Genomic DNA, 57513 nt, shown 5'->3' with positions numbered 1-57513 from the left:
ATCGGGCCTGTGGTGGCGGCCGGGCCCTTCCGGCAGCCGCCAGTAACAGACGTGCTCTTGCAGCACGTCGACCGCGTCGGCCAGGAAGAGCGCGGGCAGCGTCACCGCCGCGTCATGGCACAACTCCCCCTCGGGGAAGGCGAATCGGTGCTTGTCCCAGAAGGTGCGGCGGAAGACCTTGTTGCGGGCGAAGTCGTCGGACAGCAGCGTCAGGTCGTCGCGGAGGCGGGTGCGCAGCGCGGTGGCGCGGGTGGCCGGATGACGGGCCGACTGGCTGCGGCCGGCCGCACCGAGCCGGTAGACGTTGCCGGTCGCCAGATCCGCGCCGGACCGGTCCAGCAGCCCGACCAGATCCTCGTACGCGCGCGGCAGCAGCACATCGTCGGCGTCGAGGAAGGCCAGATAGCGGGTGTGCGGATAGGCGTGCCGGGCACCGGTGTTGCGGAGCGCGCCGCAGCCGGGAGCCGGCGGGCCCCCGGGGTGGTGGACGATCCGGAACCGTGGGTCCCGCTCGGCGAAACGGCGGGCGGGAGCGGCGGGCCCGCCCCGTGCGACGGAGGCGTCCTGGCCCCCGTCCGCGGGCGGGCCGTCGTCCACCATCACCACATCCAGATCGGTCAGCGTCTGGGCCGCGACCGACTCCAGGCACTCCTCCACATTCCGCTCGGACCCCTCGATGCGATGGACCGGGACGACGACGGTGAGCCGAGGCTTCATACGCGGACCAAGCCTTTCCGGACTGGCGAATGCACAAGACCGGTCCGTTCAACTCGCCCACGGCGGCACGGTCACCGGATCTGCGCTGAAAGGGTGAGAGGCCCCGCCGGGCGCCCGGGCGTGCGGGACCGGGCATCCGCGTGTGCGGGGACCGCGCACCACGGCGTGCCGGGCCGCCCGTTCGCCGGCGCGGGCCCGCACGTCACCCTGTGCCGGGCCGCGCGTCCGTGTGGGCGGGAGGACGCCCGGTGCGGGCACTCGGCGCGCCGTAGCGCCGGGCCGCGTCCGATGCCGTAGACCCGTTGCACAGCTTTACGGCGTTTTGCGCGCCGTGTTCCCCAGGGAAGGTGACCGCGTCCCGATGCCCGGCAGAACCGACAGCTCCGCCGCCACCGACAGCCCCGACGCCGGGCCCCCCGGCAGCGACACCCGGACCGCCCGGCCCACGCCTCCCACGGGCACCGCCCCGTCCGCCTCCACCGCACGGCTGCCGGCCGACCGGGGACGCGGCGGCCCGGCACGGCTGCTGCCCGCCCGGTCCCCGTACCGCAGCCAGCTGCGGCGGATCGGCACCGGCCGGGTACTGGAGATCGGCTGCGGGACCGGCGGCACGCTCGCCGACTGCGCACCCGGCAGCGTCGGCGTGGACCACGACCCGCAGTCCGTGGCGCGCTGCCGGCAACGCGGGCTGACCGCCTACACGGCCGACACCTTCCTGGCGAGCCCGCACGCCCGGCCCGGCGCCTTCGACGCGCTGCTGATCGCGAACGTCCTGGAGCACCTGGACGACGAACAGGTCGAGGGGCTGCTGCGGGCCTACGTCCGGTACGTACGGCCGGGCGGCGGCGTACTGCTGATCACCGCGCAGGAGGCCGGGCACCGCGCCGGGCCCACCCCGGTGCGCTTCACCGACTTCACCCTGCTGCGCGCCTTCGCCGAGTCCGCGGGCCTGGCCGTACGGCGCACCTACTCCCACCCGCTGCCGCGCCCGGCCGGAATGCTGCTGCGGTCCAACGCGTTCGTGCTGGTGGGGCAGGTGCCCCGGTAGACGGGGGCACCCCGCCAGGGCTTGCCGTCAGCCCGGCGGGGGCCGGTCCGCGGACAGCCGAGGCGTACGGGCCGCCGAGGCGTACGGGCCGCCGGCGCGTACGGGCCCGCCGGCGCGTAAGAGCCCGGCTAGCGCGTACGCGCCCGCTTACGGGCCCGCACCAGGGCGCGGGTGACGATCGGCGGCAGCACGTCGCGGGCCACCCGGCGCACCGCGCTGCGCGCCGGGACCGGCCGGCGCGCGGCCGGGCGGGCCGCGGAGGCCTCCGGCGACTGCGCCGCGGACCGCCGCACGGCGCGGGCGGCGGACATGTGCCGGGAGGCCGGATGGCCGGGCTCCTCGGCACCCTTGGCGCTCAGCCGGACCAGCGGGGCACCGTTGACGTCCTGCACCTCGTGCCAGATGTCGCCGCGGGACGCGATCCACTCCAGCAGCGCCTTCTGCAGCGGCTCGGGATCGCCCCAGGTCCCGTAGAACTTGGTGCCGGTGATACAGACGGGGCGCAGCCCCTCGTTCGTGACGGCCTGCCAGGTGGCGGCGGCCACTCCGGGGCAGTGTTCGGCGCGGTAGTCGTCCATCACCACGATGCCGTGGGCGGTGAGCAGCTTGCGCACCGCGAGGATGTCACCGTGCACATGCTCGTACAGATGCGAGGCATCGATGTGCGCGAAGCGCACCGACCCCTCGTCGACATGGTCGCTGACGAGCGAGCTGAGCCCCTGGACGATGGTGGGCAACTCGTCGTGGAAGGCGAGGTAGTTGGCCTCGAAGGCGCGGCGGGTCAGCGTCGCGTAGGACTTCCGCATCTCCTTGGAGTTGGAGGCGTCCTCGGCGGGGGAGTCGAAGAGGTCGCAGACCGTGAAGCGCTCCTGTGGGCGCAGCCGCGCACCGAGAAAAATGGCGCTCTTGCCCATGTACGCGCCCAGTTCGAGCAGGTCACCCGGCTCGGAGCGGTCCTGCTGGTGCGCCAGGAACCAGTCGAAGAGCAGCTGGTCGGCGGTGAAGAACCAGCCTTTGACCTCGGACAGCCGGGTGGGGCGCGGGAGGTGTTCGGCACTCTGGTCCGCGAGGGGGGCAGTCATGTGCGGTCCGTCTCCAGACGGTCGGGGACATAGGGCTGAGTACGACGCGTGCGTGAGGGAGTACGTGCGGTATGTACCGGCGCTGTCTGCCGTGGATGTGGCGGTATGGAGTTGTGGCCTGGTGGCGGTGTCGCCGTATCGCGTGAGGGGGTGTCCAGGTGGCAAATCTGCAGTTGTCCGGACCCGTCCGGTCCATGCGGTTGTGGACGCGCCCGGCGTCATGGCCGCGGCGCACGGGCGCGGCCTCGCGGGGGCCGGGGCGCTCTCACCCACCCCGTGTGCCGGCCCGCCATGCGCACCGCCGCACCGTGCCCGGCACGGCAGCGGCGTCATCGTAGGCGCAGCAACATGAACGGGAGATGGCCTGCGGCCGGGGAGCTGCCGGACGTCATGCGGAGTTCACTTCACCGCGCCGGCCATCACACCGGAGACGAACTGACGCTGGAAGGCGAAGAAGACGATCAGCGGCACCACCATGGACAGGAACGCGCCGGGCGCCAGCACATCGATGTTGTTGCCGAACTGCCGCACCTCCTGCTGCAGCGCGACCGTGATCGGCGGATGGCCGCTGTCCGCGAAGATCAGCGCGATCAGCATGTCGTTCCACACCCACAGGAACTGGAAGATCCCCAGCGAGGCGATCGCCGGGCCGCCCAGCGGCAGCACCACACGGGTGAACAGCCGCAGCTCGCCCGCCCCGTCCAGTCTGGCGGCCTCCAGCAGCTCGCGTGGGATCTCGGCGAAGAAGTTCCGCAGCAGGAACACCGCGAACGGCAGCCCGAAGGCCGTATGGAAGAGGACCACCCCGGCCGTCGTCTCGAAGAGCCCGACCGCACCGAACAGCTTGGCCACCGGGATCAGCGCCACCTGCACGGGCACCACCAGCAGCCCCACGACCAGCATGAACCAGCCGTCCCGGCCGGGAAAGTCCATCCAGGCGAACGCATAACCGGCCAGCGACCCGATGACCACGACCAGCACCGTCGCCGGCACGGTGATCGCCGCCGTGGTCAGCAGCGAGCCCATCACCTTGCCGTTGGCCAGCAACTGGCCGTAGTTGTCCCAGGTGATCTGGGCCGGTTCGCCGAAGACCTGCCACCAGCCGGACTCGGCGATCTGCTGCGGGCTGCGCAGCGACGACAGCAGCAGCCCCACCGACGGCATCAGCCAGAACAGCGCCACCAGGACCAGGAAGATCCGCACCGCGCCGCCCCCGGTCCGCGCCGCGATCCGCGCGCCGAGCGGCCGCCCGGCCCGCCCGTCCGCCCCGGCCCGCCCGCTCGCCCCGGCCCGCCCGGCCGGCCGGGCACCCCCACCCGCCCGGGCACCCCCGCCCGCCCGGGCACCGCCCACGCTCGTCATCGGCGACGCTCCTTCCGGATGCGCCGGAGATTGACGTACATCACCGGCAGCACGAGCAGCAGCAGGAAGACGGCGATCGCGCTGCCCAGGCCCTCGTCGACATCCGTGCCGAACGAGGACTGGAAGAGCTGGAGCGCCAGGACGTTGGCGGACCGGACGCTGGAGCCCGGGGCGATGATGTAGACGAGATCGAAGATCTTCAGCACATTGATCATGAGGGTGACCAGCACGACCACCAGGACCGGCGCCAGCAGCGGCACCGTGATCCGGCGGAAGACCTGCCACTCGCCCGCGCCGTCCACCCGCGCCGCCTCCAGCAGCTCACGCGGCACACCCGCCAGCCCCGCCGCGATCAGCACCATCGCGAAACCGGCCCACATCCAGACGTACGAGCCGATGATGGCCGGAGTCACCAGCGCCGGGCCGAGCCAGTCGACACCGCGGTACGCCTCGGCGAAATTGGCCGCGGGCAACCGGAGCCGCGCGCCCCCGGCCCGGTCCGCGGGCAGCGCATACGTACCGTCGGCCGCCGTCGTCGCCGAGGCGACCACCCGGCCGCCCTTCACCGCCTCGACCGTCAGCCCGGCCAGCGCCTTCTCGTTGCCGTCGATGACCCCCGGGCGGCCGCCGCCACCGCGGGTGAAGTCCAGCCACACGGTGCCGGTGACCTGGCCCGGCCGGGGCCCGGCGGCGACCGCGGCACGGGCCCCGCGCAGATCGCCCGGCTGGACGGCGACCAGCGGCAGATGCACCGGCGACGCGGCCCGCACGGTGGCGCGCGTGGTGAACGCACCGCCGCCGGACGCCTCAAGACCGGACCGGGGCCGCGGTTTGGCACCGGGGAACGGGGCCGGTGCGGAGAACGTGTCATGAATGCCGGCCCACACCGCGTTGGCGACGCCGCGCTCCGGATCCTGGTCGTAGACCAGCCGGAAGATGATGCCCGCCGCCAGCATCGAGATCGCCATCGGCATGAACACGATCAGCTTGAAGGCGGTACCCCAGCGGATCCGCTCGGTCAGCACCGCAAAGATCAGCCCCAGCACCGTCGAGACCGTCGGCGCCACCACGACCCAGACGACGTTGTTCCGCAGCGCGGTACGGATACCGTCGTCGGAGAACATCGCGCCGTAGTTGCCCAGCCCCACGAACCCCGTGCCGGACGCGTCGAACAGACTGCGGTGGACGGAGAAGACGATCGGGTAGACGACCAGCGCACCGAGCAGCAGCAGCGCCGGCAACAGGAACGCCGCGGCCGTCCAGGGGCGGGCGCCCAGCACACCGCCGCCCGGACGCGTGCCGCCGTGGCGCCGGCCACCGCCGCCGTCCCGCGGGCGGCGCCCGCCGCTGTCACTCACCTTGCCGGCCTGTACGGCGCTCATCGTGACGGTCCCCCGGTCCCGGTCGAAGCGTTCGGCGGCGGGTGCTCAGCGCCCGAAAGACTTCGCGGCGTCCTTCTCCAGCCGGTCCTGGGTGCCCGCGACGTCCTTGGGGCTCTTCAGGAAGTCCTGCAGGTCCTTCCACTCGCCCTGGCCCGGCTTGCCGCCGAACGAGGCGGGCGCCTGGTCGGACATGTCGAAGCGGAAGTCGTCGCCCGCCGCGATCAGCGCCTTGGCGATCCGGCGCATCACCCCGTCGGCGTACGCCGCCTGGTCGAGCTCCTTGTTGGGCGAGATGAACCCGCCCGCCTGCGCCCAGATCTTGGCGGCATCCGTCGACGCCAGGAACGTCAGCAGCGCCTGCGCGGCCTTGGAGTCCTTGAGCGCCACCGCCACATCGCCGCCGGTCACCACCGGGGACCTGGCGCCCACCGCCGGAAACGGGAAGACCTTGGCGTCCGTGCCGACCTTGGCCTTCGTCTGGGTGATGTTGGCAGCGGCGAAGTCGGCCGAGGAGACCATCGCGGCCTTCGGCGTGCCGCCGCTGAAGGTCTGGGTCACCGACGTCGGGAAATCCGTCTGCAGCGCACCGGAGTTGCCGCCCGCGAGCAGGTCCTTACGGCCGAAGAGCTGCCCGAGCGTGGTCAGCGCCTGCCTGACGGAGGCGTCCGTCCACTTGACCTTGTGCTGCGCCAGCTGGTCGTACTTCTCGGGCCCCGCCTGGGAGAGGTAGATGTTCTCGAACCAGTCGGTCAGCGTCCAGCCGTCCGCACCGCCCACCGAGACCGGCTCCACGCCCGATTCGGAGAGGGTCTGCGCCGTCTTGAGGAAGTCCTGCCAGGTCTTCGGCTCCTGGGTGCCCGCGTTGTCGAACGCCTTGGCGTTGTACCAGACCAGCGACTTGTTACTGGCCTTGAAGTAGACGCCGTACGGCGTTCCCTTGTGCGCGCCGAGATCCTGCCAGCCCTTGCTGTAGTTCTTGGCGAGCTGCGCCTTGGCGGTCGCGCCGAGCGGCTTGAGCCAGCCCTTCCGGGCGAACTCGCCCAGCACACCGACCTGCTGGAGCATCGCGATGTCCGGCGGCCCGCCACCGGCGATCTTGGAGCCGATGAAGCCGGCCATGTCGTCACCGCTGGGAACAAAGTCGACCGTGGCGCCCGTGCGCTTCTCGAACTCGTCCAGCACCTTGACGAAATTCTCCCGCTCGGGCCCCGTCCAGACCGCGGTGACCTGGAGCTTCTGGCCCTTGAGCCGGGGGAGTTGCACGGTGGGGGCGGTGCTGCCGCCCTTGCCGCCGCCGCTGCCGTTGTCCTTCGCGCCGCCGCCACTGCTGCCGCTGCCGCACGCGGCCAGCGCCAGGGCGAGCGCCGTGCCCACCGCCACCGCGGTCGTGGCGCGCACAGCCGTGCGGTCGAGTCGTCTGCGCATCCCCGTAGCCCCTTGTCGCCGCGCCTGCCGTACCGGGTGCAAAGGGGGCCGTGCCCTGACGTGTCACGGCGCCCCCCACCGTGCCGTTCGCTTCGTGCCCGCATCGCACCCGTACGCGCCCGCGTGCGCCGATCGCGTCGTGCCGTACGCGCCTACGTCCTGATCACGTCGTGCCGTACGGCCTATGTGCCGATCGTGCCGTTCGCGTCGTGCGGTGCCGTGCGATGGTGCGTGGTCGCGCTGCGCCTCGTGGTGCTCCGTTGGCCCGCGGTACACGTCGTGCTCCGCGGTCTCTGCGGAGTACGACGTTCCGTGCGGAGTACGCCGTGCTCCGCGGTGCACGTCGTGCCGTGCGGTGTGCGACAGTCCTACGCCCCTGGCCACCGGCTCCGCAATACCGCGTTCCGCGCCAACGGGCCATTCGTGACGCGGCTGTTATGGGCGGGCGGCGGGCGGCGGGCGGCGGGCGGCGGGTTCGGAAGGCGTGGCCCACCGACGCCACGGCAACGGCGGGACGTGTCCAGAGGCGGGGCCGGCGGGCGCCGGGTTTGCAACATGGCGGCGCACCGGCTCCTCAACCGACCGGCTCCTCAGCTCACCGGCTCCTCGGCTCACCGGCTCCTCAACCCACCGGCTCCTCAGCTCACCGGCTCCTCGGCTCACCGGCTTCTCAGCTCACCGGCTCCTCAAGCCGCCCGCTTCACAACAGCGGCGGAGCCGGTGCCGCCCCCGAGGACTGGGCGGCCCGCTGCAGTGCACTGGCCAGCAGGGCCAGGTCCGTCGGGCCGTTGCCCAGCTCGCGCAGCGGGCGCCGGGCCGGCGGGTCGCCCATCCGCTGCCACTCCAGCGGTACGACCGTCGGCCGGAGGGTGGAGGTCCGGGGTATCCGGCCGGTGACCCGGCCCGCCTGGAACGGTGTCGAGGAGCCGTCCGCCGCGCGGTGCAGCCGGCCGCGGCCCGCGGGTACCGGCTCGGACGGATCGTCAAAGGCGCCCAACCGGACCCGCAGACCGGCCCGTTCGCTGGTCGCGGTCTCCGCCGTACGGTCCGGATGACCGGTGGCGGCTATCAGGTGGACCCCGAGCTCCGCCCCGTCCCGGGCCACCGCCTCCAGGGCGCGCACCACGGAGCCGGCGGCGGGCCGGCCGGTGCTGCCCAGCGCCGGGGCCACCAGGGCGTCGAAGTCGTCGACCAGCACGAAGAGCCGGGGCATCGGCGGGGCCGGGGCGGTGTCGTCCTCCGTGGCTGCCGGGCCGGCGGTGGGCGGTGTGCTGCGGGGGCGCAGGCGGAGGGTTCCGGTCGTGGACGGGTCCGCCGCTGTGCCGCCGTCCGTTCCTCTATCACGGCAACGATTACGGAGAGTAGTCAGTTCCTGCTCTCCGTAATCACGGTTCTCGCGGTTCTCGCGGTTCTCGCGGCTATGGGGAGTATGGCCAGGGGGACCATTGCGCTCGCTGTCGCCGCTCTCGGCCGAGCGTCGCGGGGCGACGATCCGGGGAGCCGACAGATGCTTGGCGCGCCACTCGGCGAACGGGGTGCCGGCCAGTATCTCCGTCCGCCGCTTCAGCTCGGAGGACAGCGCCTGGGCGAACGCCCGCATCCGGACCGGGTCGGAGGCGGCGAGGTAGGTCGTGACATGCGGCAGGTCCGTGCAGACCCGCAGCCCCTCGCCGCGCTCGCTGCCGCCGCCGTCCACCAGCACCAGCGACAGCAGATCCGGGCGGTCGGCGGCCGCCAGCGAGGCGGCCATCGCGCGCATCAGCTCGGTCTTGCCGGTGGCCGCCGCGCCCTCCAGGACGAGATGCGAGCCATCGGCGGCGAGGTCGGCGCACAGCGGGCCGTGCGGCCCGGCGCCGAGCACCGCGGCGGCGCCGGGCCTGTCGGTGTCCAGCGCGGCGGCCCAACGGGCCATCAGGGACGCCGGGGTGGCGCGGGCCAGCCCCAACTCGTCCAGCAGCCGGGCGGAGTCGGGCAGCGGGACGGCCGCACGAGGCGCCGTCCGGCCACCGGACGCGGCCGCCGTATCGCTCTCGCGCAGCGGCGCCAGCGCCCGCGCGAACCGCTCGGCCCAGGCGCCGGAGACCGCGTCCACCGTCGCGACCGTGCCGTTGGGCCCGGAGCCCGGCTGGACGACGCGCAGCGCCGTGGCGACATCTCCGCTGAGCACCGCCACCGCCCCGCACTCGCCGAAGGCGGGCGAGGCCGCCCGGGCCGCCTCGTACGTCGCGGCCAGCGGGAAGGCGGGGGAGGCGGCCGGGGTCTCGGCCAGGCACAGGAGGTGGATACCGGCCGCCGGGCCGCCCGCGGCGAGCCGGGCGGTGGTCTCGCGCAGCGCGGAGGTTCCGGGATCGCCGTCGACGACCACGAGGGTGAACGGGCCCTGGTGGCGGGCGGCGGCGGAGGCGGTCTCCGCTCGCTCGGCGTCCGCCCAGCCGGGGCCCAGCGGGCCGTCGTCGAGCCGGCGCACCAGCTCGGACGTACGGGCCGCGGCCTGCTCGCTGTCGTACGCCAGCAGCAGCCGGCAGTCCTGGCCGCGGTCCGGACGGACCTGCGGCAGCCAGCCGAGCCAGGACCAGTCCGCCACCCGCTCCTCGGCCGGGCGCGTCCGGTCCGCGCTGATCAGCACCACTTCCAGGGTGCCGGGGGAGTGCAGGGCCGTGAGCTGGGCGAGGGCGCTGCGGGCCAGCCCGCTGAGCCGCGCCCGCGGCCCGGCGAGACCGAGGGAGCCCGCCCGGCGCAGATCGACGGTGACGGGCACGGCGGCCCGGCCGCCGTGCCGGGCCGCGGTCCCCAGACGGACGGTCAGTGCGTCGGGGTGGTCCGGGCCGCGCTCCCAGAGCCGGGGCCCCGGACCCAGCGCGGTGAGCAGGACCGCGGCGGCATCCGGCCAGCGTTCGTCGGCGGCCGGCCCGGAGAGGGCTTCATGCGCCGGGGCGCCCTCGGAGGTGTCCGCGAAGGCCGCCCCGGAGGCGCCGGCCGGTGCGTACTCGGGTGCGAGGGCGTCGGCCGGCCGCTCCACGGCGGGCCGGCCGCCCGCCAGCCGTCGTGCCCAGGCGCCGATGCCGCCCCGGCGCCCGCCTTTACGGGCCCCCTCCTCGGTCCGGAATCCCTCATCGGCCGGTGCCAGGGACTCCGGTGCCAAAGACTGCTGCCCGCCGTGCGTCCGGTCCTGCGCGCCGGCCGGAAGGGCGTCGCTGCGCTCCCGGACCCCGGGGCCGAAGCCGTCCGCCGGGGCGGCGCCGGTGGTGCGGTCGTAGACATGGCCCGTGGCAGCACCCGGGACGGGCGCCGCGGCGGAGCCGGAAGGAGTGCCGTGGACGGAGCCATGGCCGGGGGCGGCGTACCGGGCCGGGGTGCCGCGCAGGGGAGTGTCCCGCCGCCCCGCCGGGTCCGGGGCGAGGGTGCCGGCCCCCGTGTACTTCCCCTCCGCGGCGGAAGTGGCTCCTCGCGGGCCCGCTGACGTCCCGTGTCCGCCGTGCTCCCTGTAGCCCCCGTGCCGCCCGTGCTCCCCATGACGCTCCGTCCGGCCCGTCACTGCCGCTGCCTGCCCGGCCGCCGCGTCCGGGCGCGCACCGGCCGTGCCCGGGGCGATCCGCAGATGCCCCTCGCCGTCCGGGGCGGCCGGCAGGGCGGGGTCGGGGGAGGCGGGCGCGGACTGCAGGCGCAGGGCGGACTCCCCGATGCGCAGCAGGGCGCCGGGCGGCAGGGGCACGGGCCGTTCGCCGAGGTCGGTGCCGTCCACGACGGTGCCGTTCGTGGAGTGCAGATCCGCGACGTACACCGCGCCGTCCGGCTCGACCGTCACGGCGCAGTGCAGCCGGGAGACATCGGGGTCGTCGAGGGGGACATCGGCGTCGGCCGAGCGGCCGATACGGATCTGGCCGCCGTGCAGCAGATGCACCCCGCCGGCATCGGGCCCGGAGACGATGCGCAGACGGGCCGAGCCGTGCGGCAGGCCGTGTGCCGGGGCGGGGCCCGGCCCCTGGAGGGAGAGCACCGCGCCGTCGATCAAAGGGGGTTCGCCGAGCGCCGCGCGCTGCGGATCGAGCCGGTCGTGCCCGGCGTACAGCACGACGGGGCCGCTGCCGCCGCCCGGACCGCCGACGTCCGCACCCGAGCCCGCCACGGAGGCCGCGAGCGCGCCCGCCACCGCCGCCAGCGCGGTCCCGGCGGGGGCCGTCACGAGCACGTCGCAGGTCCGTGTGGTGTGGCCGCTGCGCGGCCCGAGGACGGTCAGCCGGATCTGCATCGCCGTCAACGGTCCCTTCTGCCGGAATCCGCCGGGGGACCGCTCACTCCCCCCACCGCACCCGGGCACGTCGGCACGTACAAGTCCCAAGTGCACGTCACGACAAAGACCGCGCGCCCCCACCGCATCGTGCTGGGTGCATCCTCGCACCTGCCACTGACAACACGCCCCCCGACCGCCATTCAGTGATCTTGATTGGTCCTCTAAGGGCGAAAAAGTGCCTGCTTGCGTGCCGTGCCCGGCCGGATTTCGACCGCCGTGGTCAGCTCGGAACGGTGCGGAACGGCCGGGTGCGGATTGGCGCGGGCGGTGCCGGGTACCAGCCGCACGCGGCAGGCAACCATCCGTTCCCCCACTGCGTCTTTCCCACAAGCCCATCCCGGGCCGACGGACCGAAAAGTTTGTACGACGGCATTACAGTGGGCCGGACGGGCCGCGCGGAGTGGATCAGCGGAGTTGATCAACTGACCCGGCGGGCCGGGCGACAGAACCACCACGACCAGGGAGCGCATGACGTGCGGCCGGTAGGCAGCAAGTACCTGCTCGAGGAGCCGCTGGGACGCGGCGCCACGGGCACCGTCTGGCGTGCCCGCCAGCGGGAGACGGCGGGCGCCGAGGCCGCCGTGGCAGGAGAGCCCGGCGAGACGGTCGCGATCAAGGTCCTCAAGGAGGAGCTGGCGCACGACGCGGACGTGGTGATGCGCTTCCTGCGGGAGCGCTCCGTCCTGCTGCGCCTCACCCACCCGAACATCGTCCGCACCCGCGACCTCGTCGTCGAGGGCGATCTGCTCGCCCTGGTCATGGATCTGGTCGACGGCCCCGACCTGCACCGCTATCTGCGTGACAGCGGCCCCTTCAGCCCGGTGGCCGCCGCGCTGCTCACCGCCCAGATCGCCGACGCGCTGGCCGCCAGCCACGCCGACGGCGTGGTGCACCGCGACCTCAAGCCCGCCAACGTCCTGCTCGCCGGGTCGGACGGCGGCGGCGAGATGCACCCGATGCTGACCGACTTCGGCATCGCCCGCCTCGCCGACTCCCCGGGCCTGACCCGCACCCACGAATTCGTCGGCACCCCCGCCTATGTGGCGCCGGAGTCCGCCGAGGGCCGTCCGCAGACCTCCGCCGTGGACATCTACGGCGCCGGCATCCTGCTGTACGAGCTGGTCACCGGCCGTCCGCCGTTCGCCGGGTCGACCGCGCTGGAGGTGCTGCACCGCCACCTCAGCGAGGAGCCGCGCCGCCCCGGCACGCTCCCCGAGCCGCTGTGGACGGTCATCGAGCGCTGTCTGCGCAAGCGCCCCGAGGAGCGGCCCAGCGCCGAGAACCTCGCCCGTGCGCTGCGCACGGTGGCGGACGGTATCGGGGCGCACGCCACCCCGGCCGCGGCCGAGGCCGCGCTCGGCGTCGCCGCGCTGCTCGCCCCCGACCCCGCGCCCGCGACCGTCCCCGGAACGGGCGCCGACGGCAGCCAGGGCGCCGGCGGCGACGCCGACCCCACCCAGGTGCTCCCCTCCGGTGCCGGTTCGTACGACCCGGCCGCGGCGACCAGCGTGCTCCCGTCCACCGGCGGTCCGGGCGGTCCGGGCCACGGCGGTCCGGGCGGTCCCGGCGGGCCGGGCGCCGACCCGACCCGCGCCATGCCGCCGATGCCCATGGGCGCACCGGCCGGCGGGCCGCAGAACCCCGACAACCCCCATCCCTGGGAATCCCAGATGCGGGCCGCGCGCGACCGCAACGAACAGACCCAGGTGCAGTATCTGGATCCCGCCGAGGACCCGCTGCGCCGCCGCCCGCAGCGCCAGGCCGCTCCCCAGCAGCCGCCGCAGCGCCCGCAGCAGCCCCAGTACCGCCAGCCCGCTCCGGCGCCGTACGCGCAGCAGCAGCCGCAGGCCCCCCAGCGCCGCCAGGAGCCGCCGCCGCAGCGCTACGAACCGCAGCGGCGGCCCGAGCCGGAGCCCCGGCCCCGGCGCGAGCCCCGTCAGCGCAGCGCCAACCCGATGAAGATCCCGGGGCTGGGCTGTCTCAAGGGCTGCCTGTTCACGCTGATCCTGCTGTTCGTGGCGGCCTGGCTGGTCTGGGAGCTGACCCCGCTCCAGGAGTGGATCGGCACGACGCGGGGCTTCTTCTCGCAGGTCGGGCACGTCTTCCACAGCGTGCAGCAGTTCGTGCAGAAATTCGGCGGCTGACGCCGTCCGCCCGCGGGCTCACCGCGCGGGCGCGCCGGACCTGTTCCGGACGGTCATCGACGGGCCCGGCCCGCCTCTCCGCAGGCGGACCGGGCCCGCGCCATGCCTCCCCATGACCCGCCCCATGAACCGCACCCTGAAACGCCCCGTCAACCTGCCCGCGAATCCACCCAGTGGATTTGTCGACTTCTGACGGTCAATTTCGCTCACAGAAGTGAAGGTTGCCACGTTCCGGGGCACGGAACCCCCTGGCACCCGCGTAGCTTTGACGCCAACCTCAGCCCCCGCAGGACGCTCGGGGGCCCGACACGTCGGAGCAGTCTTGGCACGGAAGATCGGCAGCCGGTACACCGCCCACCAGATCCTGGGGCGGGGCAGTGCCGGCACGGTATGGCTGGGCGAGGGTCCCGAAGGGGCCGTGGCCATCAAGCTGTTGCGTGAGGATCTCGCCTCCGACCAGGAACTCGTCGGCCGCTTCGTGCAGGAGCGGGCGGCGCTGCTGAGCCTGGAGGACCCGCATGTCGTCGGCGTCCGCGATCTCGTCGTCGACGGCAACGACCTCGCGCTGGTCATGGACCTCGTCCGGGGCACCGATCTGCGCACCCGTCTGGAGCGCGAACGCCGACTGGCCCCGGAGGCCGCCGTCGCGATCGCCGCCGATGTCGCCGACGGGCTCGCCGCGGCGCACGCCGCACGGATCGTGCACCGCGATGTCAAGCCCGAGAACGTGCTGCTGGACATGCAGGGGCCGCTGGGCCCCGGCGGTGCGCACCCCGCCCTGCTCACCGACTTCGGCATCGCCCGGCTCGTCGACTCGCCGCGCCGTACCCTCCAGCCCCCGGCAGGGGGGAGCTCAGGATCGCTCCGCTCGGCCAAGGTCATCGGCACCCCCGACTACCTCGCCCCGGAGATCATCGAAGGTCTCCCGCCGCGCGCCTCCGTGGACGTCTATGCGCTGGCGACCGTCCTGTACGAGCTGCTGGCCGGGTTCACGCCGTTCGGCGGCGGTCACCCCGGGGCGGTGCTGCGCCGCCATGTGACCGAGAGCGTGGCGCCGCTGCCGGGTATCCCCGACGAGCTGTGGCAGCTGCTGCTGCAGTGCCTGGCCAAGGCGCCGGCCTCCCGGCTGCGCGCCCCCGAGCTCGCCGCCCGGCTGCGCGAGCTGCTGCCCGGCCTGGCCGGTATCCCGCCGCTGGACATCGACGAGCCGGAGGAGGAGCAGCCGGAGGAGGAACCGGAGAGCCCCGCCGCCTCCCGTGAGGAGCCGTTCCACCCGTCCCCGCATCCGGGGGAGGCCACCCCGCCGCGCGGCGCCGTCCCGCTGGTCCAGGGCGCGGTCCCCGACTCCAGCCGGGAGACGCACACCAGCATGCGGGTCCCCGGGCCGGACGAGCTGGCCGGCGGCGCCCACGGCACCGCCCGCGCCCCGCGTGCAGCCGGGGAACGCCGGGCGGGCTCGGCCCGGCACCGCTCGTCGCCGGACGCCGTGCGCCGCCGCCGGATCAAGCTCGGCGCGGCCGCCGCCGCGGTGGTCGTGGCGGCCGGTCTGGGCGGCTGGCTGGCCTCGGGCGACGACACGGCGGGGGACGCCACACCGGGCGTCCAGCAGCCGGACCCCGGCACCCCGTAGGGCCCCGCAGTGCCGCCGACGGGGCCGGGAACGACCGCTTGGCCCCGGTCCCGGCCGGTGCGCGGGGCCGCGGCCGGCCTGCCGGGCGATCGCCGCCCGCGGTTTCCGGCAGGTCCGACCTGCCGGGGCCGGGTCACGCTGACGGCGGCAGCCGTTAGGCTGGGTGCGTGGCAGTCGTCGATGTATCCGAAGAGCTGAAGTCCCTCTCCTCGACCATGGGGTCGATCGAGGCCGTCCTGGACCTCGACAAGATGAGGGCCGATGTCGCCGTGCTCGAGGAGCAGGCCGCGGCGCCGTCCCTGTGGGACGACCCGGACAACGCACAGAAGATCACCAGTCGGCTGTCCTACCTCCAGGGCCAGCTGCGCAAGGCCGAGGATCTGCGCGGCCGGGTCGACGACGTCGAGGTGCTCTTCGAGCTCGCCGAGGCCGAGGGCGACGAGGACGCGCGGGCCGAGGCCGAGGCCGAGCTGACCGCCGTCCGCAAGGCGGTCGACGAGCTGGAGGTCCGTACCCTCCTGTCCGGCGAGTACGACTCCCGTGAGGCGGTCGTCAACATCCGTGCCGAGGCCGGTGGCGTGGACGCCGCCGACTTCGCAGAGAAGCTGCAGCGCATGTATCTGCGCTGGGCCGAGCGGCACGGCTACAAGACCGAGCTCTACGAGACCTCGTACGCGGAAGAGGCCGGCATCAAGTCGACCACCTTCGCCGTCCAGGTCCCGTACGCCTACGGCACGCTCTCCGTCGAGCAGGGCACGCACCGCCTGGTGCGCATCTCGCCGTTCGACAACCAGGGCCGCCGCCAGACGTCGTTCGCCGGCGTCGAGGTGCTGCCCGTCGTGGAGCAGACCGACCACATCGAGATCGACGAGTCCGAGCTGCGGGTGGACGTCTACCGCTCCTCCGGCCCCGGCGGCCAGGGCGTCAACACCACCGACTCCGCGGTCCGGCTGACGCACATCCCCACCGGCATCGTGGTCTCCTGCCAGAACGAGCGCTCGCAGATCCAGAACAAGGCGACCGCGATGAACGTCCTCCAGGCCAAGCTCCTTGAGCGCCGCCGCCAGGAGGAGCAGGCCAAGATGGACGCGCTCAAGGGCGACGGCGGCAACTCCTGGGGCAACCAGATGCGTTCCTACGTCCTGCACCCGTACCAGATGGTCAAGGACCTGCGGACCGAATTCGAGGTCGGCAACCCCAGCGCGGTGCTGGACGGCGACATCGACGGCTTCCTGGAGGCCGGCATCCGCTGGCGCAAGCAGCAGGAGAAGTAACGGGCCACGGCCTGTCCGAAAGCGAAACAACTGCTTCCTTCCGGGAGGCAGTTGTTTTTGCTGTGGCGGTTTGGTCACAGTCGTATGTCCATGTACCGCCCACTGCTTGTCAATTCGGGCATCGGGACTTTATTCGACCTTGACGATGATGGCCGAACTGGGAAGGCTGAGCGCGGCATGCGTATGTCTGGGGCGCGTGTAAGAACGGGGAATTGAGCGGCCCGCCCGTAGTGCGGAGCCGAGGCTCGTGCACCCCGACATCGGCTCGTCGCCCCGTACAGCGGTGCACCCATGACGAGTTCAGCTACTGGGGGTAGCAGTACATGACGAAGAAGACGCGGCTGCGCGTAGCGCGCATTGCGGCCGGCGCAGTGATTGCGGCCGGTGCGTCACTCACCGCGGCCGGCGCTGCATCCGCGGCCAGCCCGGGTGAGACCGGCGGCCAGAGCGGCGGCTTGATCGGTGGGCTTTTCGGCGGAGTCCTCGGCGGCGGCAGCGGCGGTGACGACAGCACCGGCGGTACGACCGGTGGCGACGAGACCACCGGTGGCACCACCGGCGGCGAGATCGGTGGCACCGGTGGCGAGATCGGCGGTGAGGACAGCACCGGCGGCATCGGTGGCCAGGACAGCACCGGCGGTCAGTCCGGCAGCACGACCGGTGGCGAAGACACCTCCGGCGGCCAGTCCGGCAGCACGACCGGCGGTCCCACCACCGGTGGTCAGTCCGGCAGCACGACCGGTGGCGACGAGACCACCGGCGGCCAGTCCGGCAGCACGACCGGCGGTCCCACGACCGGTGGTCAGTCCGGCAGCACGACCGGTGGCGACGAGACCTCCGGTGGCCAGTCCGGCAGCACGACCGGTGGCGACGAGACCAGCGGTGGTCAGTCCGGCAGCACGACCGGCGGTCCCAGCACCGGCGGCCAGGACGGTGGCTCCAGCACCGGCACCGGCACCGACAACGAGGGCACCAAGCCGATCGAGCAGCCCGGCCAGGGCAAGGAGCAGATCGCTGACACGCCCGGCCAGGCAAAGCAGCAGGCCAAGGGCGGTGAGCTGGCGGAGACCGGTTCCTCCGGCACCACCTTCCTGCTGATCGGCGCGGCGACGATGATCGCGGGCGGTGTGGGCTTCCGTGTGCTGCCCCGCCTGATCAACAAGAACGGCGGCGGTGCCGCGGCGGCCTGACGCCGGCGCGGTACAGCTGGAGGGGCCCGGGACGCACCATGCGTCCCGGGCCCCTCGGCGTTTGCGTGACGGCCGCGGAAAAACCTCGTACGGGTGGTGGGCCGGAAAGCCCCGTACGGGTGTCGGGCGGCCCGGTGCCGGGCGGTCCGCTGGTCAGACGGTGGTGGTCAGACGGCCTGGTGGAGCAGTACGCCCAGCGCTATCAGCACGATCATCAGCGCCACCAGCATCGCCGGGCTGAGCTGGGCGAAGATACCGCCCGCTTGCTGCTGAAGACGTTCTCTGCTGGCCCGGCACACGGGGCAGCGGCCCTCGTTCACAGGGGCCGCGCAATTGGCGCACACCAGTCGGTCGTACGTCATGCGACCTCCTTCTCCACTGCACCAACGCACCGGGGGGCGCATTGGTTCCCTCTCCCACTGTGCCAGCTCACGGCCCAAACGGCGCGCCCCGCGAAATTGTGCGCCTTTTGTCCCGTAGGTGCCGTGAATAACCGCACCAACCGCCTACGCCGACTGGGCCGCCCTGCGAGGTTCGCGTATGGTCACGCACACCGACGGGAGCCGCAACTCGGCAACCGTGCCCCTATTCAGGTCGACCGTGGTGCATCAGTGATCCGATTCGACAACGTCTCCAAGACTTACCCGAAGCAGAACCGCCCTGCACTCAGGGATGTCTCCCTCGAGATCGAGCGCGGCGAGTTCGTCTTCCTGGTGGGCTCCTCGGGCTCCGGTAAGTCCACCTTCCTGAGGCTGCTGCTGCGCGAGGAGCGCGCCAGCCACGGCCATGTGCACGTCCTCGGCAAGGACCTCGGGAAGCTCTCCAACTGGAAGGTCCCGCAGATGCGGCGCCAGGTGGGCACGGTCTTCCAGGACTTCCGGCTGCTCCCCAACAAGACCGTGGGGGAGAATGTCGCCTTTGCCCTTGAGGTGATCGGCAAGCCGCGCGGCCAGATCCGCAAGACGGTTCCCGAGGTCCTCGAACTCGTCGGACTCGGCGGCAAAGAGGACCGTATGCCGGGTGAGCTCTCCGGCGGTGAGCAGCAGCGCGTCGCCATCGCACGGGCCTTCGTCAACCGCCCGATGCTGCTCATCGCGGACGAGCCCACCGGCAACCTCGACCCGCAGACCTCGGTCGGCATCATGAAGCTGCTGGACCGGATCAACCGGACCGGTACGACGGTGGTCATGGCCACCCACGACCAGCAGATCGTCGACCAGATGCGCAAGCGGGTCATGGAACTCGAGAAGGGCCGGCTCGTACGCGACCAGTCGCGCGGCGTGTACGGCTACCAGCACTAAGCGTGTACGGCCCCCAGTACTGAAAGGACGCCATGCGCGCCCAGTTCGTCCTGTCGGAGATCGGCGTCGGTCTCCGCCGAAACCTCACGATGACCTTCGCCGTCATCGTCTCCGTAGCCCTCTCGCTGGGCCTGTTCGGCGCCTCGCTGCTGATGCGCGACCAGGTCAGCACGATGAAGGGCTACTGGTACGACAAGGTCAACGTCTCCATCTTCTTCTGCAACAAGAACGATGCCGACACCGGCACCAACTGCGCCAAGGGCGCGGCCACCCAGCAGCAGAAGAACGACATCAAGGCCGAGCTCGACCGGCTGCCGATCGTGCAGAAGCCGGTGGTGTACGAGTCCAGCGACCAGGCCTACAAGCACTACAAGGAGCAGTTCGGCGATACGCCGGTGGCCGGAGTGGTGACGCCGGACCAGCTGCCCGAATCCTTCCGCGTCAAGCTCAAGGACCCGACGAAGTACACCGTCATCAAGTCGGCGTTCTCCGAGCGGCCCGGTGTCCAGGAAGTGCAGGACCAACGGGACACCGTCGAGCCGCTGTTCAACCTCCTCAACGGCATGAACATCGCCGCGATAGTCGTGATGGCGCTGATGCTCGTCGTTGCGCTGATGCTGATCGTCAACACCGTCCGGGTGTCGGCGTTCAGCAGGCGCAGGGAGACCGGGATCATGCGGCTGGTGGGAGCGTCCAGCTTCTACATCCAGATGCCGTTCATCCTGGAGGCCGCCATCGCGGGGCTGCTGGGCGCGGCCTTCGCCTGTGTGCTGCTGATCGGCGGCAAGTACGCCCTCATCAACAACTGGCTGGCGAAGAAGATCCAGGTGGTCAACTTCATCGGCTGGGACTCGGTGGCGGCGGTCCTCCCGCTGGTCCTCCTGATCGGGCTGCTGATGCCCGCGCTCGCCGCGTTCTTCGCGTTGCGCAAGTACCTCAAGGTGTGAGCTTTGCCAAGGGGCGCCGTACGGTCAACTTGCCGTACGGCGCCCTTTTGTCCCCTAGACTCACCGGCATGTCGGGCCCGTGTTCGTACGGCCGGCCCCGCCGCATCCGCCGCGGGGCGGCCCTGACGTTGTTCCTGGCCGGTGTGCTCGCCACCGGCGCGGCGACCGGCACCTGGAGCGAGGATGACCGGGGCGCGGCGGAGCGTCCCGCACCGGCCCGCGCGGCGTTTGGCGGGCGGGTTCCCGAGGCCACCACCGCGGACCGCGCGGCCGTCGAGCGGGCCGCTTCCGAGGCCGTCGAGGACGGCAAGTCCGGTGCGCAGGCCGCCGCGGACGTCGTCAGCCGCAGTGGCGACCGCTGGTCGACGATCTACAGCGCGGGCGAGTTCAAGGATTTCCAGGCGCAGTTGGACGGTGGCTACGTCGGCGTCGGGCTCTGGGTGCGCCAGGCGCCCCACGGCCGGATCGAGGTGTCCCGGGTCCAGCCCGGCGGACCCGCCGCGCGTGCCGGTATCGCGGTGGGCGACCGGCTGCGCGCCGTCGACGGCCGCCCGTCCCGGGGCGCACCGGTCACCGAGGTCGTCGCCCGCCTGCGGGGCGTCGCCGCCGGCGGCTCCCGCCGGCCCGCCGCCGCTGCCGGCACCCCCGTGACGCTGGACCTGCAGCGCGGCGACCGCCGCTGGTCGGCCACCTTGCACCGCACCCGGCTCAGATCCCACAACGTCGTCATCGACCGTCCCGCCGGTGCGCACGGCCCGACCCGCGTCAAGATCTCGGCGTTCGGCAAGGGCACCGGCGCGGTGGTCCGCCGGGCGGTGCGCCGCGCCTCCCCCCAGGGCGGCATGCTGCTCGATCTGCGCGGCAACACCGGCGGCCTGGTCACCGAGGCGGTGGCCACCGCCTCCGCCTTCCTCGACGGCGGCCTGGTCGCGACGTACGACGTCCGCGGCAGCCAGCGCGCGCTGTACGCCCGGCGCGGCGGCAACACCCGCCTCCCCCTGGTCGTCCTGGTCGACGGCGGCACGATGAGCGCCGCCGAGCTGCTGTCCGGCGCGCTGCAGGACCGGGGGCGGGCGCTCGTGGTGGGTTCGAGGACCTTCGGCAAGGGCTCGGTGCAGATGCCCAGCACGCTGGCGGACGGTTCGGTCGCCGAGCTGACCGTCGGCCACTACCGCACGCCGTCCGGCCGGAACGCCGACGGCGACGGCCTCGCCCCCGATGTCATGGTCGGATCGGGGGCGGAGAAACGGGCCCGCACGGTATTGAGTGGCCTCGGGGGCGGGGCGTAGTGCGAAAATGGCCGCACTATGGCTAAGGACAAGGGCAAGGACAAGAACCCCGGGCGCAAGCTCGTGGCGCAGCACAAGAAGGCGCGGCACGACTACCACATTCTGGACACCTATGAGTGTGGCCTGGTGCTGACCGGCACCGAGGTGAAGTCGCTGCGGCAGGGCCGGGCGTCGCTGGTGGACGGTTTCATCCAGATCGACCGGGGTGAGGCCTGGCTGCACAACGTACATATCCCCGAATACGCCCAGGGCACCTGGACCAACCACAGCGCGCGGCGCAAGCGGAAGCTGCTGATGCACCGCGCCGAGATCGACAAGCTGGAGTCCAAGAGCCAGGAGTCGGGGCACACGATCGTGCCGCTGGCCCTCTATTTCAAGGACGGCCGGGCCAAGGTCGAGATCGCCCTGGCCAAGGGCAAGAAGGAGTACGACAAGCGGCAGACGCTCCGCGAGCAGCAGGACCGCCGCGAGACGGACCGCGCCATCTCGGCGGCCCGGCGGCGGCAGCGGGCCTGAGCTGCCCGTACGGCCCGTTCGGGCCGGTCCGCCGGGGAATGCGCTGGCAACGGCACGCGTTGTTCCCGTACGATGGGAGCACACCCCACGAGGGGTGTGGGTACCACCTTGATAAATCAACATGGGGATGATCGGTTTCGACAGCGGATGTCGAAGCAGGGGAAGCGAGTCGAGGAAGCGGCAATGATCTCGTTAACCATATGTCGCAACCAATAATCGCCAACACCAAGCGCGATTCCTTCGCCCTCGCTGCCTAAGTAGCGACTTGCGAAGTGTCAGCCCGGGGCTGTTCCCGACCCGGATCCTGGCATCAGCTAGGGAACTAAACTTCTAGACCCGGTCACGGGGTTCAGGAGGAAATCAAACAGTGGCTGAGCCCGTCGGAGACTTGTTCGCGTGATCTCCGGGGCCGAGAAAATCGCAGCGAACTGCACTCGGAGAAGCCCTGATTCCGCACCGTTGGACGCGGGTTCGATTCCCGCCATCTCCACTCATCCCATGTGAGGCCCAGGCCCCGCCGTCCCAGGACGGCGGGGCCTGAGTCGTTTGCGTGCCGTGAGCAGCGCGACGGCCGCCGCGAGGACGGCCGCCGCCGCGGGCACGCCGTAGGCCGCGCCCGCCGCGCCCCCCAGGTGGTCGGCCGCCCAGCCGCCGCCCGCCGATCCGGCCGCGATCCCGCCCAGCAGCGCGGTCACGGCGAGCGTCATGCCCTCGTTGAGCCGGCCGGGCGGCGTCAGCGACTGGACGAGTCCCATGCCGGTGACCATGGTCGGCGCGGTCGCCATACCGGCCAGGAGGAGCGCGGCGGCCAGCGTCGCCGGGCCCCCTGCCGTGGCCGCGAGCAGCGGGAGCAGCATCAGGGCCGCCATCGCCGCGGTGGAGGCGGGGAAGCGGCGGGGGGCCTGGCCCGGCTGCCGCCGCAGGCCGTGGAGCAGGCCCGCCGCGCAGGAGCCCGCCGCCTGCAGGGCGAGCAGGCCGCCCGCCGCGGACCGCAGGCCGTGCCCGTCGGCGAAGGCGATCGTCACGACCTCCAGGGAGCCGAAGACCGCGCCGGTGGCGAGGAAGGTGGCCAGGAGCGGCGGCAGCCCCGGCAGCCGCAGGAGGGAGCGGGTCCTGCCGGTGCCCGGTGCCGGCGCCACGGGGGGTTCGGTGCGGCGCTGGGCCGCGAACAGCAGCACCCCGGTCAGCAGCAGTGCCGCGGCCACCGCCGTGCCCGCCTCCGGGGCGAGGGTGGTGCACAGCAGCGTGGCGAGCACCGGTCCCAGCAGGAAGCACAGCTCGTCGGCGGCCTGTTCGAAGGAGTTGGCGGTGTGCCGGGCGGCCGGGTCGTCGCGGAAGAGGTGTGCCCAGCGGGCCCGGGAGAGCCCGCCGGTGTTGGGGGTGGTGGCGGTGGCCGCGTAACAGGCGAAGAGGGTCCAGTCGGGCGCGCCGTAGTGGACGCACAGGAGCAGGGCGAGCGAGCCGAGGACGGCGAGCGCGGTGGCCGGGACCGCGATCCGGGCCTGGCCGTGGCGGTCGACCAGCCGGGCGGTCCACGGCCCGGCCACCGCCGTCGCCGCCAGCCCGCTCGCGGTGACCGCTCCGGCCAGCGCGTAGGAGCCGCGCGAACCGGTGATCATCAGCACCGCGCTGCCGCTGAGCATTCCCATGGGGAGGCGGGCGAGCAGGTTGGCGGCGGTGAAGGCGCGGGTGCCGGGGACGGTGAAGATCCGGCGGTAGGGGGCGAGGGGACGGAAACGGAGGCGGGCACGGAGGCGGGCACGCCGCGGGGCCGGGCGAACGGGCGGGGCGGTGACCGGCCGGGCGGCGAGGAAGAGGATCATGCCTCTACGGTCGCTGTCGCCCGCGCCGCCCGTCCAACACCTGGTCAGCGCCCATTAACGCACCTGCGTTGTCAATGCGTACGGGCCCTGTGCAGGGGCCTCGGCCCGCGCCGGCCGGGAACGCTGCTGCCAGGATGACCCGATGCCGTACGACATCGATCCGCGTCTGCTCCGCGCTTTCCTCGCCGTCGCCGAGGAGCTGCACTTCACCCGCGCCGCCGCCCGGCTCTACGTCGCCCAGCAGGCGCTGAGCCGCGACATCCGGCGCCTGGAGCGGGAGTTGGACACCGCGCTGTTCGTACGGACCACCCGTCAGGTCTCCCTGACGGCGGACGGGACACGGCTGCTGCCGCTCGCCCGGCGGGTGCTGACCGCGCACGACGAGCTGGCCGGTGCGTTCCGGGCCGCCCCCGAGCGGCCGCTGCTGGTGGATGTGGGGGTGCCGATCGGTACCGCCCACGGGGTGCTGGAGGCGGCCAGGGACCGGGTGCCGGACAGCTGTGAGCTGGTCGCCCGCTTCCACAGCGGGCTGACGGGCGCGGCGGCCGAGGTGGCGGCCGGCCGCCTCGATGTCTCCTTCGGCCGGATCGCGGCGCTGCCGCCCGGGATGCGGGCCGGCCTCGGCCATCAGCCGGTCCGGCTGGAGCCGATGGCGGTCCTGCTGCGCGAAGGCCATCCGCTGGCCGCGCGGCCCGCTGTCGCCCTTGCCGACCTGGCCGGCGAGACGCTGTACGCGGCCGCCGGGAATCCGCGGACCGCGGAGTGGACGGACCTGGCCGAGCGGCTTTTCGCGGGCCGCGGCATCGCGGCCGCCGAGCCGTTCCCGGAGATCGAGGGCTCGCAGGAGTTCGTCCGGGTGGTGCGCAAGCGGGGGTGGTCGGTGCTGGCGAGTGTGGAGTTCATCGAGGTGCCGGGCATGGTGCTGCGGCCGCTCGTCGATCCCGTACCGCTCTCGCCGGTCTCGATGGTGTGGCGGCGGGGCCTGCGGCATCCGGGCCTGGACGCGCTGCGGGCGGCCGCCCGCGAACTGGCCGCACAGCACGGCTGGCTGGCGCCGCCGGGGAGTGCGTGGTGGCTCCCGGAGGAGGATGCGCGGGTGATGGGTGTACGGGGGTGACCGCCTGGGGTACGCGGCGTGCGGAAGAAGATGCGGCCGCGGAGGCAACCCCGGGCGCATGAATTCTTTCCTTAACGGCGAGGAATTCTGTCCGGAACGAACAGGGGGATCCGTGCGACGGCCTTCACATCTCGCGGTGGTGGCGGCCGCGCTGACCTTGACCGCCATGGCGGGCCTGGCCCTGACCGGCTGCGGTTCGGCGCGGATGGCACCACTGCACGCCAAGTGCACGACCAAGGGCTTGCGCTGGACGCTCACCGTCCTCAAGAAGAAGCCGCACACCGCACAGCGCGAGGCCCGGCTGTCGATCGCCAACAAGGGCGCGGGCCCCTGTGTGTTCCACGGCTTCCCGGCCTTCGAGGTCCATCTCGGCAAGGGGCCCGAATCCGATGCCCAGGGGCACGGCAAGACCCTGCCGATAGACCTGGGGCGCGGCGGCACCCTCACGGCCCCCCTGCGCTACACGGACTGCCCCGCCGGCGCCCCGCCGGACCCCGCCATGGTCACCAACGACCTCGCCGTGGTGTCCGCACCGCGCGACTACTCCGGCCGCCAGGCGGTCGTGGCACGGGACGAGAAGGGCAAGCGCCTGCGGATGACGCTCTGCGCGGACCGGATATGGATGGGGCCGCCGCGGGAGTCGGCCGAGTAGACGCGGTTGCGTAGGCCCGGTTGCGAAGCCCCGGTTATGGGGCTGTTGTGGCGGCAGCGGTACGTGCGGCGTACGAGGTGAACGAGGCCCAGGCGCCCGGCGAGAAGTCGAGGTGCGGGCCCTGGGGGTCCTTGGAGTCGCGGACGTGGATGGTGGAGGGGTGGGCGGCGACCTCTACGCAGGCGCCGCCTTCGTCGCTGCTGTGGCTGGACTTGTGCCAGGTGTAGGCGACTTCGAGGCAAGCGCCGCCCTCGCTACCGCTGTGGCTGGACTTGTGCCAGTCATAGGCCACTTCGAGGCAGGCGCCGCCTTCGTCGCCGCTGTAGCTGGACTTGAACCACGTCAGATGGGTCATCGCTCTCCTAGCAGCCGGTCCAGCAGGCCCAGGGTTTCCTCTGCGTTGAGGGCCTGCATTCGCAGCATTCCATACTTCTGAGCGAGGACGCTGACCTCATCGGCGTCAGAAGTCAGCACACTGCTGCGTTGCGCCTCGGTATAGGCCAGGTGTTGGTGGTCGGCGGTTTCCAGCAGCACGAACGGTCCGTTCAGCCCGGCGTGATGCTCTCGGTTCAGAGGGAGGACCTGGATGGATACGCCGTTGAGTTCCGCGCACTGACGCAGATGGGAGATCTGGCCCCGCATGACCTCGCGGCCCCCGATATTGCTCAGCAAGACGGCCTCGGAGATGACGAAACTGGCGGTGACGGGGTCCTCCCTGTGCAGGACCTTCTGACGCTCCAGCCGATCCTGCACGCTCTGTTCGATGCTCTCCTCGCTGAGGTGCGGAATCTTGCTGCGGAAGGTGGCGCACGCGTAGCCCTCGGTCTGCAGGAGGCCGGGGATCACCCCGTTTTCGTACCAGCCGAGCGAGAGGGCCTGCTGCTCGTAGGCGATGAACTCCTCCGCCCAGATCGGATACTTGTCCTTCGGCGGCAGCTTCGCCACCCCCGCCGCCAGCGCCCCGCAGGTCTTGAGGAGCTGGTCGAACTCGGTTGCCAGGTGTGGCATCAGGACCCGCCTGCCCTGTTCGATGGAGGCGATGGTCTCCTCGGAGGCGCTGGACCGTTCGCTGAGGCCGCGCTGGGTGAGGCCGGCGTTGATGCGGAACAGCGCTAACTGGGCGCCGATCACCTCCATGGCTGCGGAGTGTCGCTTCTTGGGCTTGTTTCGCGGCTTCATGGCGTACCACTCCCCGTACTTCGCCGCCGGTGACCGTATGTGCACCCGTACTCACCGCGAGTACGGGTCCGCGTACTGGGCAGCGTAGTGACGCACTGCGACCGTCGTCGTATGAACGGAGAGAGGCAACTCCCCTGTCCACGCGAGCGGTTCTACCGGCGTGAGCGACGATCGGTGCCGAGGGTGCGGGAGTTCGTGCGGGTGGCGCTCGCGGAGTGGGGCGTCGGGGAGCCGGCGGACGCGGTGTTGCTGTGTGTGAGCGAGCTGGCGACGAACGCGCTGCGCCACGGGGTGCCGCCGGGGCGCGGATTCCAGTTGTACGTGTGGCCGCCCGCGGGTGGGGTGCTGCGGCTGGAGGTGCACGACAGCGGGGACGGATGGCCGCGGGTGCGGACGGGCGCCGGACCGGCGGACGAGGGCGGGCGCGGGTTGCTGCTGGTGGAGGCGCTGGCGGACAAGTGGGGGGTGGGGGAGCGGGTGCCCGGCAAGGTCGTCTGGTGTGAGTTCGCCGTGTGAGGGCGTCCCGTACGGACCGTCCGTCCGCACCGCCCCTGCCCCTCACCCGCCCCCGCCGCACCCGGTGAGCGCAAGGTTTCGTACGTGTCACCGGGCGGCACGGTACGGAAATCCGTCGTCCCTAGCGTCGGGAGCAGGACCCGACCCCTGGGAGGCGCGATGACGGCCGCGGCAGCCAAGACCCGTAGCGACACACCCGAGGACACCCCCGCCGGTGGCCGGACCGACGGCCGGGCGAGGCGGGGCGGCCGGTGGATCGAACACTGGGACCCCGAGGACGAGGGGTTCTGGCGGGAGACGGGGGAGCGGGTCGCGCGGCGGAATCTGGCGTTCTCCGTGCTCTGTGAGCACATCGGGTTCTCCGTCTGGAGCCTGTGGTCGGTGATGGTGCTGTTCATGGGGCCGGAGTACGGGATCGATCCGGCCGGGAAGTTCTTCCTGGTGGCGGTGCCGACGCTGGTGGGCGGGGTGCTGCGGGTGCCCTACACCTTCGCGGTGGCGCGGTTCGGCGGGCGTAACTGGACGGTGATGAGCGCCGCGATGCTGCTGGTGCCGACCGCCATGGCGGCGGTGGTGATCGAGCCGGGTACCTCGTACGGCACGTTCCTGCTGGTCGCGGCGCTGGCCGGGGTCGGGGGCGGGAACTTCGCCTCCTCGATGACCAACATCAACTCCTTCTATCCGCTGCGGAAGAAGGGGTGGGCGCTGGGGCTGAACGCCGGTGGCGGCAACATCGGGGTGCCGGTGATCCAGCTGCTGGGGCTGCTGGTGATCGGGACGGCGGGGGCCGCGCATCCGCGGATCGTGCTGGCCGTCTATGTGCCGCTGATCGTCCTCGCGGCGGTGCTCGCGGCGCTGTTCATGGACAACCTGGCCCCGGTGACGAACGACACCGGGGCGGCCCTCGACGCCGCCCGGGAGCCGCACACCTGGGTGATGTCGCTGCTGTACATCGGCACCTTCGGGTCGTTCATCGGCTACAGCTTCGCCTTCGGGCTGGTGCTGCAGAACCAGTTCGCCCGGACGCCGCTGCAGGCCGCGTCGCTGACGTTCCTCGGGCCGCTGCTGGGCTCACTGATCCGGCCGGTCGGCGGGCGGCTGGCGGACCGGTTCGGCGGTGCCCGGATCACCCTGGGCAACTTCGCCGCGATGGGTCTGGCCACGGGCGTGGTGATCTACGCGTCGGCGGAGCGGTCGCTGCCGGTGTTCCTGGCCGGGTTCATCGCGCTGTTCGTACTGTCGGGGCTCGGCAACGGCTCCACGTACAAGATGATCCCGGGGATCTTCCAGGCCAAGGCGCTGCGCCGCGGGCTGGCGGGGGAGGAGGCCGCGGTATACGGGCGGCGGCTCTCGGGGGCGGCGATGGGGCTGATCGGGGCGGTGGGCGCGCTCGGCGGGCTGGCCATCAATCTGGCCTTCCGGCAGTCGTTCCTGGTGGCCGGGTCGGGCACCCCGGCGTTCGTGTCGTTCCTGGCCTGCTACGTGGTGTGCGGGGCGGTGACCTGGGGCGTCTACCTGCGTCCCGCGGTGCGCGGGCGGCGTACGGGGCAGGGGGCGCAGGCGCAGGTGCTGGGTGAGGCGGCCGGGCCGGACGGACCGGATGCGGCGGCCGGAGCGGGCGCGGCGGACGGGGAGCGGGGGCCGGCGTACGTGGAGGTGTGAGCGGAGGCGGGAGCGGCGGGGCGGGCGCGCGGGCGGGGGGATCCGGCGTGGCGTCCCGCCTCAGACCGTGGGTGTGCCGCCCGTACGGCGTGGGCAGGGGCGCCGCGCCGTAACCGCGGGGAAATACTGGAGGACCGGGACCGTCACGTGCCGTTGGCACCTTGGCATCTTGACACCCTGACACGTCGTGCCGCCCGAGCCGCGGCGGTACGGCAGCACACGGCAGCACACCACTCTGGGCGGAGCGGGACGACCATGCACGATCAGCAGCAGGAGCACGACGAGCGGGAGCCGGCGGCGCCGCGGACGGAACCGGGACCGGGCACGGCATCGGCGCCGGAAGCGGGAGCGGCAGCGGCGGCAAAACCGCCCTCGGCCGTCCGGCCGCTGGACGGGTTCACCGTCGGGGTGACCGCGGCCCGGCGGGCGGAGGAGCTGGGCGCCCTGCTGGAGCGGCGCGGCGCACAGGTCATGCATGCGCCCGCGCTGCGGATCGTCCCGCTGCCGGACGACACCGAACTGCTGGCGGTGACCCGGGACCTGATCGACCGGGCGCCCGATGTCGTCGTGGCCACCACCGCCATCGGCTTCCGCGGCTGGATCGAGGCGGCGGAGGGCTGGGGCCTCGGCGAAGCGCTGCTGGACCGGCTGACCGGGGTGGAGCTGCTGGCGCGCGGGCCCAAGGTGCGCGGTGCGATCCGGGCGGCCGGGCTGACCGAGAAGTGGTCACCGGCCTCCGAGTCGATGGCCGAGGTGCTGGACCGGCTGCTCGCGGAAGGCGTCGCCGGGCGGCGGGTGGCCCTGCAGCTGCACGGGGAGCCGCTGCCGGGCTTCGTGGAGGCGCTGCGGGCCGGCGGTGCGGAGGTGGTCGGCGTCCCCGTGTACCGGTGGATGCCGCCGGAGGACATCGGGCCGGTCGACCGGCTGCTGGACGCGGTGCTGTCGCGGACCCTGGACGCGGTGACCTTCACCAGCGCGCCGGCCGCCGCGTCGCTGCTGCGCCGGGCCGGGGAGCGGGGGATCCGCGAGGAGGTGCTGGCGGCGCTGCGGCGGGAGGTGCTGCCGGTGTGTGTGGGGCCGGTGACCGCGCTGCCGCTCCAGGCGGAGGACGTCCCCACGCTGCAGCCGGAGCGCTTCCGGCTCGGGCCGCTGGTGCAGCTGCTGTGCCGTGAACTCCCGGGACGGGTGAAGCCGTTGCCGGTGGCCGGGCGGCGGCTGGAGATCCGCGGGCACGCCGTCGTGGTGGACGGTGCGCTGCGGCCGGTGCCGCCTGCCGGGATGGCGCTGCTGCGTGCGCTGGCGCGCCGCCCCGGCTGGGTGGTCTCCCGTGCGGATCTGCTGCGGGCGCTGCCGGGGGCGGGCCGGGACGAGCACGCGGTGGAGACCGCGATGGCCCGGCTGCGGGGGGCGCTGGGCGCGCCCAAGCTGATCCAGACGGTCGTCAAGCGCGGCTACCGGCTGTCGCTCGACCCGCATGCGGACACGGACAAGTACGGCGGGGAGTAGCCCGGAGACGTACGGGAGCGGCACGGCGACGTACGGCCGGGAGCGGGAGCGGGAGCGGCGGTGAGGCGCCCGCTACGCCGGGTTGTTCACCCGGATCTTGGACTGGCCGTGCGGCCGCTTCTCCCAGTCCTCCATGAAGCGCGCCTGAAGACCGTGCTTGCGGGCCAGGCTCAGCAGGGTCTCGGTCCGGTAGTAGAAGTCCTCGCGCAGCACCTGGTGCTCGGCGCCCTCGGTGCGGTCGAAGGTGAAGTCGAAGAAGCCGCCGGGCGCCAGGACGCGGCCGACATGGGCGAGGCACTCGTCGATGACGCCGAGCGGTGAGTGCGAGAAGACGCTGTGCGCGTGGACGACGTCGAAGTGGGCGGACGGCAGGAAGTCCAGGGTCAGGTCCTGGGTGATCGTCAGGTGCGGCAGCTTGTCCTGGAGTTCGTAGGTGGTCAGGGTCTGCTTCGCGGAGATCAGGATGTCCGGCGAGATGTCGATGCCGTAGTAGTTGCCGGCGTCGAGGTGGGCGATGAAGCGCCAGCCGGCGCGCAGATTGCCGCAGCCGATGTCCAGCATCCGGTGGCCGGGCTGCAGACCGTGTCCGGCCAGGTAGTCGAACTGCATCTCGCCCAGCGCCAGCCAGCGTTCATGGCTGCGGCTGCCGACCGCGGCCTCCGGGTTGCGGCCGGTGTCGGAGGCCATCACCGCCCGGTAGTACGCGACATGGCCGGGGTGCTTGAAGCGGAGCCAGGTGTCGCGGGCGGCGCGCTTGACGTACGGGGTGATCCTGGCCGGGTGGCGGACCGCGTAACCGATCTTGTGGGTCAGGCCGGCGCGGTTCGTGAGCAGGGACGTGCGCGACATGGAGACCTTCCTCCGGGAGGGCGAGGAGCGCTACGGCGCGTGCCGTGGCACGCGCTACGGCATGCGGCGGCCGGGGCGCGCGGCCCGCGAACCGCCGTGCGGCGAACTATACATAAAGCGTATACACATAGCGTCTACATGCGGTGTCTACGTGCCATGCCGGTGTGGAGTGGCTGCCTCCGGAGGGTTCCGGCGGGCCCGCGGGGCGGGCACTCTGGAAGCACACACGTCCGGCCCTAAGGAGTGACAGGAACATGGCGGCGCCTTGCGACCTGCGGTTCGACTGCGGGCGGATCTGCCTGGACCTGGCGGCCACGGCCGACGGCGCCCTCGCCGAACGGCTCACCGGCGTACGGCCCCCCGCCGAACGGCTCACCGGCCCCGACCAGTTGCGGGCCTGGCTGGTCGGAGCGGGCCTGGTGCCGCGCGGCACTCCGCTGGACGGCGTCGACGCCGGCTGGGTCGGCCGCTTCCGGGCGCTGCGTGAGCTGCTGCGCCGGGTGGTGCGCGACGAGCTGCGGGGCCGGGCGGCCGAGGCCGATCTGGCGCTGCTCAACTCCGCGGCCGCGTCCGGGCAGCCGCCCGCCGCGTATGCGGTACGCACCGTCGACGGTGCCCTGGCCCGTGCCCTGTCCGGCCCGCCCGACTGTGCCGGGCTGCTGGCCGCGGTCGCCCGGGACGCGATCGGCCTGCTGACCGACGCGGTGGCCCGGCAGCAACTGCGGCAGTGCGAGGGCGAGAGCTGCACCCTGGTGTATCTGGACACCTCGCGCGGCCGTCGCCGCCGCTGGTGTTCCAGCGAGGTGTGCGGCAACCGGGAGCGGGTGGCCCGGCACCGGCGGCGGACGACCGTGCGCAGGGAACAGGTCACCGGTGCCGGACAGCGGGAGCAGGCCGGGAGTGCTCCCGGTCAGCGGGAGCAGGTCACCAGCGCTGCGGGTCCGCGGGAGCAGGCCGGCCGCGGCGGTCCGCGAGGGGTGGCCGGAAGTGCTGGTCAGGGCGTCGCGGTCGGCTCGGAAAAATTTTCCGCCGAACTCTGAGTAACCCGCCCGTCCCGTCCGTACTCCTCACCGCAAGTCCGATTCATGGCAGGGTCCCCCGGCGATCTTGGGCGATCTGGGCTATCGACCCGGGAGTTGGAGTGCGTAAGGATGCCGTCGTGGCAGACAGGACGACACCTGACGAGGAGCTCATGCGAGCCCTCTATGACGATCACGCGGGCCCGCTTCTCGCCTTCGTCCTGCGATTGGTGGCCGGCGACCGGCACCGCGCGGAGGACGTGGTGCAGGAGACGCTGGTGCGCGCCTGGCGCAACGCCGACCAGTTGCAACGGGCGACCGGCTCGATACGACCCTGGCTGGTGACCGTCGCCCGGCGGATCGTGATCGACGGGCACCGCAGTCGCAAGGCGCGGCCCCAAGAGGTCGATCCGACTCCCCTGGAGACGATGCCGGCCGCGGATGTCATCGACCGCGCCCTGCGCATGATGACGATCTCCGAGGCGCTGAGCGACCTGAGCCAGGCCCATCGAGAGGCCCTCGTCGAGACGTATTTCAAGGAACGTACGGTCAACGAGGCAGCGGAGGTGCTGCGCGTACCGGCCGGGACCGTGCGGTCCCGGGTGTTCTACGCGCTGCGCTCCCTGAGACTCTCGCTAGAGGAACGAGGAGTAACGGAGTGAACCCGCCCACGCAGCCGGACCGGCACACCGACGTCGGCGCCTATGCGCTGGGCGTCCTGGACGGTGCCGACGCCGACCGGTTCGAGGCGCATCTCGTGGGCTGTCACCGGTGCGCGGCCGAACTCGAAGAACTCATGGGCCTGTCGCCGGTGCTGGCCGAGTTCAAACAGTCCGCCCCGACGCCGCAGACGATCACGGCCGTCCCCGGTCCGGGGCTGCTGAACGGGCTGATGGACGAGGTCGCCGCCACCCGGCGCGGCCGCGCCCGGCGCCGGCTGTTCCTGGTCGCCGCCGCCGTCGTGCTGATCGTCGGCGGGCCGCTCGCCGCCCTGAAGCTGGGCCCCCAGGACTCCGGCGAGAAGCCGGCGCCGCCGCTGGCGAACGCCGTACGGGCCCAGTACGCGGCGGGCGAGAAGGCGAGCTCCGTCGACCCGGACACCAAGGTCTCGGCGGGCGTTTCGATGGCCGCCCGGCCGTGGGGCACCCAGGTGGTCCTGGAACTCGCCAACGTCAAGGGGCCGCTCACCTGCGGCCTGGTCGCCGTCGGCAAGGACGGCAAGCGGCAGACCGTGACCACCTGGGCGGTGCCCAAGGGGGGCTACGGCATCCCGGGCGGCGCCGCGAAGTGGAACCGCGAGCCCCTGTACGCGGCGGGCGGCGCGGGCTTCAACCGCGGCGACATCGATCACTTCGAGGTCACCACCACGGAGGGCAAGCGGCTGGCCAAGGTGAACGTCTGAGCGGCGCGGTCCGGCGCCCCGGGCCGGGTAGGGCACGGGGCGCCCGTCAAGGACCGCCATGCCGTCGACCGGCAATCCCCCCGACCGGGTCCGCCCGATGTAGCGGCTTGATTCAACATCCGACCAAAATCGCCCAACTTTGTCCCTTTCCCCAGGTGCGCGCGGTGCCTGGTTCGCGTACGGTTGACGGCTGCCCTACGCACAGGAGAAGGGGGCCTGGGTGGCCGCGCACAACGCCACGCACGCACCGGATCACGCTTCGGATTCCGTTCGCGACCGCGAGATCGAAGCCGAGCAGACGCATCTGGACCGCGTCTACCGGCGCCTCGAGGAGAAGATCCACGAGGCAGAGTTCCTGATGGACGACGCCGCCAAGCGCGGCCAGGTCGGCACGCCCGGCGCGCTCGCCGAGCGCGACGCCCAGGTCTTCCAGGCCGGCGTCCATCTCCACCGCCTGAATTCGGAGTACGAGGACTTCCTCTTCGGCCGGATCGACCTGCTCCTCGGCAAGGACGGCAAGAAGGGCCCGGACGGCGCCTTCACCTCCGTCGAGCCCGCCGACGGCGCGATCGAGGACCACCGCGCGGCGATCGCCGAGACGCTGCACATCGGCCGCCTCGGCGTGCTCGACGCGGACTACTCCCCGCTGGTCATCGACTGGCGGGCGCCGGCCGCCGCGCCCTTCTACCGGGCCACCCCCATCGCCCCCGGCCGGGTCGTGCGGCGGCGGGTGATCCGCTCCAAGGGGCGCCGCGTCCTCGGCGTCGAGGACGACCTGATGCGCCCCGAGGTCACCGCGACGCTGGACGGCGAGGAGCTGCCCGCGGTCGGCGACGGCGCGCTGATGGCCGCGCTGGGCCGGGCCCGCAGCCACACCATGCGGGACATCGTCGCCTCCATCCAGGCCGAGCAGGACATGGTGATCCGGGCCCCCGCCGCCTCCGTCACCGAGGTCGAGGGCGGCCCCGGCACCGGCAAGACCGCGGTCGCGCTGCACCGCGCCGCCTACCTCCTCTACCAGGACCGGCGCCGCTATGCGGGCGGCATCCTGATCGTCTCCCCGACGCCGCTGCTGGTCGCCTACACCGAGGGCGTGCTGCCGTCGCTCGGCGAGGAGGGCCAGGTCGCCATCCGCTCCCTCGGCTCGCTCGTGGACGGCGCCGAGGCGACCGCGTACGACCCCCCGGCGGTGGCCCGTATCAAGGGCTCGTCGCGGATGCAGAAGCTGCTGCGCAAGGCGGCCCGCGGGGCGCTGGAGCTGGCCGGACCGGCGGCCGCCGCGCCCGGGGACGGAGCCGCGGACGAGGGCGGGGCCGTGCCCGGGGACGGGGCCGCGACCGAGGACAGGGCCGCGGGCGGGGACGCCCAGCTCTCCCTGGAGGACCTTTTCACCGCGCCCGCCGGGAACGCTGCCGGCGGCGGGGAGGGCACCGGCCGCCGCCGCTCCAGACCCTCCCGCCCCGCCCCGGCCGTACCCGCCCGGCTGCGGGTCGTCGCCTTCGGCGCCCGGATCGAGCTGGACGCCGACGAGCTGCACACCATCCGGCAGTCCGCGCTCGGCGGCACCGCCCCGGTCAACCTGCTGCGCCCGCGCGCCCGCCGGCTGATCCTGGACGCGCTGTGGGCCAAGTCCGGCGCCGCCCGCCGCTACACCGACCCCGAACTGGCCGCCGAGGCCCGTGAGGGCTTCGACGAGGACATCACCACCGAGTCCGCGTTCCAGGAGTTCCTGGACGCCTGGTGGCCCGAGCTGACCCCGCGCGGGGTGCTCGCCGCGATGGCCGACGAGCGCCTGCTGGGCCGCTGGGCGCGCCGGATCCTCAACCAGCGCGAGGTACGCCAACTGGCCCGCTCCCTGCGGCGGTTGGGCGACGCAGGTGCGCCCCCGGCCGCCGCCGGGGACACCACCGGCCGGGCCCCCGGGGCGGCGGAGGGGCAGGGCTCGCTGTCGGTGCACGATGTCGCCCTGCTGGACGAGCTGCAGATGATCCTCGGCGCCCCGATGCGCCCGCCCCGCCCGCGCGAGGCCGACCCGCTGGACCAGCTGACCGGTCTGGAGGAGCTGTCGACCTACACGGAGCGCAACGGCGGCGGCCGCGGCCGGCGCGAACGGCTGGAGGAGGAGCGCACCGACTACGCCCATGTCATCGTCGACGAGGCGCAGGACCTGACGCCGATGCAGTGGCGGATGGTCGGCCGCCGCGGCCGGCACGCGACCTGGACGGTCGTCGGCGACCCCGCGCAGTCCTCCTGGTCCGACCCGGACGAGGCCGCCGTCGCCCGCGACGAGGCGCTGGGCACCCGCCCGCGCCGCCGCTTCACGCTCACCGTGAACTACCGCAACCCCGCGGAGATCGCCGGACTGGCCGCCAGGGTGCTGGCGCTGGCGATGCCCGGGATGCAGTCGCCGAAGGCGGTCCGCTCCACGGGCCTGGAGCCGCGCTTCGCGCTCGTCGCGGACGGGGACGCGGGCGGGGCCGGGGGCCGGCCGGACCGGGCCGCCGACGACACGGCGCTGGCCGAGGCCACGGTCGCCGAGGCCGGGCGGCTGCTGGGCGAGGTGGACGGCACGGTCGGCGTCGTGGTGGCCATGAACCGCCGCGCGCAGGCCCGCCGTTGGCTCGCCCCGCTCGGCGACCGGGTGGTGGCGCTGGGCTCCCTGGAGGCCAAGGGGCTGGAGTACGACGCCACCCTGGTGGTCTCGCCCGCCGAGATCGCCGACGAGTCCCCGGCCGGGCTGCGGGTGCTGTACGTGGCGCTGACCCGGGCCACCCAGCAGCTGACCGTGCTGTCGGCCGCACGGGACGAGCCGGACGCGGCCGGGGTGCCGGACCTGCTGCGGGACTGAATCCGCCGCGGGACCGGCCAGGCGGGACCGGCCCGGGCGGGCCGGGCGCCCGGCACCCCCTCGGGCCCGGCCTTGCGCCCCGCCGGGCCCGGCCCGGTACCCGTACGGCGGGCGCGGCCGGGCGCTGCGCCGCCGCCGTACGAGGGGTCTTGAAATCGGGCCCGCGGGACGGGATTCGCTTCCGGGGATGGTTTGTTAGCCTGGGTGACGGCACCGGCCCGATCCAAGCCCCCGGGCCCAACCATCGTCGCTACGAGCGACCACTTGCCGCGAGGCGAGCATGGCGGGTCGGTGTCATAGACGGAAAGAGGCCCACGTCACCCGGTGACGTGGGCCTCTTTGCTGTGGGCGGGTATTCTCGTATGGTGGAAGTTGTTTTCCGTGGTCGCCCGTGCCCGCGAACACAATGTTCGCAATGCGAGGCGGCTACCGCGTACTCCGCGGTAGGTGCGACGATCGGACGGCAATCCAGCAACACGGTGAAAGCAGAGGAAGTCGGCCATGGCAACGGCGCCCAGCGTCTCCTACTCGATGACGGTCCGGCTGGAGGTGCCCGCGAGCGGAACCGCGGTCTCCCAGCTCACCACGGCCGTAGAGTCCAACGGAGGCTCGGTGACCGGCCTCGACGTCACGGCATCCGGGCACGAAAAGCTCCGGATCGACGTCACCATCGCGGCCACCTCCACCGCCCACGCCGACGAGATCGTCGAGCAGCTGCGCCACATCGAGGGCGTCTCGCTCGGCAAGGTCTCCGACCGTACGTTCCTGATGCACCTCGGCGGCAAGATCGAGATGTCGTCGAAACACCCCATCCGCAACCGTGACGACCTCTCGATGGTCTACACCCCCGGCGTCGCCCGGGTCTGCCAGGCCATCGCCGACAACCCCGAGGACGCCCGCCGGCTGACCATCAAGCGCAACAGCGTCGCGGTCGTCACGGACGGCTCCGCGGTGCTGGGGCTCGGCAACATCGGCCCCAAGGCCGCGCTGCCCGTCATGGAGGGCAAGGCGGCCCTCTTCAAGCGCTTCGCCGGTATCGACGCCTGGCCGCTGTGCCTGGACACCCAGGACACCGACGCGATCGTGGAGATCGTCAAGGCCATCGCCCCCGGCTTCGCGGGCATCAACCTGGAGGACATCTCCGCGCCCCGCTGCTTCGAGATCGAGGCGCGGCTGCGGGAGGCCCTGGACATCCCGGTCTTCCACGACGACCAGCACGGCACCGCCATCGTGGTGCTCGCCGCGCTCACCAACGCGCTGCGCGTCGTCGGCAAGAAGATCGAGGACGTCCGGGTCGTGATGTCCGGCGCCGGCGCGGCCGGCACCGCCATCCTCAAGCTGCTGCTGGCCGCCGGTGTCCAGCACGCCGTCGTCGCCGACATCCACGGCGTGGTGCACGCGGGCCGCCCCGACCTGGTCGACGCCGACCCGGATTCGCCGCTGCGCTGGATCGCCGACAACACCAACCCCGAGCGGGTCACCGGCACCCTCAAGGAGGCCGTGGTCGGCGCGGACGTCTTCATCGGCGTCTCCGCGCCCAACGTCCTGGACGGCGAGGACGTCTCGCAGATGGCCGAGGGCGCGATCGTCTTCGCACTCGCCAACCCCGACCCGGAGGTCGACCCGGCCGTCGCCCGGCAGACCGCCGCCGTCGTGGCCACCGGCCGCTCGGACTTCCCGAACCAGATCAACAACGTCCTGGTGTTCCCCGGTGTCTTCCGCGGCCTGCTGGACGCCCACTCCCGTACGGTGAACACCGAGATGATGCTGGCCGCGGCCGGTGCCCTCGCGGACGTCGTCCTGGAGGACGAGGTCAACCCGAACTACATCATCCCCAGCGTCTTCAACGAGAAGGTCGCGGGCGCGGTCGCCGGAGCGGTCCGGGACGCGGCGAAGAGCGGTGACCCGGCTGTGACGGCCACCACGACGGTCTGAGTACGGCGCGTCGCTGGACACGCCGTCGTTGGGGCCCCCATAGGGTGGCGGGAAGCGACCGCCACCCTGTGGGGCCGGCCCGGAGCGGGAATGATACGGAGCGTCACCACTAACGAGGCAGTGGCGCTTTTCGTGTGACCCTCCTGGGTGCCGGATTGGCTTTACCGCCGCAGGTGGGGGCAGGATGCGTAATCGGGCGCGAGGGTCTGGCACCAGACCCGGGTCCGGGGACTGTCCGAGGACCCTGGCAGCATCGGCTTCGATCTCACGCCTCATTGGCAAGAAGAACACGGGAGTACAAACATGAACCGCAGTGAGCTGGTGGCCGCTCTGGCCGATCGCGCCGAGGTGACCCGCAAGGACGCCGACGCCGTTCTGGCCGCCCTCGCCGAGGTGACCGGCGAGGTCGTCGCCAAGGGCGACGAGAAGGTCACCATCCCCGGCTTCCTGACCTTCGAGCGCACCCACCGTGCCGCTCGCACCGCGCGCAACCCGCAGACCGGCGACCCGATCCAGATTCCGGCCGGCTACAGCGTGAAGGTCTCCGCGGGCTCCAAGCTCAAGGAAGCCGCCAAGGGTAAGTAACACCCCCTAGTACGGCACAAAGGCGGTCATCCCTCCCAGGGATGGCCGCCTTTTCGTGTGTTCCGGGCGTGCCCGGGGGCGAGCGCGGTCCGGAAGGCGGCGCTGCGCCCGTCCAGGGGCGGTCTGTGGCCGCCGGGATCAGGCGGGACGGGCGAACGGGAAGTCCGCCAGGTCCACGTCCTCCAGAGAGGCCACCACGGCCGTGCGGGGGCCGGCCGGGATGCCCGGCACGCTCGGTACGGCCAGCAGCCGGCAGCCCGCCGCCAGCGCCGCCGCGGCGCCCGTGGGGGTGTCCTCGACGGCCAGGCAGTCGGCGGGGTCGACACCGAGACCGGCCGCGGCGGCGAGATAGGGGTCCGGGTGCGGCTTGCCGGGTGCCTCGCCCGAGGTGACCGACAGGGCGAAGCGGTGCGCGCCGAGGGCGCGCAGCACCAGATCGGCGACATGCCGTTCGGAGGCGGTGACCAGGGCGGCCGGGACGCCCAGGGCCCGCGCCCGGTCCAGCAGCCGCAGCGCACCCGGCTGGACGGTGACACCGGCCGTGACGTGGGCGGTGAAGTCCCGGTCCAGCCGGGCGGCCGTCCCGGTGACGTCGCAGCGCACCCCGTACCCACGCACCAGCCGCCGCGCGGCGTCGTCCACCGGGGCACCGGCGAAGTCCGCCAGCACCTCGTCGGTGGCCGCGAGGCCCTGCTCCCGCAGGAAACCGGCCACCGTGTCCAGCCACTGGTGCTCGGTGTCGACGAGGGTGCCGTCCATGTCGCACCACAGCAGGGCCGCGGGGAGCGTGGGGGCGGGCGGGGGGGATCACGGGCATGGGCGGGCTCGCAGTTCGGGGGAGAGGGCGTGCGGAAGCAGGCGTGGGCGGACGGCCGGCGCGGCGCGGTGGCCGCCCGGCGTCGTGCGGCGGTGCCCGGCGTCAGACGGCCGGGGTGCGGGCCAGCGGGTTGGCCTGGGTGGAGTTGCGGACGGTGAAGACCACCGCGCCCGGGCGGTAGCGGTCTTTCAGTCCTGCAGCCTCTTCCCCCACATGACGGCCGCCCGGAACATCGGCTACGGCCTGCGGGTGCGGGGCTCCGCCGCCGCCGAACGCACCGCCCGCGCGGCTCAGTTGCTGGAGCTGGTCGGCCTGCCCGGCCGGCAGGACCACTATCCGCACCAGCTCTCCGGCGGCCAGCAGCAGCGCGTCGCGCTGGCCCGCGCGCTCGCCGTCCGCCCGCGCGTGCTGCTCCTGGACGAGCCGCTGTCCGCGCTCGGCGCCAAGGTGCGGCTCAGCCTGCGCGAGGAGATCCGCCGCATCCAGCTCGAACTCGGCATCACCACCGTCTTCGTCACCCACGACCAGGAAGAGGCGCTGTCGATGGCCGACCGCGTCGCCGTGATGCAGGGCGGGCGGCTCGAACAGTGCGCCGCACCCGCCGAGTTGTACGAACGCCCGGCGACCCGGGAGTCCCGCTCAGCTCCTGCGGGGGCCGGGGGAGCGGCGGAAAGCCGCTCTCCCCGGTGCCCGCTCGGCAGGACGCCGTCCGCCCGGCCGGGCAGGACGCCGTCCGCCCGGCCGGGCAGGGCGCCGTCCGCTCAGTTGGGCAGCGCGCCGTTCGGCAGTTCGACGTCGGCACCCAGCTCCACGAGTTTCTCCATGAAGTTCTCGTAGCCGCGGTTGATCAGGTCGATGCCGTGCACCCGGGAGGTGCCCTGCGCCGCCAGCGCCGCGATCAGGTACGAGAAGCCGCCGCGCAGGTCGGGGATGACCAGGTCGGAGCCCTGCAGCTTGGTCGGTCCGGAGACGACGGCGGAGTGCAGGAAGTTGCGCTGCCCGAAGCGGCAGGCGCTGCCGCCCAGGCACTCCCGGTAGAGCTGGATGTGCGCGCCCATCTGGTTGAGCGCGGAGGTGAAGCCGAGCCGGGACTCGTAGACCGTCTCGTGCACGATCGACAGGCCCGACGCCTGGGTCAGCGCGACGACCAGCGGCTGCTGCCAGTCGGTCTGGAAACCGGGGTGGACGTCGGTCTCCAGGGCGATGGCGTTGAGCAGGCCGCCCGGGTGCCAGAAGCGGATGCCCTCGTCCTCGATCTCGAAGGCGCCACCGACCTTGCGGAAGGTGTTGAGGAAGGTCATCATCGACCGCTGCTGCGCGCCGCGGACGTAGATGTTGCCCTCGGTGGCCAGCGCCGCGGACGCCCAGGAAGCGGCCTCCAGGCGGTCCGGGAGGGCGCGGTGGGTGTACCCGCCGAGCTTGTCGACACCGGTGATCCGGATCGTCCGGTCGGTGTCCATGGAGATGATCGCGCCCATCTTCTGCAGCACGCAGATGAGGTCCTCGATCTCCGGCTCCACGGCGGCGTTCGACAGCTCGGTGACGCCCTCGGCCAGGACGGCCGTCAGCAGCACCTGCTCGGTCGAGCCGACCGACGGGTACGGCAGCCGGATCTTGGTGCCGCGCAGCCGCTGCGGGGCCTCCAGGTACTGCCCGTCGGCGCGCTTCTCGATCGTCGCGCCGAACTGGCGCAGCACGTCGAAGTGGAAGTCGACCGGCCGGCCGCCGATGTCGCAGCCGCCCAGGCCGGGGATGAAGGCGTGGCCCAGACGGTGCAGCAGCGGGCCGCAGAACAGGATCGGGATCCGTGAGGAGCCCGCGTGCGCATCGATGTCCGCGACGTTGGCGCTCTCCACGTGGGACGGATCGAGGACCAGCTCGCCCGGCTCGTCGCCGGGGCGGACCGTGACGCCGTGCAGCTGCAGCAGTCCGCGCACCACACGTACGTCGCGAATATCGGGCACGTTGCGCAGCCGGCTGGGGCCGCTGCCGAGGAGGGCGGCGACCATGGCCTTGGGCACAAGGTTCTTCGCGCCGCGAACCCGGATCTCGCCCTCGAGCGGGGTGCCGCCGTGGACAAGCAGTACGTCGTCAGTAGAGACGGTCATGGATCTCGCGTTCCTGGAGACGGGCAGGGGCCAAGCTGAAATGGTAAGGGCGGGCGGGGGTGAGTCCGTAGGCCCGTGCACGCTCTGAGCATGTAATGGCTTTGTCACAACACGCTCCGCTACGGTCCGCCTTTGATCTGTAATCGACCTTTGACCGAAACTGCCGGGGATGTCATGAATGGCCGATCCGGTGCCGGGGGTGTGCGCCGGTGCTGCCGCCGTACGCCCTGCCCTGCTTTCGCCCGGGTCCGGGCGTTGACTCCCCGCTCCGGGCAGAAGTGCGGGATCATGTGGCCATGACCGAGGTGTCCTCGCTCACAGGGCGGCTTCTTGTCGCGACGCCCGCGCTCGCCGATCCGAACTTCGACCGCGCGGTGGTGCTCCTCCTCGACCACGACGAGGAGGGCTCCCTCGGCGTGGTCCTCAACCGCCCCACGCCGGTCGGTGTCGCGGACATCCTCGCGCCCTGGGCGGCGCTGGCCGGTGAGCCGGGCGTGGTCTTCCAGGGCGGCCCGGTGTCGCTGGACTCGGCGCTCGGGGTGGCCGTGGTGCCCGGCGGGCTGTCCGGCGAGGGCGGCATCCCGTCCGTGGACAGCGGCGCCCGGGCGGGCGGCGACGGCGCGGAGACGGCCGGGGTGCCGGCCGCGGACCGGACGGGCGTGCAGTCGGGTGACGAGCCGCTGGGCTGGCGCAGGGTGCACGGCGCGATCGGACTGGTCGACCTGGAGGCCCCTCCCGAACTCCTCGCGGCGGTCCTCGGCAGCCTGCGGATCTTCGCCGGGTACGCGGGCTGGGGCCCGGGCCAGCTGGAGGACGAACTGGTCGAGGGCGCCTGGTACGTCGTCGAGTCCGAGCCCGGCGACGTCTCCTCGCCCGACCCCGAGCAGCTGTGGCGCGCGGTACTGCGCCGCCAGCGCAACGAGCTGGCGATGGTGGCCACGTATCCGGACGATCCCTCGCTGAACTGAGCGTCACTGGGCCGGACCTGGCCGGGCCGGCGGGCGGCGGGCGCGTCGCGGGCCCCATTTGGTTGACGACTTGATTATTGTGACGGCTTCGTCATGGGGAAGTGTCAGACCCCGTCGCTATGGTTCGAGACGACAGGGGACGGTGCGTGGCCGCGTCGGCGGGGCCGCGCTGGACAAGCGGGGGAGAGCGCCATGCACAGGCCGAGCCTGCCCGAGGACCTGGATCATCCGGAGCACTTGTGGGCGCGCGCCGCGACGCTGGCGGTGGTGGCGGCCGCCATGGACGACTGGGACGAATTCTCCTGGAGCGACCAGGGATTGCAGTGCTGGAACGACGGCGGAAGCTACTGGTGGCGGCTGAAGCTGTACGAGGACGGCCGCGCCCTGCTCTGCGGCCAGGACTCCGACGGCAGTCACACCCACAGCGGCGGCCGCCAGATCGACTTCCTGGCCGCCGGGCCCGCATGGCTGCCCTGGAACCAGTTGCGCGAGGACGCCGAGGGCAACCTCTTCGGTTTCGTCTACTGGTGGCAGGACGGCGCCTGGGCCCGCGCACCGTACCCCGAGAAGATGCCGGACGACGGCCTGGAGATGGCCATGAGCTGGGTCGCGCCCGGTGACGACGCGGTCAGGGGGATCGCCGAGGGCCTGGTGGCCCGCACGGAGACCGAGGTCGACGCCACGGCGGCGGTCCGTGCCTTCCTCGCCGCCGCCGGGGCCCGCAGGGTCGGCGCCCAGGACATCACCACCCTCCTGGACGCGGTCTGCGGCCAGGACTGCTGGTACGAGGTCCGCCCGGACGCCGCCCTGGCCTTCGCCGCGCAACTGGGCCTGACGGCCGGGTCCCGGGGCGGGGTGGCGCCGGCTCCGTAGCGGGGGTACGGCCGGTGGCGGGCCGTGCGCTCCACCCGGCGGCGGGCCGACGCTCCCGGGTGGCCCCGGGCGTGAGTACCCTTGGCTGTTATGAGCACTCTTGAGCCCGAGCGCGGGGCAGGTACGGGGACCCTCGTAGAGCCGACACCCCAGGTGTCGCACGGCGACGGTGACCACGAGCGCTTCGCGCACTATGTCCAGAAGGACAAGATCATGGCGAGCGCGCTCGACGGCACCCCCGTCGTGGCGCTGTGCGGCAAGGTCTGGGTCCCGGGCCGCGACCCGAAGAAGTACCCGGTCTGCCCCATGTGCAAGGAGATCTTCGAGTCCATGGGCGCCGGCGGCGACAAGGACAAGGGCGGCAAGGACGGCGGCAAGAAGTAGCAGCCGCGGTCCGCGGGGCGCCTCACCGTGCGTGGGGTGCCTCGCCGTCGGTGGCGCGCCGCACCGAGCGTGAGGCGTCCCGCGGTCCAGGGCGCGCCCCGTCCCCGTCAGGCGCCCTGCCACCTGTCGCCGCCCCCGTCCCGCCCCGGCACGACCGGTCTTCGGCACGTTCATGCCGAACCGCCCGGCCGGGGCGGAATGATGGCAGCATCGGCCGCGGGGGCCGCCCCGCGCCGGGCATTCCCTCCTCCTCGTACGCGTACAGGTCCTCCTCGCGCGTACAGGTGCGTACGCGTACAGACCGGTTCGGCCCCGGGCCGAGCGGCGCGGTGAAGGACGGACGGCGCGGTGAAGGACGGACGGCATGCCCGATACGGACACCACCCCCACGGCGGCGGGCGGCGGACTCGTCCCGGCGCCGCTGAGCATCGACGGGCCCTACCGCAGCGCCGTCCACCTGGGCGAGGGCACCGCGCTGGCCGCCGGGCCCGGCACCGAGGACACCGCGCGCTGGCTGCGCGCCACGCTCGGCGCGGCCTTCGGCCTGCCGCTGCCGCCCGGTCCCGCCGACGCCGGCGACACCCTCGCGCTCGCCCTCGACCCGGCCCTGCCCGCGGAGGGCTATCGCCTTCAGGCCGCCCCGCGCCGGGGCGTACGGATCACCGGCGGCGGCCCGGCAGGCGTCTTCTGGGGCGCGCAGACGCTGCGTCAGCTCCTCGGCCCGCACGCCTTCCGCCGGGCGCCGCTCACGCCCGGTCGCCCGGCCGTCCTGCCGCAGCAGACCATCGAGGACGGTCCCCGCTTCGCCTGGCGCGGCATGCTGCTCGACGTCGCCCGGCACTTCCTGCCCAAGGACGGGGTGCTGCGCTACCTCGATCTGCTCGCCGCCCACAAGCTCAACGTCCTCCACCTCCACCTCACCGATGACCAGGGCTGGCGGATCGAGATCAACCGCTTTCCGGAACTGACCGGGACCGGCGGCTGGCGCGAGCGGACCAAAATCGGCCACCGGGCCTCCCCCCTCTGGGACGAGCGCCCGCACGGCGGCTACTACACCCAGGACGACATCCGCGAGATCGTCGCCTACGCCGCCCAGCGGCACATCACCGTCGTCCCCGAGATCGACATCCCGGGACACTCGCAGGCCGCCATCGCCGCGTACCCGGAACTCGGCAACACCGATGTCGTCGACACCACCTCCCTGAAGGTCTGGGACACCTGGGGCGTCAACCCCAACGTACTGGCGCCCACTGACAGCACCCTGCGGTTCTACGAGCAGGTGCTCGACGAGGTCCTGGCGCTCTTCCCCTCGCCGTTCGTGCACCTCGGGGGCGACGAATGCCCCAAGGGCCAGTGGAAGGCGTCCGCCACCGCCCAGGCACGGATCGCCGAGCTGTCACTGGCCGGTGAGGACGAGCTGCAGAGCTGGTTCATCCGGCACTTCGACCGCTGGCTCGCCGCCCGCGGCCGGCGGCTGATCGGCTGGGACGAGATCCTGGAAGGCGGACTGGCAGAGGGGGCCGCGGTCTCCTCCTGGCGCGGCTACGCGGGAGGCATCGCCGCCGCGAAATCCGGCCATGACGTCGTGATGTGCCCCGAGCAGCAGGTGTACTTGGACCACCGCCAGCACCCCTCCCCGGACGAGCCGGTACCGATCGGTTTCGTACGGACCCTGGAGGACGTCTACCGCTTCGAGCCGGTGCCGCCGGAGCTGACGGCCGACCAGGCGGCGCACGTCCTCGGCACCCAGGCCAACGCCTGGACCGAGGTCATGGACAGTCAGCAGCGCCTCGACTACCAGGTGTTTCCCCGGCTGGCCGCCTTCGCCGAGGTCGCCTGGTCGCGGCTGCCCGCACCGGCCGACCGCGACTACCAGGACTTCACCCGGCGGATGACTGTCCACTACGCCCGCCTCGACGCCCTCGGCGTCGGCTACCGCCCGCCCGGCGGCCCCCACCCCTGGCAGAAACGGCCCGGCGTGCTCGGACGCCCGATCGACGGGGCGCCCCCAAACGTGTGAGCCCCCGTGCAAGGAGGGCGCCCGTACGGCCGGACCCTGGGACGGTGGTCCGGTACGGCGGCACCCCGCACCACGGCACTTTCGTGGCCGGGTATCGCCGTACCGGGCACTGCTGTACCGGCATCGCCGTAGCGGCGGTGTGCGCCCGGCCGGACGCCTCCGCCGATGCGCCACACCGCAGTTCCCGCACGGCCGGCGGCGGACGAAACCGGACCAGCACCTTGTTCGGGGACGGATCGCCGGTTCGCGGACCCTCGCGCCGGGGGCCCGGGAAGATGTGCCAGAGTTGCCACGTCCGGGCCGTGAGCACGTACCGTACGGCGGAGCGGAACTGCCGGGACACCGGGGAAGGGGCAGCTGGCTTGACCACGCACGCACCGCACGCGTCGCACACGGTGACGTTGCCGGCCTCGCTCGACGAGGCGGTGGCGGCGCTGACGGCCATGCCTGCCGCCGTGCCCGTCGCGGGCGGCACCGACCTCATGGCGGCGGTCAACGCCGGACTCCTCAGACCCGCAGCCCTGGTGGGCCTCGGCCGGATCAGCGAGATGCGCGGCTGGCAGTACCTGGACGGCCATGCGCTGCTCGGCGCCGGTCTCACCCTCGCCCGTATGGGACGCCCCGACTTCGCCGCCCTGATCCCGGGCCTCGCCGCCGCCGCCCGCGCGGCCGGCCCGCCGCAGGTCCGCAACGCCGGCACCCTCGGCGGCAACATCGTGACCTCCGCGCCCACGGGCGACACCCTCCCGGTGCTCGCCGCCCTCGAAGCCACGGTGATCATCGCCGGGCCCGGGGGCAGCCGCCGCGAGATCCCGGTCAGCCACCTCCTGGCCGGCCGGGAGATGCTGGGCCCCGGCGAGCTCGTCGGCTTCGTGCGGGTGCCGCTGCTGCACGCCCCGCAGACCTTCCTCAAGGCCACCGGCCGCACCGGCCCCGGCCGGGCCACCGCCTCGGTCTCGCTCGTCCTGGACCCGGCCCGGCGCGGGGTGCGCTGCGCGGTGGGCGCGGTCGCCGCCATGCCGCTGCGCCCCCTGGAGGCCGAGCAGTGGGTGGCCTCGCTCATCGACTGGGACGGCGAACGCGGCCTGGTGCCCGAGGCGCTGACGGCCTTCGGCGACTACGTCGCCGCCGCCTGCATCCCGGACCCGGCGCCGCCCGAGGACGGTTCGGAACCGGCCACCCTGCCGCCGGCCGCACTCCATCTGCGCCGTACGGTGGCAGCCCTGGCCCGCCGCGCACTGGGGAGGGCGCTCTCATGAGCGAGCGCAGCGTGGCGGTCCCCCCGGCCGGAGACCGGGAGATCATCATCGAAAGGTGCGCGCCTCGCGAAGGCGGGGCCGAGCGAAGTGAGGGCTCGGCATGAGCGACGCCGACAACCGCCATCCGTACCAGCCGCACCCCGAACACGGCTGGCAGCCGCTGCCGCAGGGCGGCGAGTACGAGTCGGAGGCGACGGCCTTCGTACAGCTCCCGGAGGGCTTCACCAGCGGGGTCTACGGCGGCGGATCGCCCCGGTACGGCACCCCGGGCCCCGAACCGCTCGCCGCACCCGGTCACGGCTACACCCCGCCGGCCTCCTTCACCCCGCACGAGCCCACGCCGCCGGCCGCGGGCACCGATCCGTCGGCCACCGGCCAGTGGACGATGCCCTTCGCGGACCCCTCGGCCGGCTACGCCGACCCGTCCGCCGGGTACCCGGCCCAGGCGGAGTACGCGGCCCACCACGGCGTTGCCGAGGGCTACCACGGCGACGCCCCCGAGGCGGCCCGGCCGTGGCACGGCGACCCCGTGGACTGGCCCGTCGCGGGCAGTCCGGAGGCGGGCAACCCCGGCACCTGGTCGGTCCCCGCTGCGACGGACGACGGCCTGGAGGAATCCGGCGAATACCTCGTCGGCGACGACGGACTGACGGGGCATCCGGCCCTTGCCGGCGGCCATCCGGGACACCACGGGCACCCCGGTCACTCCGGTCAGCCCGGCCATCCGGGTCACCCCGCCGATACGGGGCATCACGGGCACCCTGGTCCTGCGGGCACCGGTGACGTCACCGGTTACCCGGGGGGCGGGTACCCGGGCGCCGGTGCGTACGACGGCGCCGGGAACCCGGGGGACGCCGGCGAGGCCGCCGGTACCGGGCACTGGAACTTCACCACCGGGCTGACCGCCGACGGCGGGGCCGAAGCGCACCCCGCGCCGCCGCACGACGCCTCACACGGTGGCGCGGCGCCCGCTCACTTCGGTGGCGCCGCGGACGACCCGTACGCCCACGAACACGGCCTCCCGGGCCGCGGCGCCGAGCCGGCGGCCGAAGGGCCGGGCGGCACCGCTCCGTCGGGCGGCGACCCGTACGGGATGGGCGCGGGCGTCCCGCACGGGACGGCAGGCGGGGCGACCGGGCACTGGTCGCTGCCGGCCGACGCGCTGGCCCAGTGGCCGCCCGCCGCGGACACGGCGCAGCCGCCGCACGACGGGGGGCGGCACCAGGAGCCGGCGGACCGGCCCGACGGGACGGCGGACGCGCCCGGCGGCGCGACCGACTGGACCGTCCCGGCGGCGGCAGACGAACAGCCCGAGGATTCCGGCGAGTTCGCGAGCGCCGACGCGGCCGGGCGCGTGTCGCCCGCCGCCCCGGGTGCCGACGGACGTGCGGACGCCGTGCCGCAGCACGGCGAGCACACCGGCCTCACGGACCTCGGCGGTCTCACGGACCTCGGCGGTCTCACGGACCTCGATGGTCCGGCGGACCCGCGAGGCGCCGGCCACCTCGGCGAGAGTTCAGGGAGGGACGCCCACGCCGGGGCGGACGCCCACGCCGGGGCGGACGGGCACCTCGGGACGGACGCCCACGCCGGGGCGCACGAGACCCCCGGAGAGGGCGAGCGCGCCGAGGCCGCCGATGACCCTGCCGCGGACCTCGTCGAGGACCGCAGCGGCGCCGCCGAAGCCACCGATAGCGGCAGCGAGGGCGATACCCGTAGCGGTAGCGACAACGAGAGCGGGATTCCGGCCGGTGACGCCGAGGGCCCGTTCGGCGCCGGGATGGCGGGCGAGGCCGGTGTGGCGGGCGCGCCCGAGGCCGAAGCCTTCGACGAACACCCCGCCGCCTCCTACGTCCTGCGGGTGAACGGCATCGACCGCCCGGTCACCGACGCCTGGATCGGCGAGTCGCTGCTCTACGTGCTGCGCGAGCGGCTGGGCCTGGCCGGCGCCAAGGACGGCTGCTCGCAGGGCGAGTGCGGGGCCTGCTCCGTCCAGGTGGACGGGCGGCTGGTGGCGTCCTGCCTGGTGCCCGCGGCCACCACGGCGGGCAGCGAGGTCCGTACGGTCGAAGGGCTCGCGGAGAACGGTGAGCCCTCCGACGTGCAGCGCGCGCTGACCGCCTCCGGTGCGGTGCAGTGCGGCTTCTGCGTACCGGGGATGGCGATGACCGTCCACGACCTCCTGGAGGGCAACCACGCCCCCAGCGAGCTGGAGACCCGTAAGGCGCTGTGCGGCAACCTCTGCCGCTGCTCGGGCTACCGGGGGGTGCTGGACGCCGTCGACGAGGTCGTCAAGGCCCGTGCGGAGTCGGCGGAGGCCGCCTACGGACCGGCGGACGGCGACGCGGACGGGGCGCCGCCGGCGGACACCGCCCGCATCCCCCACCAGGCCGGCCCCGCAGACCCCATGGGCCAGGCCCCGCACGACCAGGATCCGTACGACCAGGATCCGCACACGGGAGGCTCCGCATGAACGAGCGCGGCAAGAGGGTCCCCCGGTCCGGCGGCCGGGGCGGAGACATCGAGACCTGCGCGCCGATCGAGTGCGAGGCCGGGCGAAGCGAGGTTGCGGCATGAGTGGCACGTCCGACGGCGCGGGCACCGTCACCGCGACCACCCCCGCGGCGGGCGTCCCGGTCCCCCCCGAGGAGCCGCTGCGCGGCCTGGGCGTGTCCCTGCCGCCCGCCGACGCACCGGCCAAGGCCGAGGGCACCTTCCCGTACGCCGCCGACCTGTGGGCCGAGGGGCTGCTGTGGGCCGCGGTGCTGCGCTCACCGCACCCGCGGGCACGCATCCTGTCGATCGACACCCGGCAGGCCGCGGAGATGCCCGGCGTGCGGGTCGTCGTCACGCACGAGGACGTCCCCGGCGACGCGGGGCACGGCCGGGGCACCGCCGACCGCCCGGTCTTCGCCAAGGACGAGGTCCGCCACCACGGCGAGCCGATCGCCGCGGTGGCCGCCGAGCACCCCGACACGGCGCGCCTGGCCGCCGCCGCCATCGCCGTCGAGTACGAGATCCAGGACGCGGTCACCGACCCCCAACTGGCCTTCGAGGCCGAGCCGTTGCACCCGGACGGCAACCTCATCCGGCACATCCCGCTCCGCTTCGGCGACCCCGATGTGGTGGGTGAGGTGATGGTCGAGGGGCTGTACCGGATCGGCCGCCAGGACCCGGCGCCCATCGGGGCCGAGGCCGGGCTCGCGGTGCCGCGCCCCGACGGCGGCGTGGAGATCTACACCGCTTCCACGGACCCGCACACCGACCGCGATCTCGCCGCCGCCTCCTTCGGGCTGGAACCGGACCAGGTCAAGGTCGTGGTGACCGGCGTGCCCGGCGCCACCGCCGACCGCGAGGACCCCGGCATCCAACTGCCGCTCGGCCTGCTGGCGCTGCGGACGGGCTGCCCCGTCAAGCTCGCCGCCACCCGCGAGGAGTCCTTCCTCTCGCACGCCCACCGCCACCCCACGCTGCTGCGCTACCGCCACCATGCGGACGCCGACGGCACGCTGGTCAAGGTGGAGGCCCAGATCCTGATGGACGCCGGTGCCTACGCGGACACCTCCGCCGACGCGCTGGCCGCCGCGGTCTCCTTCTCCTGCGGCCCGTACGTCGTCCCGCACGCCGTGGTCGACGGCTGGGCGGTGCGCACCAACAACCCGCCGTCCGGCCATATGCGCGGCGAGGGCGCGCTGCAGGTCTGCGCCGCCTACGAGGGCCAGATGGACAAGCTGGCCGCCCGGCTGGGGCTGGAGCCCGACGAGATCCGGCTGCGCAACGTCATGGCCACCGGTGACCTGCTGCCCACGGGGCAGACGGTGACCTGCCCGGCCCCGGCCGCCGAACTCCTGCACGCCGTCAAGGAAGCGCCGCTTCCCGAGCTGCCCAAGGACGCGCCCGAAGCGGAGTGGCTGCTGCCGGGCGGTCCCGAGGGGGCGGGCGAACCGGGCGCGGTGCGCCGCGGTGTCGGCTACGCGCTGGGCATGGTGCACATGCTCGGCGCCGAGGGCACCGACGAGGTCTCCACCGCCACCGTCAAGGTCAGCGGCTCGGTGGCCCACGTCATCTGCGCCGCGGTCGAGACCGGATCGGGGTTCTCCACCCTGGCGCGGCAGATCGTGCAGGAAACGCTCGGCGTCGACGAGGTGCATGTCGCCGGCGTCGACACCGACCAGCCGCCGGCCGGCGCGGCCTGCCACGGGCGGCACACCTGGGTCTCCGGCGGCGCCGTCGAGCGCGCCGCCAAGATGGTCCGTACGCAGCTGCTGCAGCCGCTGGCCCACAAGTTCGGGATGTCCACCGAGCTGCTGCAGATCAACGACGGCAAGATCACCTCCTATGACGGGGTGCTCAGCACCACCGTCGCCGAGGCGCTGGACGGCAAGGAACTGTGGGCCACCGCCCAGTGCCGCCCGCATCCGACCGAGCCGCTGGACGAGAACGGCCAGGGCGACGCGTTCGTCGGCCTCGCCTTCTGTGCGATCCGCTGTGTCGCCGATGTCGACATCGAGCTCGGCACCATCCGGGTCGTGGAGATGACCGTCGCCCAGGACGTGGGCCGGGTGCTCAACCCCCGCCAGCTGCGGTCCCGTATCGAGGCCGGGGTCATCCAGGGCCTCGGTGCCGCCCTGATGGAGAACCTGCGCACCACCCGCGGTCAGGTCCGCCAGCCGGACCTGACCGGCTACGCGCTGCCGACCGCCCTGGACGCCCCGGACATCCGCATCGTCAAGCTCGTCGAGGAACGCGACGTGATCGCCCCCTTCGGCGCCAAGCCCGCCAGCGCGGTCCCGGTCGTCACCGCACCGGCCGCCGTGGCCTCCGCGGTCCGCGCCGCCACCGGCCGCCCCATCGGCCGCCTCCCGATCCGCCCCCAGGCGGCGGTGGCCCAGGTGGTGCATCAGCAGGGGGCCTGAGGCGGGGGTACGCGACCCCGGCTTCCCCTCGGGGAAGCCGGCCCCGCTCTCGCTCCTGGCAGGAGCCTGCGGAGGCACGCCAAGGATGCTGACGGGCGTCCCGTAACTGACCTTTGGCATGAGGGTGGTTGGCCAGGACGGGACCCTGAAAACCACCGGCGGGAGGCAGAGTCCCCCTGGTATGTTGCGCCGATGTCCGCGACCAAGAAGTTCCAAGTCACCTTTGACTGCGCAGAACCCGAGCGCCTTGCTCGCTTCTGGTGCGAGGTGTTGGGCTACGTCGTACCGCCGCCTCCGGAGGGGTTCGCCACGTGGGACGATTTCCGGCGCGCGCAGCCACCCGAGCAGAGGGATTCCTCGTTCGCCTGCAGTGATCCCTCAGGAGTGGGCCCGCGACTGTACTTCCAGCGCGTCCCTGAAGGAAAGGCCGCCAAGAACCGGCTGCACCTTGACGTGCGGGTCGGCACCGGACTCGTGGGCAAGGAGCGCCTCGCCGCACTCGAGGCCGAATGCGCACGCCTGATCCCGCTCGGCGCGGTACACGTGCAAACGCTGTATGACGGCGAGGATTCGTGCATCCCGATGCTGGACATCGAGGGCAACGAGTTCTGTATCGACTGAGCATGCTCCGAGCCGGAGAGGTATTGGCTTGGGGCAAGGAGCGCGAGAGGCATCAGGCCAGTTCGTATGGCCGACTGAGACGGACGATCGTAAGGGCGGCATCCCTCCGGGACGCCGCCCTTTCGATCGGCCTGGTGAAGGCAACAGAGGCCGTGGCGGGATTCGAACCCACGTAACTCGCTTTGCAGGTTTGTTTGTGCTGGCCTGGGGGCTGTGCGTCGACGTCCGTAGTCTTTCACGGCAGGACGGCGTACGCCGAATATGGCGATGCCCCAGCGGCCGTCAGTAGTCGGGTGGTAGAGTTCCCCAGTTGATGAGCGATGATACTGACCAGTCGCTGGAGATGTTGAACCCGCAGCGGAAATTTTGGAAATGTGTTATCCCGTGAAAGTCTTTCTCGCTGGATGCCGAGAAGGGATAGGCGCAGGCGTCGAAGGAGAGGATGGCGTTGTCCCAGTTAAGGGACTTCCGGCGGGGCACGAGGCTCAAGTCCGGATAGCCGTGCTCTGGTGAAATGCGCAGTCTGCGGCCACCGAGATTGGCGATGTCGTAGGAGTCCAGTGCCGTAAGCGCTGGGGCACCATCTGGAAGGCAGCCAATTCCACGTTGCTCCACCAGCCAGTGGAACTCTGCATCGTCTTTCGTCTTGCGGGCCTCGGCCAGCATCTGCTTCGGATCAGCGAACACTGCGAGAGCCAATTCCGAGTCATGCACGACGGGCGTGACGAAGAGATCTTCCGGGTACTCCTCGTCTATGCGCTCAATGTCCTGCACCAGCTTGCCGTTGAGGACGACTGGCATGGTGGACACGAACGGCGTCTCACGCTTTATTGGACGCCAATCGGCCCACAGGGTCTGGAACTCTTCCGAAGACAGCGAGAGTGAGCTGTCCTCCGCCATGGGTGCTGAGTCGGCTGAGTGGGAGCATGCCACAGCAACCATCTCCTGATGGAGTGAGTGGCCAGTAGGGTCGAAGAATGCGGATTCCATGCGGATTCCATTGGAGTCGCGCATTTCGAGGGATCCCTATGGGGGCAGCGAAGGTACGGCCAACCTGGGGTCGAGATGGCTTCGACTGCCGCGGGAAGATCAGGTACCGGTTCGTCTACTCAAGCCGCGACCTGACCCGTTGGATCCGTTGTTATTAGCATACAGTGCCCATTTCTGACATGCATGCGGAGGATCCAGTTCTGGAGGGCAGGTCTCTGGCGTGAGAGTGCTGATCGAGCAGAGTGCTGCTGATCATCTTCTGAGCCCACGCAAATCCATGTGCGTGTCGCCCGCATGGCCGCTCCGCTACCTGCCGTTCCACATGTGCGCATACGGCTCCGAAGAGGGGACGCGAGTGGCGCGCATCGTGCGATGGCTTCCAACTGAGACGGAAACTGAGACGGTCAGATACCGGAGGCGGAGCCCCTGCAGGGTGCCGCCTTTCGTTTCAGCTGGTCAAGCACTGGAGGCCGTGGCGGGATTCGAACCCACGTAACTCGCTTTGCAGGCGAGCCCCTGAACCACTCGGGCACACGGCCGGGCTGGTGTGCTGAACCTGACTGTATGCCGCGTGGTGGGGTGTTCGGCAAGAGTGCGGAGCGAAGTGGCGTGAAGCTGCAATACGGGGCAACGCGGGGCAACATGCCGTTCATGAAGGGGGCTCCGGTGGGGCGGTCGCTCAGGCCGCGTGCAAGAACTCCTCCACGGCCGGTCCGAACAGTTCCGGGGCGTCCACCCACGGATAGTGACCCACCTCGTGCAGCGGCCGGACCCGTGCGTCGGGGAACGACTCGGCCACCAGCTCGCCGGCGCGCATGCCCGTCACCCCGTCGCGGTCACCGGTCACCACCAGCACGGGGCAGCTCACCTCACTGAGCCCGGACGCCAGTGCCTCTCGCAGTTGTTCGTCCACGCCCTGCCAGAAGCCGGCCCGCGGTACCGGCCCCAACTGCTCGCCCTCCGTGGCGGCATGGGCCCGCTGCGGCTCCTCCCAGCGGCCGTAGGCGAGCGGCGCGGCGGCGAACAACAGGGCGCGTACCTCGTCCATATCGGATGTCTCGGCCAGTCGCCGCACCGCCGCCGAGGCCTCCGGCCACCACTGCTCGTGCTCGCGTGCGGCGAAGATCTGCCGTGCGTCGTCCGGGAGTTCGCCCTGCAGCCGGGAGCCGGGGCAGACCAGGACCAGCCGGGTCAGCCGCTGCGGGTGCCTCACCGCGTACGCCTGGGCGACCGCGGCCCCCGCGTCGTGCGCGAGCAGGGCGAAGTGCTCCAGGCCCAGGTGCGCGCGCAGTGCCTCGACATCCTCGGCGAGCTGCGGGAAGGCGTAACGGGACGGGTCGGCGGCGGCCGGGGAGGCGCCGGTGCCGCGGCTGTCCGGAAGAATCAGCTGCCGGCGTGCGCTCATCCCGCCGAGGTCGCCCAGGTACGCGGCATCCCGTCCGGGGCCGCCGGCCAGACACACCAGGGGCGGCAGGGGCGAGTCGGCCGGGCCGAGCACGCGGTAGTGGAGCTCGGCGTCGTCGTAGGTGCGGAAGTGCGGCATAAGGACAGCTTGCCCGACGGCGGGCGATGTACGGCTGGTCCGTGTTGCGGGGTGCCGGGATGCCGGGATGCCGGGCTGCTGGACCGTCGGAGTGCCGGAGTGCCGGAGTGCCGGAGTGCCGGAGTGCCGGAGGGCCGGAGGGCCGGGCTGCCGGAGCGCCGGGCCTGCCGGGCCGCGGGGCCGCCCCGCCCGTCCCCGGCCCCGCGGCGTAGGTCCTTCGGCCGACCCGGTTCCGTCTCCGGACAGGGGCGCCGCCGTCGTACGGCCCTTACGCTGGCTCGATGACCGCTGATCGCCCCCGCCGCAGCGCCGACCCGTTCCCCGGCAGCCACACCGAACTCGCCCCGCCGGCCGACGAACGGGCCGACGCCCCGGCCAACGACCCTGCCGACGCCCCGCCCGGCACCGGCGGCATCCTCGGCCGGGCCCACCGCGCGCTCACCTTCGGCATCATCTCGGTCGTCTCGGTCGTCGCCTTCGAGGCGATTGCCGTGAACACCGCGATGCCGGTCGCCGCCCGCGCCCTGGACGGGATCGGTCTGTACGCCTTCGCGTTCTCCGCCTACTTCACGGCGAGCCTGTTCGCGATGGCGCTCGCGGGGGAGTGGAGCGACCGGCGCGGGCCGCTGGCGCCGCTGTTCGCCGGGATCGCCGCGTTCGGGGCGGGGCTGCTGGTCGCGGGCGGTGCGCAGAGCATGGGGATGTTCGTCGCGGGCCGCGGGGTGCAGGGCATCGGCGGCGGGATGGTGGTGGTCTCGCTGTATGTGGTCGTGGGCCGCGCCTACCCCGACCGGCTGCGTCCGTCGATCATGGCGGCGTTCTCGGCGGCCTGGGTGGTGCCGGTGATCGTGGGCCCGCTGGTCGCCGGGACCGTCACCGAACAGCTCGGCTGGCGCTGGGTCTTCCTCGCCATCCCGGTACTGATACTGCTGCCGCTCGCGGTGATGCTGCCCGCGCTGCGCAAGCTGCCCCGTACGCGGCCGGGTCCGGGCGGCGGCGCCCGCCAGGTGCTGGGCAACCGGCGCTGTCTGCTCGCGCTGGCCGCCGCCGTGGGCGCCTGCCTGCTCCAGTACGCGGGCCAGCACCCGGCCTGGTTCGCGCTGCTGCCCGCGGCCGCCGGACTGGCCCTGCTGGTACCGGGCATCGTCCGGCTGCTGCCGCGCGGCACCTTCCGCGCGGGCCGCGGTCTGCCGAGCGTCGTGCTGATGCGCGGTCTGGCCGCCGGGGCGCTGGTCGGCTCCGAGAGCTTCATCCCGCTGATGCTGGTCACCCAGCGCGGGCTGTCCCCCACCCTCGCCGGTCTCTCCCTCACCGGCGGCGGCCTGACCTGGGCGCTGGGCTCGTACGTCCAGAGCCGGCCGCGTCTGGAGCCGTACCGGGAGCGGCTGATGGGCCTGGGCATGGTGCTGCTGGCGGCGGCCATCGTGACGGTGCCGCTGGCGCTGCTCGACTCGGTGCCCGTCGCGATCGTCGCGGTGGCCTGGACGGTCGGCGGGTTCGGGATGGGCCTGAACATCTCCAGCGGCGGCGTCCTGCTGCTGAAGCTCTCCCGTCCCGAGGAGGCGGGCAGCAACTCCGCGTCCCTGCAGATGTCGGACGCGCTGGGGAACGTCACGTTCGTGGGGGTCAGCGGCGTGCTGTTCGTGGCCTTCGGCGGGGGCTCGATCGCCACCCACGCCCCCGCACTCACCGCCGCGTCCGGCGCGGCGAGCCACCCCGCGGCCTTCGTCGCCGTATTCGCGACGATGACCCTCGTCGCACTCGCGGGCGCGGCGGTGGCTGGGCGCCTCCGTTGACGTTCCGCTGCGCTTTTGCTTGCGCCCCACGTTTTTGGCTGCGGCGCCGTGGTTGTTTCTCGCCGTTTCTCCCCCACTGCCTAAAGGGCGTGGGAGGTACCCCCAGCGGCGGGCGGGGTCCGCTGCGCGGGGCTGTGGGTGCGGTGACGGGCCTCCGGGGCCGGTGTGTGGGACTGCTTCGCTTTACGCTCCGCCTTTGCTCTTTCTCGGAGCCTTCGGAAGCAAAGCCCCACACACCGGCCCCTCCGGCCCGTCCCCTCCCGTGGGGGAGAAAGTGACGGTGGGTGGGGGCTGGCCACGGTCGTCGCCTTGCAACCCCTACTGGTTCATTCAGGGGTGGCCCGTTTTTCGTCTGATCAGCAGGTGCACCGGACCACTCAGGTCCACCCTCCACCGGCCTTCTTCCCACCCCTCCACGGGAGGGGACGGGCCGGAGCGGGTGGGTGTCCGGACGTAAAGCGAAGCAGTCCGGACACCCACCCGCGCAGGCCCGTCACCGCACCCCGACAGCCCCGCGCAGCGGACCC

General features: G+C 72.8%; 43 protein-coding genes, 1 tRNA gene, 1 other RNA gene and 2 pseudogenes (1 of these 47 only partly in view). 31 read left to right on the top strand and 16 right to left on the bottom strand.

From position 1 onward, the window contains the following. On the bottom strand, positions 1-717 hold the 5' portion of the coding sequence (locus ABZ851_RS34385; RefSeq protein WP_361136237.1) for a CDP-glycerol glycerophosphotransferase family protein. The gene continues 2961 nt to the left of window position 1, outside the view; only the first 717 of its 3678 coding nucleotides appear in the window; it begins with the start codon at positions 715-717; its stop codon lies beyond the left edge, outside the window. A 361-nt stretch (positions 718-1078) separates the two neighbouring features. Here ABZ851_RS34385 and ABZ851_RS34380 point away from each other — a divergent pair, with 361 nt between their 5' ends. Then, positions 1079-1765 (top strand): class I SAM-dependent methyltransferase, encoded by a 687-nt coding sequence (locus ABZ851_RS34380; RefSeq protein WP_361136235.1) that lies wholly within the window; start codon positions 1079-1081, stop codon positions 1763-1765. A 128-nt stretch (positions 1766-1893) separates the two neighbouring features. On the opposite strand, the gene ABZ851_RS34375 is transcribed toward ABZ851_RS34380, so the two are convergent. From ABZ851_RS34375 to ABZ851_RS34355, 5 genes are all read right to left on the bottom strand, one after another. Then, a complete protein-coding gene (locus ABZ851_RS34375) occupies positions 1894-2847 on the bottom strand; it encodes a class I SAM-dependent methyltransferase (protein WP_361136233.1) in 954 nt (317 codons plus the stop codon). 399 nt (positions 2848-3246) lie between these two features. After that, positions 3247-4209, bottom strand: coding sequence for a carbohydrate ABC transporter permease (locus ABZ851_RS34370; protein WP_361136231.1), 963 nt, complete (start codon positions 4207-4209; stop codon positions 3247-3249). Next, on the bottom strand, positions 4206-5591 hold the full coding sequence (locus tag ABZ851_RS34365) for a sugar ABC transporter permease (RefSeq protein WP_361136230.1): 1386 nt from the start codon (positions 5589-5591) through the stop codon (positions 4206-4208). Before ABZ851_RS34365 ends, ABZ851_RS34370 begins: the two co-directional genes overlap by 4 nt. A 45-nt stretch (positions 5592-5636) precedes the next feature. Then, positions 5637-7016 carry an ABC transporter substrate-binding protein gene (locus ABZ851_RS34360; protein ID WP_361136229.1) on the bottom strand — a complete coding sequence of 460 codons (1380 nt, stop codon included), beginning with the start codon at positions 7014-7016 and terminating at the stop codon, positions 5637-5639. 700 nt (positions 7017-7716) lie between these two features. Next, a complete protein-coding gene (locus ABZ851_RS34355; RefSeq protein ID WP_361136289.1) occupies positions 7717-11265 on the bottom strand; it encodes an FHA domain-containing protein in 3549 nt (1182 codons plus the stop codon). A 515-nt stretch (positions 11266-11780) separates the two neighbouring features. On the opposite strand from ABZ851_RS34355, the gene ABZ851_RS34350 reads away from it, so the two are divergent. From ABZ851_RS34350 to ABZ851_RS34335, 4 genes are all read left to right on the top strand, one after another. Further along, positions 11781-13451, top strand: coding sequence for a serine/threonine-protein kinase (locus ABZ851_RS34350; RefSeq protein ID WP_361136227.1), 1671 nt, complete (start codon positions 11781-11783; stop codon positions 13449-13451). Between the two features lie 322 nt (positions 13452-13773). Further along, the gene (locus ABZ851_RS34345; RefSeq protein WP_361136225.1) at positions 13774-15081 is read left to right on the top strand and encodes a serine/threonine-protein kinase; all 1308 of its coding nucleotides are present in this window, start codon (positions 13774-13776) and stop codon (positions 15079-15081) included. A gap of 167 nt (positions 15082-15248) precedes the next feature. Continuing rightward, positions 15249-16355: a peptide chain release factor 2 gene (prfB, locus tag ABZ851_RS34340; protein WP_361136223.1), complete on the top strand. Its 1107-nt coding sequence runs from the start codon at positions 15249-15251 to the stop codon at positions 16353-16355. 323 nt (positions 16356-16678) lie between these two features. Beyond that, a complete protein-coding gene (locus ABZ851_RS34335; RefSeq protein ID WP_361136221.1) occupies positions 16679-17545 on the top strand; it encodes an LPXTG cell wall anchor domain-containing protein in 867 nt (288 codons plus the stop codon). A 167-nt stretch (positions 17546-17712) separates the two neighbouring features. On the opposite strand, the gene ABZ851_RS34330 is transcribed toward ABZ851_RS34335, so the two are convergent. Beyond that, positions 17713-17907 carry a hypothetical protein gene (locus ABZ851_RS34330; protein WP_088797901.1) on the bottom strand — a complete coding sequence of 65 codons (195 nt, stop codon included), beginning with the start codon at positions 17905-17907 and terminating at the stop codon, positions 17713-17715. Between the two features lie 249 nt (positions 17908-18156). Here ABZ851_RS34330 and ftsE point away from each other — a divergent pair, with 249 nt between their 5' ends. The 5 genes from ftsE (at position 18157) to ssrA (ending at position 22091) form a co-directional block, all read left to right on the top strand. After that, on the top strand, positions 18157-18846 hold the full coding sequence (gene ftsE / locus ABZ851_RS34325; protein WP_018091242.1) for a cell division ATP-binding protein FtsE: 690 nt from the start codon (positions 18157-18159) through the stop codon (positions 18844-18846). Positions 18847-18878: 32 nt separating this feature from the next. Continuing rightward, complete coding sequence (gene ftsX / locus ABZ851_RS34320) at positions 18879-19793, top strand: permease-like cell division protein FtsX (RefSeq protein ID WP_361136218.1); 915 nt, start codon at positions 18879-18881, stop codon at positions 19791-19793. Between the two features lie 68 nt (positions 19794-19861). After that, the gene (locus ABZ851_RS34315) at positions 19862-21082 is read left to right on the top strand and encodes a S41 family peptidase (RefSeq protein ID WP_361136216.1); all 1221 of its coding nucleotides are present in this window, start codon (positions 19862-19864) and stop codon (positions 21080-21082) included. Positions 21083-21100: 18 nt separating this feature from the next. After that, complete coding sequence (gene smpB, locus ABZ851_RS34310; protein WP_088797898.1) at positions 21101-21598, top strand: SsrA-binding protein SmpB; 498 nt, start codon at positions 21101-21103, stop codon at positions 21596-21598. A gap of 123 nt (positions 21599-21721) precedes the next feature. Beyond that, positions 21722-22091: a transfer-messenger RNA gene (ssrA, locus tag ABZ851_RS34305) on the top strand. On the opposite strand, the gene ABZ851_RS34300 is transcribed toward ssrA, so the two are convergent. After that, positions 22090-23421: an MFS transporter gene (locus tag ABZ851_RS34300; protein ID WP_361136213.1), complete on the bottom strand. Its 1332-nt coding sequence runs from the start codon at positions 23419-23421 to the stop codon at positions 22090-22092. The genes ssrA and ABZ851_RS34300 overlap by 2 nt on opposite strands. A gap of 142 nt (positions 23422-23563) precedes the next feature. Here ABZ851_RS34300 and ABZ851_RS34295 point away from each other — a divergent pair, with 142 nt between their 5' ends. Beyond that, positions 23564-24538: a LysR family transcriptional regulator gene (locus ABZ851_RS34295; RefSeq protein ID WP_361136211.1), complete on the top strand. Its 975-nt coding sequence runs from the start codon at positions 23564-23566 to the stop codon at positions 24536-24538. Positions 24539-24650: 112 nt separating this feature from the next. Next, the gene (locus ABZ851_RS34290) at positions 24651-25190 is read left to right on the top strand and encodes a DUF4232 domain-containing protein (protein WP_361136209.1); all 540 of its coding nucleotides are present in this window, start codon (positions 24651-24653) and stop codon (positions 25188-25190) included. Positions 25191-25224: 34 nt separating this feature from the next. On the opposite strand, the gene ABZ851_RS34285 is transcribed toward ABZ851_RS34290, so the two are convergent. Beyond that, positions 25225-25545: a DUF397 domain-containing protein gene (locus ABZ851_RS34285; RefSeq protein ID WP_361136207.1), complete on the bottom strand. Its 321-nt coding sequence runs from the start codon at positions 25543-25545 to the stop codon at positions 25225-25227. Beyond that, the gene (locus ABZ851_RS34280; protein WP_361136206.1) at positions 25542-26327 is read right to left on the bottom strand and encodes a helix-turn-helix transcriptional regulator; all 786 of its coding nucleotides are present in this window, start codon (positions 26325-26327) and stop codon (positions 25542-25544) included. The genes ABZ851_RS34285 and ABZ851_RS34280 overlap by 4 nt, the downstream gene beginning before the upstream one ends. Before the next feature lie 153 nt (positions 26328-26480). Between ABZ851_RS34280 and ABZ851_RS34275 the strand changes: the two genes are divergently transcribed. The 3 genes from ABZ851_RS34275 (at position 26481) to ABZ851_RS34265 (ending at position 30053) form a co-directional block, all read left to right on the top strand. After that, the gene (locus ABZ851_RS34275) at positions 26481-26885 is read left to right on the top strand and encodes an ATP-binding protein (RefSeq protein ID WP_361136204.1); all 405 of its coding nucleotides are present in this window, start codon (positions 26481-26483) and stop codon (positions 26883-26885) included. Between the two features lie 159 nt (positions 26886-27044). Further along, positions 27045-28547 carry a nitrate/nitrite transporter gene (locus ABZ851_RS34270; protein WP_361136202.1) on the top strand — a complete coding sequence of 501 codons (1503 nt, stop codon included), beginning with the start codon at positions 27045-27047 and terminating at the stop codon, positions 28545-28547. Between the two features lie 255 nt (positions 28548-28802). Then, positions 28803-30053 (top strand): uroporphyrinogen-III synthase, encoded by a 1251-nt coding sequence (locus tag ABZ851_RS34265; RefSeq protein WP_361136200.1) that lies wholly within the window; start codon positions 28803-28805, stop codon positions 30051-30053. 72 nt (positions 30054-30125) lie between these two features. Here the strand turns inward: ABZ851_RS34265 and ABZ851_RS34260 are convergent, their stop codons facing one another. Beyond that, positions 30126-30902 (bottom strand): class I SAM-dependent methyltransferase, encoded by a 777-nt coding sequence (locus ABZ851_RS34260; protein ID WP_361136199.1) that lies wholly within the window; start codon positions 30900-30902, stop codon positions 30126-30128. A 254-nt stretch (positions 30903-31156) separates the two neighbouring features. On the opposite strand from ABZ851_RS34260, the pseudogene ABZ851_RS34255 reads away from it, so the two are divergent. The 6 genes and pseudogenes from ABZ851_RS34255 to ABZ851_RS34230 form a co-directional block, all read left to right on the top strand. Then, a pseudogene (locus ABZ851_RS34255) lies at positions 31157-31747 on the top strand (ABATE domain-containing protein); the annotation flags it as partial. 314 nt (positions 31748-32061) lie between these two features. Further along, entirely contained in the window at positions 32062-32583 is a 522-nt protein-coding gene (locus ABZ851_RS34250) for a sigma-70 family RNA polymerase sigma factor (protein ID WP_037839527.1), read from the top strand. Beyond that, positions 32580-33323, top strand: coding sequence for a zf-HC2 domain-containing protein (locus ABZ851_RS34245; RefSeq protein ID WP_093638635.1), 744 nt, complete (start codon positions 32580-32582; stop codon positions 33321-33323). The genes ABZ851_RS34250 and ABZ851_RS34245 overlap by 4 nt, the downstream gene beginning before the upstream one ends. A gap of 220 nt (positions 33324-33543) precedes the next feature. Continuing rightward, a complete protein-coding gene (locus ABZ851_RS34240) occupies positions 33544-36171 on the top strand; it encodes a UvrD-helicase domain-containing protein (protein WP_361136196.1) in 2628 nt (875 codons plus the stop codon). 501 nt (positions 36172-36672) lie between these two features. Continuing rightward, complete coding sequence (locus ABZ851_RS34235; protein ID WP_336051991.1) at positions 36673-38106, top strand: NAD-dependent malic enzyme; 1434 nt, start codon at positions 36673-36675, stop codon at positions 38104-38106. Positions 38107-38409: 303 nt separating this feature from the next. After that, complete coding sequence (locus tag ABZ851_RS34230) at positions 38410-38691, top strand: HU family DNA-binding protein (protein ID WP_006605312.1); 282 nt, start codon at positions 38410-38412, stop codon at positions 38689-38691. A 138-nt stretch (positions 38692-38829) separates the two neighbouring features. Here ABZ851_RS34230 and ABZ851_RS34225 read toward each other — a convergent pair whose 3' ends face one another. After that, positions 38830-39450, bottom strand: a complete 621-nt coding sequence (locus ABZ851_RS34225) for an HAD family phosphatase (RefSeq protein ID WP_361136194.1) — start codon at positions 39448-39450, stop codon at positions 38830-38832. 241 nt (positions 39451-39691) lie between these two features. Between ABZ851_RS34225 and ABZ851_RS34220 the strand changes: the two are divergent. Next, positions 39692-40135, top strand: a pseudogene (locus tag ABZ851_RS34220) (ATP-binding cassette domain-containing protein); the annotation flags it as partial. Positions 40136-40269: 134 nt separating this feature from the next. Here ABZ851_RS34220 and murA read toward each other — a convergent pair. Beyond that, the gene (gene murA / locus ABZ851_RS34215; RefSeq protein WP_088797881.1) at positions 40270-41616 is read right to left on the bottom strand and encodes a UDP-N-acetylglucosamine 1-carboxyvinyltransferase; all 1347 of its coding nucleotides are present in this window, start codon (positions 41614-41616) and stop codon (positions 40270-40272) included. Positions 41617-41912: 296 nt separating this feature from the next. On the opposite strand from murA, the gene ABZ851_RS34210 reads away from it, so the two are divergent. The 8 genes from ABZ851_RS34210 to ABZ851_RS34175 all read left to right on the top strand — a co-directional run bounded on the left by ABZ851_RS34210 (position 41913) and on the right by ABZ851_RS34175 (position 52657). Further along, positions 41913-42584 carry a YqgE/AlgH family protein gene (locus tag ABZ851_RS34210; RefSeq protein ID WP_311625374.1) on the top strand — a complete coding sequence of 224 codons (672 nt, stop codon included), beginning with the start codon at positions 41913-41915 and terminating at the stop codon, positions 42582-42584. 192 nt (positions 42585-42776) lie between these two features. After that, the gene (locus ABZ851_RS34205; RefSeq protein ID WP_361136191.1) at positions 42777-43457 is read left to right on the top strand and encodes a hypothetical protein; all 681 of its coding nucleotides are present in this window, start codon (positions 42777-42779) and stop codon (positions 43455-43457) included. A gap of 90 nt (positions 43458-43547) precedes the next feature. Then, the gene (locus tag ABZ851_RS34200) at positions 43548-43841 is read left to right on the top strand and encodes a DUF3039 domain-containing protein (protein ID WP_026169910.1); all 294 of its coding nucleotides are present in this window, start codon (positions 43548-43550) and stop codon (positions 43839-43841) included. A gap of 364 nt (positions 43842-44205) precedes the next feature. Then, on the top strand, positions 44206-45861 hold the full coding sequence (locus ABZ851_RS34195) for a beta-N-acetylhexosaminidase (protein WP_361136188.1): 1656 nt from the start codon (positions 44206-44208) through the stop codon (positions 45859-45861). Positions 45862-46223: 362 nt separating this feature from the next. After that, positions 46224-47120 (top strand): FAD binding domain-containing protein, encoded by an 897-nt coding sequence (locus tag ABZ851_RS34190; RefSeq protein ID WP_311625371.1) that lies wholly within the window; start codon positions 46224-46226, stop codon positions 47118-47120. 100 nt (positions 47121-47220) lie between these two features. Further along, on the top strand, positions 47221-49593 hold the full coding sequence (locus ABZ851_RS34185) for a 2Fe-2S iron-sulfur cluster-binding protein (RefSeq protein ID WP_361136186.1): 2373 nt from the start codon (positions 47221-47223) through the stop codon (positions 49591-49593). Between the two features lie 100 nt (positions 49594-49693). Next, the gene (locus tag ABZ851_RS34180) at positions 49694-52036 is read left to right on the top strand and encodes a xanthine dehydrogenase family protein molybdopterin-binding subunit (protein ID WP_361136184.1); all 2343 of its coding nucleotides are present in this window, start codon (positions 49694-49696) and stop codon (positions 52034-52036) included. A gap of 192 nt (positions 52037-52228) precedes the next feature. Next, positions 52229-52657, top strand: coding sequence for a VOC family protein (locus tag ABZ851_RS34175; RefSeq protein WP_361136182.1), 429 nt, complete (start codon positions 52229-52231; stop codon positions 52655-52657). Between the two features lie 282 nt (positions 52658-52939). Here ABZ851_RS34175 and ABZ851_RS34170 read toward each other — a convergent pair whose 3' ends face one another. The 3 genes from ABZ851_RS34170 to ABZ851_RS34160 form a co-directional block, all read right to left on the bottom strand. Continuing rightward, positions 52940-53671 (bottom strand): hypothetical protein, encoded by a 732-nt coding sequence (locus tag ABZ851_RS34170; RefSeq protein WP_361136180.1) that lies wholly within the window; start codon positions 53669-53671, stop codon positions 52940-52942. A 440-nt stretch (positions 53672-54111) separates the two neighbouring features. Beyond that, positions 54112-54186, bottom strand: a tRNA-Cys gene (locus ABZ851_RS34165). A gap of 140 nt (positions 54187-54326) precedes the next feature. Then, positions 54327-55190, bottom strand: a complete 864-nt coding sequence (locus ABZ851_RS34160) for an alpha/beta hydrolase (protein WP_361136178.1) — start codon at positions 55188-55190, stop codon at positions 54327-54329. A 281-nt stretch (positions 55191-55471) separates the two neighbouring features. On the opposite strand from ABZ851_RS34160, the gene ABZ851_RS34155 reads away from it, so the two are divergent. Further along, positions 55472-56986: an MFS transporter gene (locus ABZ851_RS34155; RefSeq protein WP_361136175.1), complete on the top strand. Its 1515-nt coding sequence runs from the start codon at positions 55472-55474 to the stop codon at positions 56984-56986. The last annotated feature ends 527 nt before the right edge of the window (positions 56987-57513 follow it).

Source organism: Streptomyces sp. NPDC047049 (assembly GCF_040643995.1).
In the GTDB taxonomy this organism is placed as follows: domain Bacteria; phylum Actinomycetota; class Actinomycetes; order Streptomycetales; family Streptomycetaceae; genus Streptomyces; species Streptomyces mooreae.
This window is presented reverse-complemented; position numbering and strand designations above follow the sequence as displayed.

What these genes read in the sequence shown, in the direction of transcription:
- ABZ851_RS34265 (WP_361136200.1), top strand. Translation starts at nt 28,803, where the DNA reads ATGCACGATCAGCAGCAGGAGCACGACGAGCGGGAGCCGGCGGCGCCG.
- ABZ851_RS34295 (WP_361136211.1), top strand. Translation starts at nt 23,564, where the DNA reads ATGCCGTACGACATCGATCCGCGTCTGCTCCGCGCTTTCCTCGCCGTC.
- ABZ851_RS34355 (WP_361136289.1), bottom strand. Translation starts at nt 11,265, where the DNA reads ATGCAGATCCGGCTGACCGTCCTCGGGCCGCGCAGCGGCCACACCACA.
- ABZ851_RS34360 (WP_361136229.1), bottom strand. Translation starts at nt 7,016, where the DNA reads ATGCGCAGACGACTCGACCGCACGGCTGTGCGCGCCACGACCGCGGTG.
- ABZ851_RS34200 (WP_026169910.1), top strand. Translation starts at nt 43,548, where the DNA reads ATGAGCACTCTTGAGCCCGAGCGCGGGGCAGGTACGGGGACCCTCGTA.
- ABZ851_RS34375 (WP_361136233.1), bottom strand. Translation starts at nt 2,847, where the DNA reads ATGACTGCCCCCCTCGCGGACCAGAGTGCCGAACACCTCCCGCGCCCC.
- ABZ851_RS34160 (WP_361136178.1), bottom strand. Translation starts at nt 55,190, where the DNA reads ATGCCGCACTTCCGCACCTACGACGACGCCGAGCTCCACTACCGCGTG.
- ABZ851_RS34365 (WP_361136230.1), bottom strand. Translation starts at nt 5,591, where the DNA reads ATGAGCGCCGTACAGGCCGGCAAGGTGAGTGACAGCGGCGGGCGCCGC.
- ABZ851_RS34185 (WP_361136186.1), top strand. Translation starts at nt 47,221, where the DNA reads ATGAGCGACGCCGACAACCGCCATCCGTACCAGCCGCACCCCGAACAC.
- ABZ851_RS34175 (WP_361136182.1), top strand. Translation starts at nt 52,229, where the DNA reads ATGTCCGCGACCAAGAAGTTCCAAGTCACCTTTGACTGCGCAGAACCC.
- ABZ851_RS34195 (WP_361136188.1), top strand. Translation starts at nt 44,206, where the DNA reads ATGCCCGATACGGACACCACCCCCACGGCGGCGGGCGGCGGACTCGTC.
- ABZ851_RS34210 (WP_311625374.1), top strand. Translation starts at nt 41,913, where the DNA reads ATGACCGAGGTGTCCTCGCTCACAGGGCGGCTTCTTGTCGCGACGCCC.
- ABZ851_RS34260 (WP_361136199.1), bottom strand. Translation starts at nt 30,902, where the DNA reads ATGTCGCGCACGTCCCTGCTCACGAACCGCGCCGGCCTGACCCACAAG.
- ABZ851_RS34380 (WP_361136235.1), top strand. Translation starts at nt 1,079, where the DNA reads ATGCCCGGCAGAACCGACAGCTCCGCCGCCACCGACAGCCCCGACGCC.
- smpB (WP_088797898.1), top strand. Translation starts at nt 21,101, where the DNA reads ATGGCTAAGGACAAGGGCAAGGACAAGAACCCCGGGCGCAAGCTCGTG.
- ABZ851_RS34225 (WP_361136194.1), bottom strand. Translation starts at nt 39,450, where the DNA reads ATGGACGGCACCCTCGTCGACACCGAGCACCAGTGGCTGGACACGGTG.
- ABZ851_RS34230 (WP_006605312.1), top strand. Translation starts at nt 38,410, where the DNA reads ATGAACCGCAGTGAGCTGGTGGCCGCTCTGGCCGATCGCGCCGAGGTG.
- ABZ851_RS34285 (WP_361136207.1), bottom strand. Translation starts at nt 25,545, where the DNA reads ATGACCCATCTGACGTGGTTCAAGTCCAGCTACAGCGGCGACGAAGGC.
- ABZ851_RS34370 (WP_361136231.1), bottom strand. Translation starts at nt 4,209, where the DNA reads ATGACGAGCGTGGGCGGTGCCCGGGCGGGCGGGGGTGCCCGGGCGGGT.
- ABZ851_RS34335 (WP_361136221.1), top strand. Translation starts at nt 16,679, where the DNA reads ATGACGAAGAAGACGCGGCTGCGCGTAGCGCGCATTGCGGCCGGCGCA.
- ABZ851_RS34235 (WP_336051991.1), top strand. Translation starts at nt 36,673, where the DNA reads ATGGCAACGGCGCCCAGCGTCTCCTACTCGATGACGGTCCGGCTGGAG.
- ABZ851_RS34205 (WP_361136191.1), top strand. Translation starts at nt 42,777, where the DNA reads ATGCACAGGCCGAGCCTGCCCGAGGACCTGGATCATCCGGAGCACTTG.
- ABZ851_RS34155 (WP_361136175.1), top strand. Translation starts at nt 55,472, where the DNA reads ATGACCGCTGATCGCCCCCGCCGCAGCGCCGACCCGTTCCCCGGCAGC.
- ABZ851_RS34330 (WP_088797901.1), bottom strand. Translation starts at nt 17,907, where the DNA reads ATGACGTACGACCGACTGGTGTGCGCCAATTGCGCGGCCCCTGTGAAC.
- ABZ851_RS34270 (WP_361136202.1), top strand. Translation starts at nt 27,045, where the DNA reads ATGACGGCCGCGGCAGCCAAGACCCGTAGCGACACACCCGAGGACACC.
- ABZ851_RS34280 (WP_361136206.1), bottom strand. Translation starts at nt 26,327, where the DNA reads ATGGAGGTGATCGGCGCCCAGTTAGCGCTGTTCCGCATCAACGCCGGC.
- ABZ851_RS34170 (WP_361136180.1), bottom strand. Translation starts at nt 53,671, where the DNA reads ATGCGCGACTCCAATGGAATCCGCATGGAATCCGCATTCTTCGACCCT.
- ftsX (WP_361136218.1), top strand. Translation starts at nt 18,879, where the DNA reads ATGCGCGCCCAGTTCGTCCTGTCGGAGATCGGCGTCGGTCTCCGCCGA.
- murA (WP_088797881.1), bottom strand. Translation starts at nt 41,616, where the DNA reads ATGACCGTCTCTACTGACGACGTACTGCTTGTCCACGGCGGCACCCCG.
- ABZ851_RS34315 (WP_361136216.1), top strand. Translation starts at nt 19,862, where the DNA reads ATGTCGGGCCCGTGTTCGTACGGCCGGCCCCGCCGCATCCGCCGCGGG.
- ABZ851_RS34180 (WP_361136184.1), top strand. Translation starts at nt 49,694, where the DNA reads ATGAGTGGCACGTCCGACGGCGCGGGCACCGTCACCGCGACCACCCCC.
- ABZ851_RS34300 (WP_361136213.1), bottom strand. Translation starts at nt 23,421, where the DNA reads ATGATCCTCTTCCTCGCCGCCCGGCCGGTCACCGCCCCGCCCGTTCGC.
- ABZ851_RS34275 (WP_361136204.1), top strand. Translation starts at nt 26,481, where the DNA reads ATGAACGGAGAGAGGCAACTCCCCTGTCCACGCGAGCGGTTCTACCGG.